The 55,953-nt window shown below is 58.5% G+C and carries 52 protein-coding genes, 1 other RNA gene and 1 riboswitch (1 of these 54 only partly in view); of the genes, 19 read left to right on the top strand and 34 right to left on the bottom strand.

Going from position 1 to position 55,953, the window contains the following annotated elements:
* The 4 genes from rpoC to rplJ all read right to left on the bottom strand — a co-directional run.
* Positions 1 to 4,116, bottom strand: partial view of a DNA-directed RNA polymerase subunit beta' gene (rpoC, locus tag ACR0CE_RS17945; RefSeq protein WP_480488900.1) — the 5' portion only. It extends 126 nt beyond the left edge of the window; 4,116 of the gene's 4,242 nt are visible here — the first part of the coding sequence; the start codon lies at positions 4,114 to 4,116; the stop codon falls past the left edge of the window.
* 106 nt (positions 4,117 to 4,222) lie between these two features.
* Complete coding sequence (gene rpoB, locus ACR0CE_RS17940) at positions 4,223 to 8,359, bottom strand: DNA-directed RNA polymerase subunit beta (protein WP_267365333.1); 4,137 nt, start codon at positions 8,357 to 8,359, stop codon at positions 4,223 to 4,225.
* 250 nt (positions 8,360 to 8,609) lie between these two features.
* Positions 8,610 to 8,987, bottom strand: coding sequence for a 50S ribosomal protein L7/L12 (gene rplL, locus ACR0CE_RS17935; protein WP_209507787.1), 378 nt, complete (start codon positions 8,985 to 8,987; stop codon positions 8,610 to 8,612).
* Positions 8,988 to 9,066: 79 nt separating this feature from the next.
* A complete protein-coding gene (rplJ, locus tag ACR0CE_RS17930; RefSeq protein WP_209507785.1) occupies positions 9,067 to 9,585 on the bottom strand; it encodes a 50S ribosomal protein L10 in 519 nt (172 codons plus the stop codon).
* Positions 9,586 to 10,032: 447 nt separating this feature from the next.
* On the opposite strand from rplJ, the gene ACR0CE_RS17925 reads away from it, so the two are divergent.
* A complete protein-coding gene (locus ACR0CE_RS17925) occupies positions 10,033 to 10,803 on the top strand; it encodes a class II glutamine amidotransferase (RefSeq protein ID WP_480833370.1) in 771 nt (256 codons plus the stop codon).
* Positions 10,804 to 10,860: 57 nt separating this feature from the next.
* On the opposite strand, the gene rplA is transcribed toward ACR0CE_RS17925, so the two are convergent.
* Both rplA and rplK read right to left on the bottom strand, forming a co-directional pair.
* Positions 10,861 to 11,559: a 50S ribosomal protein L1 gene (gene rplA / locus ACR0CE_RS17920; protein WP_209507781.1), complete on the bottom strand. Its 699-nt coding sequence runs from the start codon at positions 11,557 to 11,559 to the stop codon at positions 10,861 to 10,863.
* 1 nt (position 11,560) lies between these two features.
* Positions 11,561 to 12,010, bottom strand: a complete 450-nt coding sequence (gene rplK, locus ACR0CE_RS17915) for a 50S ribosomal protein L11 (protein WP_010440985.1) — start codon at positions 12,008 to 12,010, stop codon at positions 11,561 to 11,563.
* Positions 12,011 to 12,207: 197 nt separating this feature from the next.
* Between rplK and ACR0CE_RS17910 the strand changes: the two genes are divergently transcribed.
* Positions 12,208 to 12,360 (top strand): hypothetical protein, encoded by a 153-nt coding sequence (locus ACR0CE_RS17910; RefSeq protein ID WP_480492731.1) that lies wholly within the window; start codon positions 12,208 to 12,210, stop codon positions 12,358 to 12,360.
* A gap of 97 nt (positions 12,361 to 12,457) precedes the next feature.
* The gene (locus tag ACR0CE_RS17905; RefSeq protein ID WP_480484695.1) at positions 12,458 to 13,669 is read left to right on the top strand and encodes a peptidoglycan-binding domain-containing protein; all 1,212 of its coding nucleotides are present in this window, start codon (positions 12,458 to 12,460) and stop codon (positions 13,667 to 13,669) included.
* Positions 13,670 to 13,950: 281 nt separating this feature from the next.
* Here the strand turns inward: ACR0CE_RS17905 and ACR0CE_RS17900 are convergent, their stop codons facing one another.
* The 8 genes from ACR0CE_RS17900 to ACR0CE_RS17865 form a co-directional block, all read right to left on the bottom strand.
* On the bottom strand, positions 13,951 to 15,060 hold the full coding sequence (locus ACR0CE_RS17900; RefSeq protein ID WP_480560548.1) for a sugar-transfer associated ATP-grasp domain-containing protein: 1,110 nt from the start codon (positions 15,058 to 15,060) through the stop codon (positions 13,951 to 13,953).
* 156 nt (positions 15,061 to 15,216) lie between these two features.
* On the bottom strand, positions 15,217 to 15,750 hold the full coding sequence (gene nusG, locus ACR0CE_RS17895) for a transcription termination/antitermination protein NusG (RefSeq protein WP_209507773.1): 534 nt from the start codon (positions 15,748 to 15,750) through the stop codon (positions 15,217 to 15,219).
* A 195-nt stretch (positions 15,751 to 15,945) separates the two neighbouring features.
* A complete protein-coding gene (gene secE / locus ACR0CE_RS17890; RefSeq protein ID WP_480474071.1) occupies positions 15,946 to 16,143 on the bottom strand; it encodes a preprotein translocase subunit SecE in 198 nt (65 codons plus the stop codon).
* Positions 16,144 to 16,242: 99 nt separating this feature from the next.
* Positions 16,243 to 16,401: a cbb3-type cytochrome oxidase assembly protein CcoS gene (ccoS, locus tag ACR0CE_RS17885; protein ID WP_209507770.1), complete on the bottom strand. Its 159-nt coding sequence runs from the start codon at positions 16,399 to 16,401 to the stop codon at positions 16,243 to 16,245.
* Positions 16,402 to 16,406: 5 nt separating this feature from the next.
* Positions 16,407 to 18,584, bottom strand: a complete 2,178-nt coding sequence (locus ACR0CE_RS17880; RefSeq protein WP_480833369.1) for a heavy metal translocating P-type ATPase — start codon at positions 18,582 to 18,584, stop codon at positions 16,407 to 16,409.
* 3 nt (positions 18,585 to 18,587) lie between these two features.
* Positions 18,588 to 19,046, bottom strand: coding sequence for a FixH family protein (locus ACR0CE_RS17875; protein ID WP_209507766.1), 459 nt, complete (start codon positions 19,044 to 19,046; stop codon positions 18,588 to 18,590).
* Positions 19,047 to 19,048: 2 nt separating this feature from the next.
* Positions 19,049 to 20,476, bottom strand: coding sequence for a cytochrome c oxidase accessory protein CcoG (gene ccoG, locus ACR0CE_RS17870; protein WP_480484692.1), 1,428 nt, complete (start codon positions 20,474 to 20,476; stop codon positions 19,049 to 19,051).
* 102 nt (positions 20,477 to 20,578) lie between these two features.
* Entirely contained in the window at positions 20,579 to 21,454 is an 876-nt protein-coding gene (locus ACR0CE_RS17865; RefSeq protein WP_480833368.1) for a LysR family transcriptional regulator, read from the bottom strand.
* Positions 21,455 to 21,554: 100 nt separating this feature from the next.
* Between ACR0CE_RS17865 and ACR0CE_RS17860 the strand changes: the two genes are divergently transcribed.
* Positions 21,555 to 21,713, top strand: a complete 159-nt coding sequence (locus ACR0CE_RS17860; RefSeq protein ID WP_480833367.1) for a hypothetical protein — start codon at positions 21,555 to 21,557, stop codon at positions 21,711 to 21,713.
* A 152-nt stretch (positions 21,714 to 21,865) separates the two neighbouring features.
* Here ACR0CE_RS17860 and ccoP read toward each other — a convergent pair whose 3' ends face one another.
* Genes ccoP through ccoN form a run of 4 tightly spaced genes read right to left on the bottom strand, consistent with a single transcriptional unit; the run spans position 21,866 to position 25,276 of the window.
* Entirely contained in the window at positions 21,866 to 22,729 is an 864-nt protein-coding gene (gene ccoP / locus ACR0CE_RS17855) for a cytochrome-c oxidase, cbb3-type subunit III (protein WP_480484689.1), read from the bottom strand.
* Positions 22,726 to 22,911: a cbb3-type cytochrome c oxidase subunit 3 gene (locus tag ACR0CE_RS17850; RefSeq protein WP_209507756.1), complete on the bottom strand. Its 186-nt coding sequence runs from the start codon at positions 22,909 to 22,911 to the stop codon at positions 22,726 to 22,728. Before ACR0CE_RS17850 ends, ccoP begins: the two co-directional genes overlap by 4 nt.
* 12 nt (positions 22,912 to 22,923) lie before the next feature.
* A complete protein-coding gene (gene ccoO / locus ACR0CE_RS17845; RefSeq protein WP_209507754.1) occupies positions 22,924 to 23,652 on the bottom strand; it encodes a cytochrome-c oxidase, cbb3-type subunit II in 729 nt (242 codons plus the stop codon).
* Between the two features lie 16 nt (positions 23,653 to 23,668).
* The gene (ccoN, locus tag ACR0CE_RS17840) at positions 23,669 to 25,276 is read right to left on the bottom strand and encodes a cytochrome-c oxidase, cbb3-type subunit I (RefSeq protein ID WP_209507752.1); all 1,608 of its coding nucleotides are present in this window, start codon (positions 25,274 to 25,276) and stop codon (positions 23,669 to 23,671) included.
* A 201-nt stretch (positions 25,277 to 25,477) separates the two neighbouring features.
* Here ccoN and ACR0CE_RS17835 point away from each other — a divergent pair, with 201 nt between their 5' ends.
* The gene (locus ACR0CE_RS17835; protein WP_209598277.1) at positions 25,478 to 26,317 is read left to right on the top strand and encodes a universal stress protein; all 840 of its coding nucleotides are present in this window, start codon (positions 25,478 to 25,480) and stop codon (positions 26,315 to 26,317) included.
* Positions 26,318 to 26,356: 39 nt separating this feature from the next.
* Here ACR0CE_RS17835 and ACR0CE_RS17830 read toward each other — a convergent pair whose 3' ends face one another.
* The gene (locus ACR0CE_RS17830) at positions 26,357 to 26,611 is read right to left on the bottom strand and encodes a GlsB/YeaQ/YmgE family stress response membrane protein (RefSeq protein WP_209598278.1); all 255 of its coding nucleotides are present in this window, start codon (positions 26,609 to 26,611) and stop codon (positions 26,357 to 26,359) included.
* Positions 26,612 to 26,684: 73 nt separating this feature from the next.
* The gene (gene fnrL / locus ACR0CE_RS17825; RefSeq protein WP_480520926.1) at positions 26,685 to 27,428 is read right to left on the bottom strand and encodes a transcriptional regulator FnrL; all 744 of its coding nucleotides are present in this window, start codon (positions 27,426 to 27,428) and stop codon (positions 26,685 to 26,687) included.
* Positions 27,429 to 27,489: 61 nt separating this feature from the next.
* Here fnrL and hemN point away from each other — a divergent pair, with 61 nt between their 5' ends.
* Complete coding sequence (gene hemN / locus ACR0CE_RS17820; protein WP_480833366.1) at positions 27,490 to 28,845, top strand: oxygen-independent coproporphyrinogen III oxidase; 1,356 nt, start codon at positions 27,490 to 27,492, stop codon at positions 28,843 to 28,845.
* 213 nt (positions 28,846 to 29,058) lie between these two features.
* Positions 29,059 to 30,987: an elongation factor G gene (locus ACR0CE_RS17815; RefSeq protein WP_480484685.1), complete on the top strand. Its 1,929-nt coding sequence runs from the start codon at positions 29,059 to 29,061 to the stop codon at positions 30,985 to 30,987.
* Between the two features lie 253 nt (positions 30,988 to 31,240).
* Here ACR0CE_RS17815 and ACR0CE_RS17810 read toward each other — a convergent pair whose 3' ends face one another.
* From ACR0CE_RS17810 to ACR0CE_RS17790, 5 genes are all read right to left on the bottom strand, one after another.
* Positions 31,241 to 32,818, bottom strand: a complete 1,578-nt coding sequence (locus ACR0CE_RS17810) for an ABC transporter ATP-binding protein (protein ID WP_480833365.1) — start codon at positions 32,816 to 32,818, stop codon at positions 31,241 to 31,243.
* Positions 32,815 to 33,921, bottom strand: a complete 1,107-nt coding sequence (locus ACR0CE_RS17805) for an ABC transporter permease (RefSeq protein WP_267363535.1) — start codon at positions 33,919 to 33,921, stop codon at positions 32,815 to 32,817. The genes ACR0CE_RS17810 and ACR0CE_RS17805 overlap by 4 nt, the downstream gene beginning before the upstream one ends.
* A complete protein-coding gene (locus tag ACR0CE_RS17800) occupies positions 33,922 to 35,016 on the bottom strand; it encodes a microcin C ABC transporter permease YejB (protein ID WP_480833364.1) in 1,095 nt (364 codons plus the stop codon).
* A 1-nt stretch (position 35,017) separates the two neighbouring features.
* Positions 35,018 to 36,922: an extracellular solute-binding protein gene (locus ACR0CE_RS17795; RefSeq protein WP_480833363.1), complete on the bottom strand. Its 1,905-nt coding sequence runs from the start codon at positions 36,920 to 36,922 to the stop codon at positions 35,018 to 35,020.
* Between the two features lie 170 nt (positions 36,923 to 37,092).
* Positions 37,093 to 37,605, bottom strand: a complete 513-nt coding sequence (locus ACR0CE_RS17790; protein WP_209507801.1) for a c-type cytochrome — start codon at positions 37,603 to 37,605, stop codon at positions 37,093 to 37,095.
* Positions 37,606 to 37,725: 120 nt separating this feature from the next.
* Here ACR0CE_RS17790 and ACR0CE_RS17785 point away from each other — a divergent pair, with 120 nt between their 5' ends.
* Positions 37,726 to 38,559, top strand: coding sequence for a prephenate dehydratase (locus ACR0CE_RS17785; protein ID WP_480833362.1), 834 nt, complete (start codon positions 37,726 to 37,728; stop codon positions 38,557 to 38,559).
* A gap of 119 nt (positions 38,560 to 38,678) precedes the next feature.
* On the opposite strand, the gene ACR0CE_RS17780 is transcribed toward ACR0CE_RS17785, so the two are convergent.
* Genes ACR0CE_RS17780 through nudC form a run of 3 tightly spaced genes read right to left on the bottom strand, consistent with a single transcriptional unit; the run spans position 38,679 to position 40,674 of the window.
* Positions 38,679 to 39,194, bottom strand: a complete 516-nt coding sequence (locus ACR0CE_RS17780) for an N-acetyltransferase family protein (RefSeq protein WP_480624219.1) — start codon at positions 39,192 to 39,194, stop codon at positions 38,679 to 38,681.
* Positions 39,184 to 39,651 (bottom strand): SRPBCC family protein, encoded by a 468-nt coding sequence (locus ACR0CE_RS17775; RefSeq protein ID WP_480474091.1) that lies wholly within the window; start codon positions 39,649 to 39,651, stop codon positions 39,184 to 39,186. Before ACR0CE_RS17775 ends, ACR0CE_RS17780 begins: the two co-directional genes overlap by 11 nt.
* A 39-nt stretch (positions 39,652 to 39,690) precedes the next feature.
* Positions 39,691 to 40,674, bottom strand: coding sequence for an NAD(+) diphosphatase (gene nudC, locus ACR0CE_RS17770; protein ID WP_480495972.1), 984 nt, complete (start codon positions 40,672 to 40,674; stop codon positions 39,691 to 39,693).
* Between the two features lie 183 nt (positions 40,675 to 40,857).
* On the opposite strand from nudC, the gene ACR0CE_RS17765 reads away from it, so the two are divergent.
* The 3 genes from ACR0CE_RS17765 to rsgA all read left to right on the top strand — a co-directional run bounded on the left by ACR0CE_RS17765 (position 40,858) and on the right by rsgA (position 44,051).
* On the top strand, positions 40,858 to 42,726 hold the full coding sequence (locus ACR0CE_RS17765; RefSeq protein WP_480833361.1) for a bifunctional 2',3'-cyclic-nucleotide 2'-phosphodiesterase/3'-nucleotidase: 1,869 nt from the start codon (positions 40,858 to 40,860) through the stop codon (positions 42,724 to 42,726).
* Between the two features lie 39 nt (positions 42,727 to 42,765).
* An RNA gene (gene ffs / locus ACR0CE_RS17760) (signal recognition particle sRNA small type) lies at positions 42,766 to 42,864 on the top strand.
* A gap of 158 nt (positions 42,865 to 43,022) precedes the next feature.
* Positions 43,023 to 44,051, top strand: a complete 1,029-nt coding sequence (rsgA, locus tag ACR0CE_RS17755) for a ribosome small subunit-dependent GTPase A (RefSeq protein ID WP_480774312.1) — start codon at positions 43,023 to 43,025, stop codon at positions 44,049 to 44,051.
* Positions 44,052 to 44,086: 35 nt separating this feature from the next.
* Here the strand turns inward: rsgA and ACR0CE_RS17750 are convergent, their stop codons facing one another.
* Entirely contained in the window at positions 44,087 to 44,944 is an 858-nt protein-coding gene (locus ACR0CE_RS17750; protein WP_480833360.1) for an alpha/beta hydrolase family protein, read from the bottom strand.
* A 132-nt stretch (positions 44,945 to 45,076) separates the two neighbouring features.
* A riboswitch (cobalamin riboswitch) is annotated at positions 45,077 to 45,295 on the top strand.
* Positions 45,296 to 45,385: 90 nt separating this feature from the next.
* On the opposite strand from ACR0CE_RS17750, the gene ACR0CE_RS17745 reads away from it, so the two are divergent.
* Positions 45,386 to 45,793, top strand: a complete 408-nt coding sequence (locus ACR0CE_RS17745; RefSeq protein WP_480833359.1) for a hypothetical protein — start codon at positions 45,386 to 45,388, stop codon at positions 45,791 to 45,793.
* Here the strand turns inward: ACR0CE_RS17745 and ACR0CE_RS17740 are convergent.
* The gene (locus ACR0CE_RS17740; RefSeq protein ID WP_480488864.1) at positions 45,785 to 46,297 is read right to left on the bottom strand and encodes a protein-tyrosine phosphatase family protein; all 513 of its coding nucleotides are present in this window, start codon (positions 46,295 to 46,297) and stop codon (positions 45,785 to 45,787) included. The two genes, ACR0CE_RS17745 and ACR0CE_RS17740, sit on opposite strands and share 9 nt — an antisense overlap.
* 172 nt (positions 46,298 to 46,469) lie before the next feature.
* Between ACR0CE_RS17740 and ACR0CE_RS17735 the strand changes: the two genes are divergently transcribed.
* The 3 genes from ACR0CE_RS17735 (at position 46,470) to recR (ending at position 49,432) form a co-directional block, all read left to right on the top strand.
* Positions 46,470 to 48,233 (top strand): DNA polymerase III subunit gamma/tau, encoded by a 1,764-nt coding sequence (locus ACR0CE_RS17735; protein WP_480833358.1) that lies wholly within the window; start codon positions 46,470 to 46,472, stop codon positions 48,231 to 48,233.
* A 190-nt stretch (positions 48,234 to 48,423) separates the two neighbouring features.
* On the top strand, positions 48,424 to 48,777 hold the full coding sequence (locus ACR0CE_RS17730; RefSeq protein WP_209507712.1) for a YbaB/EbfC family nucleoid-associated protein: 354 nt from the start codon (positions 48,424 to 48,426) through the stop codon (positions 48,775 to 48,777).
* Between the two features lie 61 nt (positions 48,778 to 48,838).
* The gene (gene recR / locus ACR0CE_RS17725; protein ID WP_480538862.1) at positions 48,839 to 49,432 is read left to right on the top strand and encodes a recombination mediator RecR; all 594 of its coding nucleotides are present in this window, start codon (positions 48,839 to 48,841) and stop codon (positions 49,430 to 49,432) included.
* 21 nt (positions 49,433 to 49,453) lie between these two features.
* Here the strand turns inward: recR and ACR0CE_RS17720 are convergent, their stop codons facing one another.
* Positions 49,454 to 50,122 carry a hypothetical protein gene (locus tag ACR0CE_RS17720; RefSeq protein ID WP_480833357.1) on the bottom strand — a complete coding sequence of 223 codons (669 nt, stop codon included), beginning with the start codon at positions 50,120 to 50,122 and terminating at the stop codon, positions 49,454 to 49,456.
* Positions 50,123 to 50,317: 195 nt separating this feature from the next.
* On the opposite strand from ACR0CE_RS17720, the gene ACR0CE_RS17715 reads away from it, so the two are divergent.
* On the top strand, positions 50,318 to 50,806 hold the full coding sequence (locus ACR0CE_RS17715) for a hypothetical protein (protein WP_480538867.1): 489 nt from the start codon (positions 50,318 to 50,320) through the stop codon (positions 50,804 to 50,806).
* On the opposite strand, the gene ACR0CE_RS17710 is transcribed toward ACR0CE_RS17715, so the two are convergent.
* Entirely contained in the window at positions 50,803 to 51,432 is a 630-nt protein-coding gene (locus tag ACR0CE_RS17710; RefSeq protein ID WP_480488860.1) for a ribonuclease T2 family protein, read from the bottom strand. The two genes, ACR0CE_RS17715 and ACR0CE_RS17710, sit on opposite strands and share 4 nt — an antisense overlap.
* 130 nt (positions 51,433 to 51,562) lie before the next feature.
* Here ACR0CE_RS17710 and ACR0CE_RS17705 point away from each other — a divergent pair, with 130 nt between their 5' ends.
* Both ACR0CE_RS17705 and ACR0CE_RS17700 read left to right on the top strand, forming a co-directional pair.
* A complete protein-coding gene (locus ACR0CE_RS17705) occupies positions 51,563 to 52,324 on the top strand; it encodes a DUF1013 domain-containing protein (RefSeq protein WP_480484669.1) in 762 nt (253 codons plus the stop codon).
* 51 nt (positions 52,325 to 52,375) lie between these two features.
* A complete protein-coding gene (locus ACR0CE_RS17700) occupies positions 52,376 to 52,765 on the top strand; it encodes a hypothetical protein (RefSeq protein WP_267363610.1) in 390 nt (129 codons plus the stop codon).
* Positions 52,766 to 52,819: 54 nt separating this feature from the next.
* On the opposite strand, the gene ACR0CE_RS17695 is transcribed toward ACR0CE_RS17700, so the two are convergent.
* Positions 52,820 to 53,851, bottom strand: coding sequence for a permease (locus tag ACR0CE_RS17695; protein ID WP_480833356.1), 1,032 nt, complete (start codon positions 53,849 to 53,851; stop codon positions 52,820 to 52,822).
* Entirely contained in the window at positions 53,844 to 54,152 is a 309-nt protein-coding gene (locus tag ACR0CE_RS17690) for an ArsR/SmtB family transcription factor (RefSeq protein ID WP_480833355.1), read from the bottom strand. The genes ACR0CE_RS17695 and ACR0CE_RS17690 overlap by 8 nt, the downstream gene beginning before the upstream one ends.
* A 133-nt stretch (positions 54,153 to 54,285) precedes the next feature.
* Here ACR0CE_RS17690 and pdxR point away from each other — a divergent pair, with 133 nt between their 5' ends.
* On the top strand, positions 54,286 to 55,746 hold the full coding sequence (gene pdxR / locus ACR0CE_RS17685) for a MocR-like pyridoxine biosynthesis transcription factor PdxR (protein WP_267363605.1): 1,461 nt from the start codon (positions 54,286 to 54,288) through the stop codon (positions 55,744 to 55,746).
* Positions 55,747 to 55,953: the final 207 nt, after the last annotated feature.

Raw genomic sequence — 55,953 nt, 5'->3', positions numbered from 1 at the left:
ATTGTCGCGCGACTGCGCGATGTGGCGGACGGCCTGTGTGGCCCCACCGGTACCGGCGGGGATCAGGCGACCAACGATGACGTTCTCTTTCAGGCCGACCAGCTTGTCCTTTTTGCCCTGCACGGACGCTTCGGTCAGTACGCGGGTGGTTTCCTGGAACGACGCCGCCGAGATGAACGAACGCGTCTGCAACGAAGCCTTGGTGATCCCCAGAAGGATCGGCTCGCCCTGTGCCGGACGACCACCGCGGGCGATGGTCTTTTCGTTGGCTGCGTCGAACTCCTGCTTGTCGACATGTTCGCCTTTCAGCAGGGTGGTGTCGCCTGAATCCAGGATCTCCCACTTCTGCAGCATCTGGCGCACGATGACTTCGATGTGCTTGTCGTTGATCTTCACGCCTTGCAGACGATACACATCCTGCACTTCGTCGATCATGTAGTTCGCCAGCGCCTCGACACCCATGATGGACAGGATGTCATGCGGGGCCGGGTTACCGTCCATGATGTAGTCGCCCTTCTGAACGAAGTCGCCTTCGACAACAGGGATGTGCTTGCCCTTGGGTACCATGTACTCGATGGGTTCCAGCGACTCGTCAGCCGGTTCGATGCTGATGCGGCGCTTGTTCTTGTAGTCGCGGCCAAAGCGCACGTAACCATCAGCTTCTGCGATGATCGCGTGATCTTTCGGACGGCGGGCTTCGAACAGTTCGGCCACACGCGGCAGACCACCGGTGATGTCTTTGGTCTTGGCACCTTCACGCGGAATACGCGCAACAACGTCACCGGCTTCGATCTTCTGGCCATCTTCGACCGACAGGATCGCATCCACCGACATCGGATAGTGAACCGGGTTGCCCGCATCGTTGCGGACCGGTTCGCCATCGTCACCGACCAGAATGATCTCGGGCTTGAGGTCGCTGCCACGGGGGGCGGCGCGCCAGTCGATCACGATCTTCTGGGTCATGCCGGTTGCTTCGTCGGTCTCGTCACGGACGGCAAGGCCCGAAACCAGATCGACGTATTTGGTGGTACCGGCTTTCTCGGCGATGATCGGCAAGGTGTAGGGATCCCATTCGAACAACTTGTCGCCGCGGGCCACCTTGGTGCCTTCCTTGACGAACAGCTTGGAGCCATAGCCCAGCTTGTGGCTGGCGCGCTCTTCGCCGTGATCGTCCTTGATCACCAGCTTCATGTTCCGGCCCATGACAAGGCTTTCGCCTGCGGCATTGACCAGAATCTGCGGGTTCTCGAAGGATACGACACCAGCCTGGCTGGCTTCCTGGAACGACTGCTGACCACCTTGAGCAACACCACCGATGTGGAAGGTCCGCATCGTCAGCTGTGTACCGGGTTCACCGATGGACTGGGCGGCGATGATGCCGACAGCCTCACCCGTGTTCACCATGGTACCGCGAGCAAGGTCACGACCGTAGCAGGTGGCACAGACGCCTTCCTCAGACTCGCAGGTCAGAGGTGAGCGGATGCGGGTCGACTGAACGCCCGCTTCGTCGATGGTGTCTGCCATACGTTCGTCGATCAGCTGACCAGCCGCAACAAGCACCTCATCCGTACCCGGACGCAGGATATCGTCAGCCGCCACACGGCCCAGGATACGCTCGGCCAGCGAGGCGACAACCTCACCATCGTTGACCGCAGCTTCGGCAGTGATTGCGCGCTCGGTGCCACAATCGATCTCACGAACGATGCAGTCCTGCGCCACGTCCACCAGACGACGGGTCAGGTAACCCGAGTTCGCCGTCTTCAGAGCGGTATCCGACAGACCCTTACGGGCACCGTGGGTCGAGTTGAAGTATTCAAGAACGGTCAGACCTTCCTTGAAGTTCGAGATGATCGGCGTCTCGATGATGTCACCGTTCGGCTTGGCCATCAGGCCGCGCATACCGCCCAGCTGTTTCATCTGAGTGACCGAGCCCCGCGCACCGGAGTGGGCCATCATGTAGACCGAGTTCGGTTCCATGTCAGACCCGTCTTCGGCCTTGGCGACGTTCGAGATGGTGCTCATCATCGCCTCGGTCACACGGTCGTTACACTTCGACCAGGCATCGACAACCTTGTTGTACTTTTCACCCTGAGTGATCAGGCCGTCCATGTACTGCTGTTCGAAGTCTTTCACCTGATCGCGGGTGTCATCAACGATGCCCCACTTGTCGTCTGGAATGACCATGTCGTCCTTGCCGAACGAGATGCCCGCCCTGAACGCTTCTTTGAAGCCCATCGACATGATCTGGTCACAGAAGATAACCGACTCTTTCTGACCGCAGTAGCGGTAGACGGTGTCGATCACCTGCTGCACTTCTTTCTTCCGCAGCAGGCGGTTGACCAGATCGAACGGCGCCTTGTTGTTCATCGGCAGCAGGGCACCCAAACGCAGACGGCCCGGAGTGGTTTCATAGCGCTTCTGAACTTCGTTGCCTTCTTCGTCGATCTGCGTGATCCGCGCGGTGATTTTGGTGTGCAAATGCACCTCACCCGCATCCAGCGCGTGCTGAACTTCGTCGATCGAACCAAAGACCTTGCCTTCGCCCGGCATACCTGCACGTTCCAGCGACACATAGTACAGACCCAGGATCATGTCCTGCGACGGAACGATGATCGGCGCGCCGTTTGCAGGCGACAGAACGTTGTTCGTCGACATCATCAGAACACGGGCTTCCAGCTGTGCCTCAAGGCTCAGCGGGACGTGAACGGCCATCTGGTCGCCGTCGAAGTCGGCGTTGAAGGCCGAACAGACCAGCGGGTGCAGCTGGATCGCTTTGCCTTCGATCAGGACCGGTTCGAACGCCTGAATGCCAAGACGGTGCAGCGTCGGCGCACGGTTCAGCATGACAGGGTGTTCGCGGATCACCTCGTCGAGGATATCCCACACTTCGGGACGCTCTTTCTCGACCAGTTTCTTCGCCTGTTTCACGGTCGAAGACAGACCCTTGGCTTCAAGGCGCGAGTAGATGAACGGCTTGAACAGCTCCAGCGCCATCTTCTTGGGCAGACCACACTGGTGCAGCTTAAGCTCCGGACCGGTCACGATGACCGAACGGCCCGAGAAGTCGACGCGTTTCCCCAGAAGGTTCTGACGGAAGCGACCCTGCTTGCCTTTCAGCATGTCCGACAGCGATTTCAGCGGGCGCTTGTTGGCGCCGGTGATCACCCGGCCACGACGGCCGTTGTCAAACAGTGCGTCAACGGATTCCTGCAACATCCGCTTTTCGTTGCGGACGATGATGTCAGGCGCGCGCAGTTCGATCAGACGTTTCAGACGGTTGTTCCGGTTGATCACGCGGCGATAGAGATCGTTCAGATCCGACGTCGCGAAACGGCCACCATCCAGCGGAACCAGCGGACGCAGTTCCGGCGGGATGACCGGGATCACGGTCATCACCATCCATTCAGGCCGGTTGCCCGACTCGAGGAAGGATTCAACAACCTTCAGACGCTTGATGATCTTCTTGGGCTTCAACTCGCCTGTGGCTTCGGCCAGATCAGCGCGCAGCTGTTCGGCTTCGGCTTCCAGATCGATCTGGGCCAGCATCTCACGGATGGCTTCGGCACCGATATTGGCGGTGAACGCGTCCATGCCAAAGGCATCCTGCGCATCCATGTACTCTTCTTCGGTCAGCATCTGGCCGTAGGTCAGGTCAGTCAGACCGGGCTCGATGACGACATAGTTTTCAAAGTACAGAACGCGTTCCAGATCGCGCAGCGTCATGTCCAGCATCAGACCGATGCGGGACGGCAGCGATTTCAGGAACCAGATATGTGCAACGGGCGCGGCCAGTTCGATGTGGCCCATGCGCTCGCGGCGGACTTTCTGCAGGGTGACTTCCACACCGCATTTCTCGCAGACAACGCCGCGATACTTCATCCGCTTATATTTGCCGCACAGACATTCGTAATCTTTGATCGGGCCAAAGATACGCGCGCAGAACAGACCGTCACGTTCAGGCTTGAACGTTCGGTAGTTGATGGTTTCGGGTTTCTTGATCTCGCCATAGGACCAAGACAGAATCCGTTCGGGCGACGCCAGCGAGACTTTGATTTCGTCAAAGACCTTCGGGGGCGTCAGCGGGTTGAACGGGTTGTTGGTGATTTCCTGGTTCATCTCTTTACCTCAGAGTTAGAGGGTGCGGGGGTCACGCAGTGCCGGGCTGAAGCCCGGCCTACGCCGGATCAGATGGTAGGCCGGGCTTCAGCCCGGCATCCCTTCGTCACTCATCGACCTCCGCATCCAGGAGTTCCATATTCAGGCCGAGGCCGCGGACTTCTTTCACCAGAACGTTGAACGATTCCGGTACGCCCGCTTCAAAGTTATCCTCGCCCTTGACGATCGACTCATAGACCTTGGTCCGGCCGGCGACGTCATCCGATTTCACGGTGAGCATCTCCTGCAGGGTGTAGGCGGCGCCGTAAGCTTCCAGAGCCCAGACTTCCATCTCACCAAAGCGCTGACCACCGAACTGCGCCTTACCACCCAGCGGCTGCTGGGTGACCAGGCTGTACGGCCCGGTCGAACGCGCGTGGATCTTGTCGTCCACCAGGTGGTGCAGTTTCAGCAGGTACTTGATGCCCACGGTCACCGGACGTGCAAATTGCTCACCCGTACGACCGTCGAACAGAACCGACTGACCGCTTTCCGAGAAGCCCGCACGCACCAACGCGTCGTTGACGTCAGCCTCTTTGGCACCGTCAAAGACCGGGGTTGCGATCGGAACACCGCGGGTCACGTTGCCCGCTGCCTCAATCAGCGTTTCCTCGTCCATGCCAGTGATGCCTTCTTCGTAGACATCTTCGCCATAGGCCAGCTTCATCGCCTCGCGCACCGGGGTCAGGTCGCCGGACCGGCGGTACTCACCCAGAGCCTCATCGATGTTCAGACCCAGACCGCGCGCGGCCCAACCCATGTGGGTTTCAAGGATCTGACCAACGTTCATACGCGAAGGCACACCCAGCGGGTTCAGACAGAAGTCGACCGGCGTACCATCGGCCAGGAACGGCATGTCTTCCATCGGAACAACCTTGGAAATCACACCCTTGTTCCCGTGACGACCGGCCATCTTGTCGCCCGGCTGCAACTTGCGCTTTACGGCAATGAAGACTTTGACCATCTTCATCACACCCGGCGGCAGGTCGTCGCCACGGCGGACCTTCTCGACCTTGTCTTCGAAACGGGCATCCAGAGCGCGCTTTTGCACTTCGTACTGCTCGTTCAGGGCCTCAACGATCTGTGCGTCCTGCTCGTCTTCCAGCGCCAGCTGCCACCACTGACCACGGGTCAGGGTGTCCAGCAGATCCTCGGTGATCACCGACCCTGCCTTGACACCTTTCGGGCCTTTGACAGCGGTTTTACCCAGGATCAGACCTTGCAGACGCGCATAGATGTTGCGGTCAAGGATCGCCAGCTCGTCGTCCCGGTCACGGGCCAGACGTTCGACTTCCTCACGCTCGATCTGCAGCGCACGCTCGTCTTTCTCGACGCCGTGACGGTTGAAGACGCGGACCTCGACGACCGTACCGTAATCACCCGGCTTCACGCGCAGCGAGGTGTCGCGCACGTCAGATGCTTTTTCACCAAAGATGGCGCGCAGCAGCTTTTCTTCCGGGGTCATCGGGCTTTCGCCCTTCGGAGTGATCTTGCCGACCAGAATATCGCCCGGCTCCACATCCGCGCCGATGTAAACGATGCCCGCCTCGTCGAGGTTGCGCAGCGCTTCTTCACCGACGTTGGGGATGTCGCGGGTGATCTCTTCCGGGCCCAGCTTGGTGTCACGGGCGGCGACTTCGAATTCCTCGATATGGACCGAGGTAAAGACGTCATCACGCGCGATACGTTCCGAGATCAGGATCGAGTCTTCGTAGTTGTAACCGTTCCACGGCATGAACGCGACGACCACGTTCTTACCCAAGGCCAGTTCACCCATATCGGTCGACGGACCGTCGGCAATGACCTCGCCCTTCTGGACGGTGTCACCCACCTTGATCAGCGGACGCTGGTTGATGCAGGTGTTCTGGTTCGAGCGCTGGAACTTACGCAGACGATAGATGTCAACGCCAGCGTCACCCAGTTCCAGATCCTCGGTGGCACGGATAACGATACGCTGGGCATCGACCTGGTCGATGATGCCGGCGCGTTTCGCCTGAATCGCAGCGCCTGAGTCGATTGCGACCTTCTCCTCGATCCCGGTACCGACCAGCGGTGCCTCGGCCCGCAGCAGCGGAACCGCCTGACGTTGCATGTTCGAGCCCATCAGAGCGCGGTTGGCGTCGTCATTTTCAAGGAACGGAATCAGCGAAGCCGCGACCGAAACCAGCTGTTTCGGCGACACGTCGATCAGGTCCACATTCTCGCGCGGGGCAAGGGTGTAGTCGCCTGCCTGACGGGTCGAAACCAGATCGTTGATGAACTTGCCGTTCTTGTCCAGCGTCGCGTTCGCCTGCGCCACGGTGTGACGCATTTCCTCGGTCGCGGACATGTAGTGAACCTCATCGGTCACCTCGGCGTCCTTGACGACGCGGTAAGGTGTTTCGATGAAGCCATACTTGTTCACGCGGGCGAAGGTGGCCAGCGAGTTGATCAGACCGATGTTCGGGCCTTCCGGCGTTTCAATCGGGCACATCCGGCCATAGTGGGTCGGGTGCACGTCGCGCACTTCAAAGCCCGCACGCTCACGCGTCAGACCACCGGGGCCAAGCGCCGAAAGACGGCGTTTGTGGGTGACTTCCGACAGCGGGTTGGTCTGGTCCATGAACTGCGACAGCTGCGACGAGCCGAAGAATTCACGCACAGCAGCAGCAGCCGGTTTCGCGTTGATCAGGTCCTGCGGCATGACGGTGTCGATCTCGACCGACGACATACGCTCTTTGATCGCGCGCTCCATACGCAGCAGACCGACGCGGTACTGGTTTTCCATCAGTTCGCCGACCGAACGCACACGACGGTTGCCGAGGTGGTCGATATCGTCCACGTCGCCTTTGCCGTCGCGCAGTTCGACCAGAGCCTTGACGCAGGCCACGATGTCTTCGCGGCGCAGGGTACGCAGGGTATCCGGCGCGTCCAGAGCCAGGCGCATGTTCATCTTCACGCGGCCAACGGCCGACAGGTCATACCGCTCGCTGTCGAAGAACAGGGTGTCGAACAGGGCCGACGCCGCCTCGACGGTGGGCGGTTCACCCGGACGCATGACGCGGTAGATATCCATGAGCGCGCTTTCGCGGTTCATGTTCTTGTCCTGCGCCATGGTGTTGCGCATGTAGGGTCCGACATTGACGTTATCGATGTCGAGAACCGGAATATCGGTGATGCCCGCGTCGATCAGTTCCTTCGCGGTACCGCCGATCAGGTCGCCATCCTTGTCATATTCCAGCGTCAGTTCGTCACCGGCTTCGACATAGATCGCGCCGTTTTCTTCGTTGATGATGTCCTTGGCGACAAACTTGCCAACGATGTGATCGAACGGAACCAGCAGTTCTGTGACGGTGCCCTCGTCGATCAGCTTTTTGACCGCGCGCGGGGTGACTTTCTTGCCTGCCTCGGCAATTACCTCACCTGATTTCGCGTCGATCAGGTCATAGGTCGGACGGGTGCCGCGAACACGCTCGGGGAAGAACGGCGTGACCCAGCCCTTCTTCTTGTCCAGCTTGTAGGACACGGTTTTGTAATACGCGTCCATGATCGCTTCCTGATCCAGACCCAGCGCATATAGCAGGGTTGTCACAGGCAGTTTACGGCGGCGGTCGATACGGGCGAACACGATATCCTTGGCGTCGAACTCGAAGTCCAGCCAGCTGCCGCGATACGGGATGATGCGGCAGGCAAACAGCAGCTTGCCCGAGGAATGGGTTTTACCCTTGTCGTGGTCAAAGAACACACCGGGCGAGCGGTGCATCTGGGAAACGATCACGCGCTCGGTGCCGTTGACGACAAAGGTGCCGTTCGGGGTCATCAGGGGCATGTCGCCCATGAAGACATCCTGTTCCTTGATGTCTTTTACCGATTTCGCGCCGGTGTCCTCATCAACATCGAACACGATCAGGCGCAGGGTAACCTTCAGCGGTGCGCTGTAGGTCATGTCGCGCTGCATGCACTCTTCGACGTCGTATTTGGGTTTCTCCAGATCGTATTTCACGAACTCCAGAACAGAGGTTTCGTTGAAATCCTTGATCGGGAAAACCGATTGGAACACGCCCTTGATGCCTTCGCCGTCTGTGGGCTGTTCTGCATCGCCGGAGCGCAGGAAAAGATCATAAGAAGATTTCTGTACCTCAATGAGGTTCGGCATCTCCAGTACTTCGCGGATTTTGCCGTAATATTTACGAAGACGTTTCTGGCCAAGGAACGTTTGAGCCATGTCAGATGTCACCTTTCGATGTTCTCAGCGGGCAAAGACACCGTCGGGCCCCGGCATCTTGCACAATCGAGACAACACGTCCGGATCAATTCGTGGCCACCGTCCCGAAGGCGGCCTCCCGATCCGAAAACCGTGTCTTAGAAAACGCCCCAGTCCGTGAGGCCCTTTCTAAGACAGGTTCGGCTGGACCCGGATTTCTCCGGATCCAGCCAAAATTTTCGGCGCATCAGCGATGCGCCTGAGACCAGGCTTAGGCCAGCTCGACTTCGGCGCCAGCTGCTTCCAGCTTGGCTTTGACGTCTTCGGCTTCGTCTTTCGACACGCCTTCTTTGATCTTGCCGCCAGCTTCGACCAGTTCCTTGGCTTCTTTCAGGCCCAGACCGGTGATGCCGCGAACTTCTTTGATCACGTTGATTTTCGAAGCGCCGGCGTTCTTCAGAACGACGTCGAATTCGGTTTTTTCTTCCTCAGCTGCGCCACCGGCGTCGCCACCAGCTGCTGCGACCATTACGGCGCCGCCAGCTGCGGGCTCGATGCCGTATTCGTCTTTGAGGATGGTTTTCAGTTCTTGTGCTTCCAGCAGGGTCAGACCCACGATGCTTTCTGCGAGTGCTTTCAGATCAGCCATTTTATCAGCTCTTTCCGTTTACAATGTGTGTTCCAACGTCAGGGTAGGTACCCTACGCAGATCATTCAGTGCCAACCGCTTACGCAGCTTCCGCCTTCTCTTCGATGGTGGAAAGGATGCTTGCGATATTGCTTGCAGGTGCGCCAATCGCGCCGGCGATGTTCGAAGCAGGTGCGCCAATGCAGCCCACGATCGAAGCAATAAGCTCCTCGCGAGACGGCATTTTCGAAACGGCTTCAACGCCTTTGCGGTCCAGAGCGTTCTCGCCCATTGCACCGCCGAGGATTTCAAATTTCTTGTTATCCTTGGCGAAGTCCTCGGCCACCTTGGCTGCTGCCACGGGGTCCTCGGAATAGGTCAGAACGGTCATCCCTGTCAGCAGGTCGGCCATGCTTGCACACGGCTTACCCTCGAGGGCGATTTTGGCGAGCCTGTTCTTGGCAACACGCACGGAGCCACCCGCGTCACGGGCACGTGCGCGAAGGTCCTGCATCTCGGCAACTGTCAGACCGGCGTAGTGGGCAACCACTACGACGCCAGAGCTTTCGAAGATTTGGCCGAGTTCCTCGACCACTTTCTCTTTCTGGGCTCTATCCACAGTTCTCTCCAAGTTAGGGGTGAGATCTCACCCCGGCTCATATTTGCCGCGGCTTGCGCCCCGGCGTTCAGGTCCGTTGTTACGGGATTGGCCAAAACTCGCCCGAGGGTGGGACCCTCAGAATTCTTTGGTCTTACCCGTCTCAGGCAGGGAATTAAGGGGCCATATGGCACCACCCACCGTCTTGGACGAAACAAAATAAAGCGCACGACGAATCGCACGCTTTATTCCGCAGGTCTACTTAGGACAGATGGCCGGGGTTTCCAAGAGGTAAATTGGGACTAATCAGACGCAACAAGGGATGACCAGAACCACAAGATTAAGTGCGGTGACGAGCAATTGATTTGGTCGAATTTCAGGGCTGAGCGCAAAATAGTTCGTGACATTGTTCCAAGTTCAAGACTATAACCCGACAATTTTTCTCAGAAACAAGAAGAATCAGAACAAATGTGCAGAATTGCCGCCTATTGCGGACCAAGTATCCCGCTTGAAAACATCGTCATCCGGCCCCAGCATTCCTTGCTGGAGCAAAGCCAGCACGCGGCCGAAGCTAAACTTGCCGTCAATGGCGATGGCTTTGGTATGGCCTGGTACGCAGACCAGGATCGCCCCGGCCTGTACAGGGATGTCTTGCCCGCGTGGTCGGATGGTAACCTTGTCGATCTTTGCAGGATGATAAAATCCTCGCTGTTTCTGGCCCATGTCCGCGCGTCGACGTTCGGGGAAGTGTCGCGCGCAAACTGCCACCCTTTCACATTTGGCAAATGGTCCTTCATGCATAATGGCCAGATTGGCGAGTTCGGGCGTTTGCGAAGACGGCTTGAATCCTCACTGCCGGACGAGCTTTATGCGGCGCGGCGCGGGTCGACGGATTCAGAGCTTCTGTTTCTGCTCCTGCTGGCAAACGGGCTGGATGATGCGCCGCAGGACGCTGTTGTCGCAACTCTGCGTCAGATCGATGCGCTTGACGGTCATCGGACGCAACCGGATCGCATGGCCGTCGCCTTTTCAGATGGGCAGAGCCTGTATGCGTTTCGGTATTCCAGCGACCAGCGCAGCCCGTCCCTGTATTTCGGGGAAGGGCTGGACCACGGCGGCAGGGTCATCGCGTCCGAACCCCTGGACAAGGGCACAGGAAAATGGGTGCCCATTGAAGACCGGAGCTTCTTCACCCTGACCGGCGATACAGCCAATCACACAGCGTTGCCGTTCAGCTAATAAAAAACGGGCGGCCCGAAGGGGCCGCCCGCAACATTGCTTTGGCGTAGATCAGGCTTATTCGCCCGAAGCTTCTGCCACGTCAACGGTCACACCAGGGCCCATGGTCGAGCTCAGCGCGATTTTCTTCATGTAGGTGCCCTTGGCGCCCGACGGCTTGGCCCGGGCAACAGCCGAGACGAAGGCGCGAATGTTTTCGACCAGCTTGGCTTCGTCAAACGACGCTTTGCCAACGCCTGCGTGCACAACGCCGCCTTTTTCCGCCTTGAACTGAACTTCACCGCCTTTGGCTGCTTCCACGGCTGCTTTCACGTCCATGGTCACGGTGCCAACCTTGGGGTTCGGCATCAGGTTGCGGGGGCCCAGAACCTTACCCAGACGACCGACGATCGGCATCATGTCCGGGGTTGCAATGCAGCGATCGAATTCGATGGTACCGCCCTGAATGGTTTCCATCAGGTCTTCTGCGCCAACGATATCCGCGCCTGCTTCTTTCGCTTCGTCAGCCTTCGCGCCACGTGCGAACACAGCAACGCGCATGTCTTTGCCTGTTCCGTTCGGCAGGCCGACAACGCCGCGCACCATCTGGTCTGCGTGACGGGTGTCAACGCCCAGGTTCATCGCGATTTCGATAGTCTCGTCGAATTTCGAAGTTGCATTGGCTTTGACCAGGGCAACAGCTTCGTCCACCGACAGGTTTTCCTTGCCAGCGACGGCTTCGCGCGCAGCGCGGGTACGTTTACCGAGTTTTGCCATCTTACTTCACCTCGATGCCCATGGAGCGGGCCGAGCCCAGGATGATCTGCATTGCGCCTTCGACGTCGTTGGCGTTCAGATCTTTCATTTTGGCTTCGGCGATTTCACGAACCTGCTTGGAGGTCACGGTTGCCACGGTCTCGCGACCTGGGTTTTCCGCGCCGCGGGGGCGGTTACGCTTACCGACCGGCTTAAGACCAGCAGCTTTTTTCAGGTAATAAGACGCGGGCGGCGTCTTGATGTCCATGGTGAAGGACTTGTCCTGATAGTAGGTGATCACGGTCGGGCACGGCGCGCCGGGCTCCATATCTGCGGTCTTGGCGTTGAACGCCTTGCAGAATTCCATGATGTTGATGCCGCGCTGACCCAGCGCCGGACCAACTGGCGGCGACGGGTTCGCCTGACCTGCAGGAACCTGCAGTTTCATTGTACCAGCAAGCTTCTTGGCCATTTGGTTTTCCTTTCAACTAGGGTGAAACGCGTCTCACCCGGATTTTGTTGCGTGGTCCGGCCCGGGATCGCGACCCCGGTAACCTCCCACGAGAGAATCTCGCCCGAAGACGATAGAGGCGGCGTTTACAGGGGATCATGGGGGTTGGCAAGTGGCCTGCCTTTCAATTCGGGATCACCGAATCGAGTTTAAAGTCGATGACCAACATCATTGAAACCCGTGGGCAAGAAACTGCCACCCTTTCCGGCCAACCCAAGGAGTTACAAGTCGGCATGAACCCCAAGGTATCACTGGATGTTAAAGGCTTAAATCGCTTGAGCAATATCGGCGAATCCGTCGCTTGGCGGTAATCCCCTCAGGGCGTCGATCTTTGAAGTAGTATAAATGACCGAGCCATGCCGTAGCTGTGCTATACTTGGGCAGAACAAATTTGTTCGGAGGTTCGTCATGATATTTCGTTTATTAACTACTCTAATCGCTGCGCTGTCTTTTGCAGCGGCCGTTCCCCAGACCGCGCGGGCCGATGCGGGCGACTTCATCGGCGGTGCTGTCGTTGGCGGGGTCGTCGGATACGCGATCGGCAAAGACCAGCAAAAGAAAAAGTCCCGGTCTTCGAGCCAGACCTACCGGTCGGGCATTCCATCGACCTCGCAAGGGGCGCAGACACAGACCGCGCTCAACTATTTCGGCTATAACGCCGGGCGTGTCGATGGGCAGGTCGGGCATGGAACCCGGTCGGCGATCGAACGCTACCAGGTGTCCATGGGCTATCCTGTGAATGGCTATGACTTCCAGCCCTATCAGTATGACTTTCTGATGCAGGCCTATTACTGGGCGACAAGCGGTGGGCAGGCGGCAACCCAGCTTTCGGGTCAACCGCTCTTGATGGCCTATCGCCAACAGGTGCAAACCGGCTCTGCCTTGGCGGCGGCACCTCAGACCCAGGCACCGGCCATCCCGGTTATCACGCCTCAACAGGCCGAACCCGCAACAAGCGCCACTGAAACCACGACAGCCAGCCTGCCGAGCCTGTTTTCCGGCGGAACCGGAGGCCCGTCGCTGGCCAATCGGTGCAGCGGGGTCATGCTGCAAACGTCGACCAATGGCGGCTATACGACCCTGTCTAACATGTCCGATCCTGACTTTGCGCTCAGCGAGCAGTTCTGCCTTGCCCGCAGTTATGCGATGGCACAGGGCGAAGAGCTGATGCAGGGCATTCAGGGTCTTACACCCGATCAGGTCGCAGACCAGTGCGCCGCCTTTGGCGACATGTTGGCACCGCAAGTTGATGCGCTGTCTATCAACTCGAAATCAGAGGCTGAAACCCAGGTGCGCAAGCTTGCCTTGGATTCGGGTCTTAGCCCTGCTGATCTTGCCGCAACCAGCAAGGTCTGCCTTGCGATGGGATATCGTCAGGACAACATGGATACCGCAGTTGGGTCTGCGCTGATGCTGGTTGCCATGGGTGAACCCGCATACGGAGAACTGGTCGGTCACCATCTGCGCGAAGGCTTTGGTGTTCAGGCGCGCCGCGATCTTGCGATGCAATGGTATGATGCAAGCCTTTCGGCGCTGGATGCCGGGTCGCAGGCGGTCTTCCTGCCGTCCCAGACCGACCGCCCGCAGCTTTTGCGCGCAGCCATGGTTCAGTCGCAGTAAGCCCAAACGCGAAACGGCGTCGGGACTCCGCGTCTTAAACTAAACCGCCGCGGTGCCAAATGCACCGCGGTGTTACGCTTCCAAAATCAAAAAAGAACCCGGCCTACAAAAGGCACTGCGTTCTGGTCAGCAAAAGCTTGCTGGGCGTTCTTTGGGGCGAACTATTACTGGCTGTACGCCCCTCTGGCTTATCACAATGACCTGACACAAGAATACGAGCCCTGAAATCACGTGCGAGTGGAACTTATCCGACAACGTTGAAGGCCGCATTCGCCAATATTCTAGAATTTCACATTGTGTTTGCTAAAGAACTCTTTCATTTTTTCGTCGAGAAACCCTTTACCAGTCGCAATTTGCACAAGTTCAAAAGCGCAGCCATTGTTCACTTCAACCACAACCGGGCCATTCTCTGTAAGAGCGATATCCGTTGATCCAAAGTGATTTTCTGCGTGCAACAAAGCGATTTCTTGGTTCAGCTTTTTCAGTTCAGCCCAGAATGGCAGTTTTTCACCAATAAGAGTGCGGTCGCATTCCGGCAGAGAGCTAAGTTCAACTCGGCGACCGTCTTCAACTGAGGCTATGGCCTTAACCTCGCCGGTTTCCGGGTTCAGGTTGCAAAGAAGGTTGCCGGGCCGCCAGAAGTTGTCCGCAACATTCCCCGCAAGGGGCAGCTTTAGCATTGTAAACGGAACGGAAAGTTGATTGTCGTCGATAATGTTCAAACTGCGCACGGTCGCAATAGCGTCGGTAATACCGTCAAAAAAACCATGTGGTTTCAGACAGTCCTGAAAGATGTAGGGGATTTCACCAAGTGTCGAATTTGCGAAGTCCTCGTAGGTTTGAGGTTCCTGCCCGTCCAGAATGACATGCGTATCAGTGTGCCCCGAAATGCGCATGGCACCTGCGCTCCACATCCCGACGATAGGTTTCGCGAAAACCGAGCATGACCCGTGGGTCGAAAAGAAGGACTTCAAGTCTTCGGCGTTTGTCAGTTTTGGCGTTCCACCGAACTGGCGCGCGCTGCGATCAAAGACAGCCAAAGTTTTCGGCACGGGCAGCCTGTTGTGTTCGAGGAAACACGCAGACAACCATTTGTCTTCGGTGAGGGCCTGCCATTGACTGTTGTTGCAAGCATTTACAAGCGGCCAGTGGACATGAGATGAAACGAACTCCTCACGCTCAATATCAGACCAACGCTCCCGATCATAAAGCTCGTAAAGAAAGTACTCGTAAAACCTCAGCTTTCCGCGTTTCTTGCGAAGCTTGAAAAAGTCAAAGGCCAGCGAAAATGGACTTCTCCCGGTCCGTCGAGCAACTTCGACAAGAAGACTGGAAACATTGGGTGCTTCTTTGCTTTTGACGGCCAACACATCTTGCGCAAAAGCTGTCATTTTCTAGTAATCCCTCAATTGTCGCCGTTCTGGAAATAATCAACAAATTGTGTCGATACTTTGGCGCAGGTAGATCGTTGTGCTTTCTGCGGCACAGATACGAAAACGCCGCTATGCTTTCACATCGCGGCGTTTCGAATTTCTCTGGAAGCGCGCTTAGCTCTGCTTCGTGACCTGAGTAAAGTCCAGCTCAACTGGGGTTTCGCGGCCAAAGATCGAGACCGATACTTTCAGCTTCTGCGCTTCGTCGTCCACGCCTTCGACCATGCCGTCGAAATCCTCGAACGGGCCGTCGTTGACCTTGACCTTCTCGCCGATCTCGAAGGTGATCATCAACTTGGGCGCTTCTTCGCCTTCCTGAACGCGGTTGAGGATCTGGTTCACCTCGGCGTCGCGCATCGGCATCGGGCGACCCTGCGGACCCAGAAAACCGGTGACGCGGTTTATCGAGTTGATCAGATGATAGCCCTGATCCGACATTTCCATATGCACCAACACGTAACCCGGCATAAAGCGGCGTTCGGTGGTGACCTTCTTGCCCCGGCGCACTTCGATCACCTCTTCGGTGGGCACCAGAACTTCGTCGATATCGTTCTCAAGGCCCTGTTCAGCCACCGACGTGCGGATCTGCTCTGCGATCTTCTTTTCGAAATTCGAAAGAACGCTGACCGAGTACCACCGTTTCGCCATGAACCTGTCGTCCTTGTTTGTCTTCGGGGTATCACATCTAGCAGACACACCCGTCATTTAAATCCTGTCACGTTATCCGGAATAAAAAGCGGCGCGCGGCCCGAATCGCCACACGCCCATTCCGAATATGCGTCACCTACTCTGACATCGCGCGAGGTGCAAGGGGCAGTCGTATTTGCCCCCGCCTGAACCGGCTTAGCCGAAAGCGCCCAGAACCAGCTGAAGGCCGCCCCGGATACCCAGATCGACCAAAGCAAAAAACACAGCTGTCAGCGCCGCCATGATGAAGACCATGACCGTGGTCAACAGCACTTCGCGCCGGGTCGGCCAGACGACCTTGGAAACTTCGGCACGGACTTGCTGAATGAACTGGATCGGGTTGGTGGTGGCCATTTGGCGTGTTCTCTCTGCTTGCGGATGGGCCGGACATAGCCGGGCATTGCGGCAATTTCAAGGGCGCTTGGATGAACTCTGCGCATATCGGGCGATTGGTCAGGGTTTGGGTTTGTCGTCCCACTCGTCACTCAGGATGCGGCGCGCGTCGCCATCGGGGTCTTCGTACTGATTGGAACGAACGGTATAGATAAAGGCGACCAGACCAACGCCCCCCAGAAACAGGGAAATCGGGATCAGATAGGCAAGCACTTCCATCAGGGTTACCTCAGCCGCAATGCGTTCAGCGATACGGTAATCGACGAGGTCGACATCGCCAAGGCCGCGATCAGCGGTGTTGCCAGTCCGATCACGGCCAGCGGAACGGCTATCACGTTGTAAACGGTTGCGATCTGGAAGTTCTCGCGGATGCGACGGGTGGCCTTGATGGCCGTATCGCAGGCATCCGCAATGGGCAGAAGGTCATTGCCCAGAAGAACGATGTCCGAGGCAACCCGCGCCGCATCCAGCGCCGAGGCCGGAGAGATCGACACATGTGCCGCCGCCAAAGCAGCCGTATCGTTCAGGCCGTCCCCCACCATCAGAACTTTGCGGCCCTGATCCCTGAGGTCCTGAATGCGCTGTGCCTTGTCCTGCGGTAAAGCCTCGGCGACCCAATCCGTTATTCCCAGCTTCTCGGCCAATGCGCGCACGGCACCTTTCGAATCTCCTGAGATCAACAGCACATGCTTGCCCGACGCGCGCAACGCTTCCACCGCCTCGTCCGCGCCCGGACGCAGCGCGTCCGAGAAACGGAATGCTAGGGGCGCATCGTCGCCAATTGCAAGCCAGGCGGACGTTTCCGCGCCCTGCTGTGCGCCAACCCATGCGGCCCGGCCCAAACGAACAGGTTGACCGCGGTATTCCCCTTGGGTGCCGTATCCCGGCACTTCGGTTATGTCCCGGACGTTAGCAGGTTTGATCCCGGCCTGCCGCGCGGCCTTTGCCAATGACACGGACAAGGGATGCGCGGAGGCCTCGGCCAAGGCCAGCGCGACCTCGACCTGTGCGCGGGCGTGGTCGCCAAGATTGACCAGTTCCGGCGCACCCGAGGTCAGCGTGCCCGTCTTGTCGAACACCACGGTGTCGGTCTCGGACAACCGTTCGAGCGCGGTTGCGTGCTTGATCAGCATACCCTTGCGGAACAACCGGCCCGAGGCAGCGGTGGTCACTGCCGGAACAGCCAGACCCAAGGCGCAGGGACAGGTGATGATCAGAACCGCCGCGGCAATGTTCAGAGCGGTGCGCAAATCGCCCGAATAGATGTACCACCCCACAAAGCTGAGCGCCGAAAGGATGTGGACACCGGGCGCATAAAGCTTGGCGGCCTTGTCGGCCAGCGAGGTATAGCGGGACCGCCCCGATTCTGCGATGGCCACCAGATCCGCCATCCGGTGCAGCGACGTATCCTGACCCACTGCTGTGGCGCGCAGGGTCAGCGGACCTGTCAGGTTGACCTCGCCCGCGCTGACCAGCTGGCCGGCTTCGGCAAACACCGGCAGGGTTTCCCCCGTCAACAGCGAACGGTCCAGTTCGGACTGACCAGACACGATCTGACCGTCCACCGGCATTCGGCCACCGGGGCGCACAAGGATCAGATCACCGACCTTCAGATCGGCCACCGCAACTTCGGCCGCCACCCCATCCAAGATGCGGATCGCGCGCGGCACTTCCAGGGCGGTAAGCTCTTCTGCGGCGGATCGGGCTGCGGCGCGGGTGCGGTAATCCAGATACCGGCCCGCCAGCAGGAAGAAAGTCAGGGTCAGCGCGGCATCGAAATAGGCGTGCTCTCCGCTCAGTGCGGTCTCCCACAGAGAGGTGACCAGCGCCAGCAGGATCGCCAGCGTGATCGGCACATCCATGTTCAACCGCCGCACCCGCAGGGCGCTCCAGGCGTTGGCAAAGAACGGTTGCGCCGAGAAGGCAATGGCAGGCAGCGCGATTGCAGCGGAAATCCAGTGGAACATGTCGCGCGTCGCGTCTGTTGCGCCGGACCAGACCGACACCGACAACAGCATCACGTTCATGGATGCAAACCCGGCGACGGCCAGTCGCATCAGCAGGTCACGTCCCGCCTTGTCCGCCTGTGTTGCCGACAAAGCGCCGGGGTCAAGCTCGTGCGCTTCGAAACCTGCCCGTTCAAGCACCGGGATCAGATCGGCCGCTCGGGTTTCCGGCGCGGCTTTGATCATCGCCCGTTTCAGAGTCAGGTTGACCCGCGCGTCTTCGACACCGGGATGGGCGTTCAGTTCACGTTCGACCGTCGCGATACAGGCCGAGCAGTGGATGCCCGGCAGCGACAAGGCGATCTGCACATCGTCCGGAATCGGGCGCGCGGGCTCTGCCGGGGTTGCCAGACACCCCGGACAGGCCGCCGTACCGGATGAAAGCTGCGCCGTCATCGGCTACCCTTTCACATACAGCGGAACGCGCTGCGAAAACTCGGCGCCACTGCCATCACGCGCGACCAACCGGATATTCCAGTTGCCCTTGCCCAGCGTGGCAGGTGTGGCATAGGCCGCGCCGTCAAAGGTGAAATCCGGTGCAAAATCGTCCCGCACATGGGTTGCGCGGCCAACCACCGCCTGCAACTCGCTGACCTGAACCGGTGCACCGGTCGCGTCCGTAATATGCAGGATCAGAAGGCCACCTTTGGTTTCTGCCCGAACCGTCCAGCCCAATGCCTGCTGCTCTTTCAGGCGATCGTTGAACTCCTGGCTGGCAACGTAGGAATTCTTGACCTCCAGCCCGGGAAACGTTTTCACCGCATTATAAGCCAGCACAAGGTTCACCGCGATGATCACGCCAAAGGCACCGACAAACACCGCCAGAGCGTGCTTTCCGGTGAATTTACGTTCGGCCATGATCAGTTCCCCCGTCCGTTGAACGTGGTGTCTTTGTAAGCACGTTCGCCGCTGCTGAGGTCTTCGACCCAGATCCGCACTGGTGTCGCTTCTGCTGCCGCCGGACCGCTGTCACGGGACGCCACGATATATACACGGGTCAATTGTGCCGTATCCGCCGTGACATTCACAGTATCGATCTTGGTTCCCTCAATTTCCAGTCGCATCGACGGATCGCCCGCCAGAGACAATTTGAACAGGCGGTCCTCGCCGTGCTTGTTGCGCAGTCTGACATCATAGGTGTTCCGAATGGTGCCGTCTGACAGGGTGACAAAGGTCGGGTTGCGCACAGGCGCTACGGTAAGATCGATGTCAGAGCGAATGAACAGGGCGAACAGCAGCGCAAACCCCACCAGTGACCACAACGAGGTGTACAGGATCGTGCGGGGCCGGAAGATGTGTTTCCAGACATTCTTGGGCGGTTGGCCTGAGCGTTCACGTGGCTCGTCGCTGAGCGCCATATAGTCGATCAGCCCGCGCGGTTTGCCGATCTTGGCCATCATGTCATCACACGCGTCGATACACAGGGCACAGGTGATACATTCAAGCTGCTGACCATCCCGGATATCGATCCCAACAGGGCAGACATTCACGCAGGCCATGCAGTCAATGCAATCCCCCAACTCGGAATCGGCTGTTCGCTTGCCTTTGCCGCGCGGCTCGCCGCGCCATTCGCGGTATCCCACGACCAGCGTGTCTTCATCCATCATCGCGGCCTGAATGCGCGGCCAAGGACACGCGTAGATACAAATCTGTTCGCGGGCGAACCCGCCAAAAAAGAAGGTCGTGCCAGTCAGAACCAGCATCGTCGTGTAAGCGACGGGATGCGCGTTACCAGTCACAAGATCGCGGAGCAGCGTCGGCGCATCCGCAAAATAGAACACCCAGGCACCGCCGGTGGCCAGACCGATCAGGAACCAGGTTACCCATTTCGTCACCCGGAGCCGTGCCTTGCGGAAATCCAGCTTTTCCTGACGATGCAGGCGCAGACGGGCGTTCCTGTCGCCTTCGATCCAGCGCTCGACCAGAATGAAAAGGTCAGTCCAGACCGTTTGCGGGCAGGCATACCCGCACCAGACCCGCCCCAGCGCAGAAGTAAACAGAAACAGACCCAGCCCCGCCATGATCAGCAGGCCCGCCACGAAATAGAACTCGTGCGGCCAGATTTCGATCCAGAAGAAATAAAAGCGCCGGTTTGCCAGATCCAGCAGCACGGCCTGATCCGGCAGGCTGGGGCCACGATCCCATCTGATCCAGGGCGTAACGTAGTAAATGCCCAGTGTCACGATGAGGATGATCCATTTCAGGTTTCGAAATGGCCCAGAAACGCGTCTTGGAAAGATCGGTTCTCGTGCGGCGTATAGGCTGGGGGTGGGGTTGGAATCGCTCACAGGCTGGCTCCGGTACTGGCTCTTCTGAGTGTGTGTTCTTCCAGATCACGCGCAGAGCAACTTTGACATGGGTCAAAACGCGCATCGTACAGACACCTTTTATCACATTTCCCGTGCCTGACGCCTCAACCACGTCACAAATGTCCTGACTGCGGGTCTAAGTGCCGAATTTGGCGTCACAATATGGTAACCGCGCGTATCCGGCTCTGCATAAAGCTCGACAATACGACCGGCCTTGATGTCCGGCTCGACGAAATGTCGCACTGTGACAGTGACCCCCTGCCCGGCCCGCAGACCGTCCAGTACCAGGTTTCCCGGCAGCTCGGTCCGGCCCGCACCGCGTTCAGGACCGGCACCATGTTCGGCCAGCCAGGTCGTCGCCTCGGTGGTGCCGATTTCCTCGAGCCAGGGCAGTTGGGCCAACTCGGTCGGCGTCCATGACGTCTTTTCACCCAGCAGTTTCGGAGCGGCGACGATGACCACGGGCGACTGCAACAGCATTTCAGATTGCACACCGGTCCAACCGCCGGGGCCGTACCGAATGGCAATATCGATCCCACCCGGTCGCAGTTCGACAATTTCCGCGGTGGGATCAAGGATCAGGTTCACCTCGGGATGGGTTTCGCGAAAGGCCGGTAGGCGCGGCATCAGCCAAGAGGCCGCAAAAGAAGATGTCAGCGACACGTGGACCGGGCGGTCCTGACCAGACCGCGCCAAATCCCCCACTGCCGCCTCGATCGCGCCAAACCCGAGTTGCAGGGCTCGGGCCAGATGTTCACCATCGGCGGTCAGGGTCAGGGCCTTGCCTGTTCGATCCAGCAAGGCAGCACCCAGATGGTTCTCAAGTACGCGCAACTGCTGGCTAATCGCCGCATGGCTTACGTTCAACGCAGCACCAGCTTCGACGACATTGCGTTTTTCAGCAAATGCCGCAAACGCCCTCAGCGCGGCCAATGGGGGAAGCGACAACCAATTCATATGTAACCCTGACTTACACTATGGAATGGTATTTGAGTCGCATTCAGCACTTCAAAGGTCAATCTTTATTGCAGAGATACCCTTGCAGAGGAGACCAACCATGCTGACCGTTTTTGCCAGATCTTTCATGACCGCAACCCGGATCAATGCGCCGCATATTCGCGATGTGCCAAAACCGGGTCGCCACAAACGCCGTTGGCTGCCGGAAGGTCATTGGTGGATTAAAAACCCGCGCGAGGTGGATCCGAGCAACTTTTGACGCAGGGAACAGTAAACCTGAATCTGGACCACAGGTTTAAGTGGCCTTATTGTGGGAAAAAAGCACCGGCTGTTCAGGAAACGCGCGAACAGATGGAACAGCCGGTGCCCCAGCCTTCGGGCGGCGAACCGCCCGAAGGTGTTCTTAATATCTTACTGACCGCCGCCCAACTGGTGGACATAGGCAGATACGGCGCGAATCTGCGCCTCGGTCAGGCGGGTATCCCAGTTCGGCATGACGCCAAAGCGGCTGTAAGTTACGGTTTCCGTCAGCGTTTCTTCGCTGCCACCGTAAAGCCAGATCGCGTCAGTCAGGTTCGGCGCACCCTGGAAGATATCACCTGTGCCATCCTCGCCGTGGCAGGCCGCGCAGTTGTCTTCGAAGACAACTTTGCCTGCCTGCGCTGCCGCATCGTCGGTCTGGGCATTGCTCAGCGACATTACGTACTGGACCACCTGCGTGATTTCGTCGTGTTCGAGGATTTCGCCAAATGCCGGCATCTCGGAATAGCGCGCATCGTCGCTTTCTTCGTTCCGGACACCGTAGCTGACGGTGTAGACGATGTCGTCCAGCGTTCCGCCCCACAGCCAGGCATCATCCAGCAGGTTCGGGAAACCCGGCGCACCCTGCGCACCCGAACCATGGCATTGTGCGCACCAGGTCCGGAACACCGCACCGCCCGAGTTCACGGCATATTGCTGAAGCTCTGCATCCTTAGAGATGTCTTCCAGCGAAGTTTCCACCAGCTTGGCGTTCCAGGGCGCGTTTGCCTCTTCGAAGGCAACCATGTCCTGCTGTACGTTTTCACGGGTTGACCATCCCAGCACACCGGCTGTCGCGCCATGGACCAGGGGCCAGGCCGGAAACATGATCGTATAGATCACGCCCCAGAAGATGGTGGCGTAGAAGGTCCATAGCCACCAGCGCGGCATGGGGTTGTCGAATTCCTCGATTCCGTCCCAGCTGTGCCCGGTTGTATTAGGATCGCCCGGCTGTTTATCAGGTGTCTTGCTCATTGCCGCGCCTCCTTGGGTGTGGCGGGTTTGTCTTGGTGCCGGAAGGGGATGTTGGCGGTGTCCTTGTATTCCTTGCTGGCACCGGGGCGGAAAACCCAGATCACGATGCCAACGAAGAAGGCAAACAACACAAGCAGCATCCAGCTATCCGCGAACTGTCGAAGCAGTGTGTATTCTTCCATCACACCCTCCTGTTAACGGCTTGCATCCGGGGTAAAGGTCGAGAAATCGACCAGCGTACCCAGCATCTGCAAATAGGCGATCAGCGCATCGGCTTCGGTCAGTTCAGGCTGACCATCGAAGTTGCGCACGTTGACCTTGTCACCGTACCGCTCCAGCAGACCGTCGTAGTCACTGTCAGGATCGGCCTGCGCGCTGAAATCGGCAACCGCGTTTTCCAGCATCTCCTCGGTATATGGGGTGCCGACAACCGCATTGGTCGCCATGATGTCACCGATATACTTGCCGTCGATCTTGCGATGTTCGAGGAAGCCGTATTTCGGCATCACCGATTCAGGCACCACAGACTGAGGGTCGCGCAGGTGGTCCATCTGCCACTGATCCGAATAGCGACCACCGACACGCGCCAGATCAGGTCCGGTACGCTTTGATCCCCACTGGAACGGGTGGTCATACATCGACTCAGCCGCCAGAGAGTAGTGACCGTAACGTTCGACCTCGTCCCGCATCGGGCGGATCATCTGGCTGTGGCAGACATAGCAGCCTTCGCGGATGTAGATCTCACGCCCTGCCATTTCGAGAGGGGTGTAAGGGCGCATGCCCTCCACCTTCTCGATGGTGTTCTCAAGATAGAACAGCGGGGTGATCTGCACCAGGCCACCGATGGTCACGACCAGAAAGCTGAAGATCAGCAGGAGGGTCGCGTTGGTCTCGAGGATCTTATGTTTGTCGAGAATTGCCATTGCTCCGGCCCTCCCTCTATTCAGCCGGGACCGCGACGGTCAGGCTGGCCTCTTTGGCCGGCGCTTTCCGCACAGTCATCCACAGGTTGTAGCACATGATCAGCGCACCAGCGACGAACATCACGCCACCCAGCGCACGCACCACGTACATCGGGAACTTGGCGGCCACGGTGTCAGCGAACGAGTTCACCAGGAAGCCGTTTGCATCCACTTCACGCCACATCAGGCCTTCCATGATACCGGTGACCCACATCGACGCGGCATAAAGCACGATGCCGATCGTGGCGAGCCAGAAGTGCCAGCTGACCATTTGCAGCGAGTACAGACGCTCGCGCTTCCACAGGACAGGCACCAGGAAGTACAGCGCACCAAAAGTGATCATGCCGTTCCAGCCCAGCGCGCCCGAATGCACGTGACCAATGGTCCAGTCGGTGTAGTGGCTGAGACTGTTCACAGCACGGATCGACATCATCGGACCTTCAAAGGTGGACATGCCGTAGAAGCCGACCGAGATGACCATCATGCGGATGATCGGATCTGTGCGCAGCTTGTCCCAGGCCCCCGACAGGGTCATCAGACCGTTGATCATACCACCCCAGGACGGCATCCACAGGATCACCGAGAACACCATGCCCAGCGTCGACGCCCAGTCAGGCAGCGCGGTATAATGCAGGTGGTGTGGACCAGCCCAGATATACAGGAAGATCAGCGCCCAGAAGTGGATGATCGACAGCTTGTACGAAAACACCGGACGTTCGGCCTGTTTCGGGATGAAATAGTACATCATGCCCAGGAAACCCGCGGTCAGGAAGAAGCCCACAGCGTTGTGGCCATACCACCACTGGATCATGGCATCCTGCACGCCTGACCAGACGATGACCGATTTCGAACCCCAGATGCTGACCGGGATGGTCATGTTGTTGACCAGATGCAGCATGGCGACGGTGACGATAAAGGCCAGGTAGAACCAGTTGGCCACATAGATGTGGGGTTCTTTCCGCTTGATGATCGTACCCAGGTAGACAGCCAGATAGGCGACCCAGACAATGGTCAGCCACAGATCGACATACCATTCAGGTTCGGCATATTCCTTGGACTGCGTTCCGCCCAGCACATAGCCGGTCGCGGCCAGCACGATGAACAGCTGATAGCCCCAGAACACGAACCACGCGAGGTTGCCGCCCCAAAGCCGCGCCGCGCTGGTACGCTGAACCACGTAGAACGAGGTTGCGATCAGTGCGTTGCCGCCAAAGGCAAAAATGACTGCCGAGGTGTGCAACGGACGCAGACGACCAAAGTTCAGATAACCCTGCGCCCATTCGAAGTTCAGCACCGGAAACGCCAGCTGAAACGCGATAAAGGTCCCTGCAAGGAACCCGATCACGCCCCAAAAGGCGGTTGCGATCACGCCATAGCGGATCACGCCATCCATGTATTCGCCCGAGCGGTCGATCTGAATATCTGGCTCGTCAGTGTTTCGAAGCGTCCAGATGAACAGGCCACCGGCGATGAGCATCACCAGCAGCGCATGTACCTGATACGCCAAATCGCGTGCATAATTGGTTCCGATCGCTGCAAACAGCGCGATCAGACCAAGCACGATCAGCTTGATGTAATTCGACATATTGCGTCCCTTTGCCATGCTCCGCGCGTTTTTGATTCTTGTGACGCGCGAAGCCCATTTGACTGGCTGCCGTTCTGAAGCACGGCCACCCTCATTGCTTTGATCTGTATCAAGACAGCCCAGCGTTTTCTATGACACGCATGGTAGTAGAAAAGGGCTAACAGGTCACATGAGACCAATTGCCCGAAACATGAGGTCAAAATGGCGTACAAATCTCTTCTCACAGTCATGACCGAAACGCAGACTGCACAGGCTGCTCTGGCGCAGATTGTGGCCCTGGCCGAGTCCCAGGATGCCCATGCCGAGGTCCTGTGTCTGGGCGTCGATCGCAGTCAGACAGGTTATTATTACGCGGGTGCCAATGCGTTGATCGTTCAGGAAACGCTGAACCGGGCCAATGCTGAAGCACAGGATCTGCTGGCCTTTGCCAATGATTATCTCGGCAAATCCGGCGTGCGTTGGTCTGCCGAACACGGCGTTGCACAGATTGCCGATATCGGGCGCCACGTCGCACACCGGGCCCGGTTTTCCGACCTTGTGATCCTGCCTCACCCGTATGGTGAAGGTCGCGGGGCCGAGGCCGAGCCCATTATCGAAGCGGCCATGTTCGAAGGACATTGCCCGGTGCTTGTGGTTCCTGACAGCGGCGTGCCGTTGAAAGCGCCCGGCAACATCATGATCGCCTGGAACGAAAGCGTCGAGGCCATGTGCGCCATCCGGCGGGCCCTGCCCTTCCTCAAACAGGCCGAGATTGTCCGTATTGTGGTCATCGACCCGCCACAGCATGGCCCGGACCGGTCAGACCCGGGTGGAATGCTGTCCCAGATGCTGGCCCGTCATGGTGTCAAATGCGAGATCGATGTGCTCAGCAAGACCATGACCCGCGTCTCGGATATTCTTAATCGCCACGCGACGGATACCGAATCGGACATGATCGTGATGGGCGCTTATGGTCATTCCCGCTTTCGCGAAGCCATTCTGGGAGGGGCGACCCGGAACATGCTGGAACAATCTTCGGTTCCGGTGTTCCTGGCGCACTGACCCAAACAAGCTCAAAGCCGCCTCGACAGGCGGCTTTTTTCACCCCCGGCGGATGAGGCCGATCAGGAACAACAGGATCACCGCCCCAATTGTCGCGAAAAGGATCGACGAGAACAGGCCCCCTCCAACGGAAAAACCAAGCGCCGGAAAGATCATGCCCGACAGGAACGCGCCTACGATGCCGACGATGATGTTGCCGATCAGGCCGAACCCACGGCCTTCCATGATCTTTCCCGAAAGCCATCCGGCGATTGCGCCAATGAACAGCATTGCCAACAGACTGCTGAACCCCATGCCACACTCCTATGTTAGTTTGTGAACCGACCGGATGATCGCGGTAAGCGAATTCTGCCGAACGAAAGACCGGTCAGACCAGAAACCCGCCATCGGAATCGTCGCCTGCTTCTTCCATGAGCCGGCCAAGATCGGGGATGGTCACGTGACGTTTGCCTTCCAGCAAGATCAAACCGTCCTTTTTCAGAGCTGAGATCTGGCGGCTGACCGTCTCAAGCGTAAGTCCCAGATAATCCGCCATGGCTTCTCGGGTCAGGGGCAGATCGAACACGATCGGTCCTGACAGGCCCTTTTGACCAATCGACGCATCCCGCCGGGCAATGATCGAAATCAGGCTGGCAATCTTTTCGCGCGCTGTCTTGCGACCCAGAACCAGCATCCATTCACGGGCAGCATCAAGCTCGTCCAACGTCATCTGTAGCAGGCGATGCGCGATGTGTGGCGTTTCGTCCATCAGCTCTTCGAATGGTTTCTTGCGGAAACAGCACATCACGACATCCGTTGTCGCCTGCACATCGTAAGGCGCAATGTCGCGCCCTGGGCGACCGACGAAATCGCTGGGCAAGAGAAGACCAACCATCTGGGTGCGCCCGTCTTCCATGGTTTGCGTCAGCGATGCGATTCCCGCGACGACTGAACCGACAAAATTCATCTGGTCGCCCGACCAGATGATGGTCTGACCCGCTTCGAAACTGCGGTAATACTTAATGGCATCAAGCGCTTCCAGTTCGTCCGCGTCACAGCGGGCGCAGACCGCGCGATGTCGTATCGGGCAGTCTGCGCAATTTGAATGATCGAACTGTGCTTTTATTGTCATCTGCGTTTCCACTTGATCTCCGTCAAAGCACCTAAGTCGCCTGCCCCTTAAGGGTATCGTCATGATAGTGAAACCACAATTGGCAAAGCTTGGACTTTTTGACGCGAAAGTACCGCGTTACACAAGCTATCCCACAGCTCCCCATTTCAACAATGACGTGGGGGCGGACATGTTTGGCGACTGGATTTCGGGAATCGAGCCCGGCAGCGCCATATCCCTTTATATCCACGTCCCGTTCTGCCGCAGGCTGTGCTGGTTCTGCGCCTGCAGGACGCAAGGCACACAAACCGACAATCCGGTGATTGCATATGTGGATGTTCTGAAAGCCGAACTGGACCTGCTGGCGGCGCGCCTGCCCGCGGGTGTGGTGCTGTCGCGCCTGCACTGGGGCGGCGGTACGCCAACGTTGCTGAATGCCCAGCTGATGCGCGATCTGGCACAGCACATTCTGGGGATCGTCCCCATGGGGCCGGATGCCGAATTCTCGGTTGAAATCGATCCAAACGAGATCGACGAGGCACGTCTGGATGCGCTGGCAGAGGCAGGCATGAACCGTGCCTCGATCGGGGTGCAGGATTTCGACGATGAAATCCAGAAAACCATTGGCCGCATTCAAAGCTACGATACCACGCGCGACGCTATCGACATGATCCGCGCACGTGGCATTGCCAGCCTGAACGCGGACATCCTTTACGGGCTGCCACACCAGACCAAAGCCCGGATGACGGAAAGCGTGCAGAAGCTTTTGTCGCTCAGCCCGGATCGCGTGGCGCTTTATGGGTATGCCCATGTGCCGTGGATGGCCAAACGGCAGCAACTGATCCCGTCGGACGCACTGCCAACGCCCGAACAACGGCTGGAACTGTTCGACACCGCCCGCCGCCTGTTCCTGTGGGACAACTACGCCGAGATCGGCATTGACCATTTTGCCACGCAGGATGACGGGCTGACCCATGCCCTGCGCGCGGGCCGTCTGAAGCGGAACTTCCAGGGTTATACCGACGATCAGGCCGATGTGCTGATCGGTGTCGGGGCCAGCTCGATCTCGCGCTTTCCACAAGGCTATGCGCAGAATGCCCCGGCTACGTCTGCTCATACCAAGGCCATTCGCAACGGGCAGTTTTCGACGTCCCGCGGGCACCTGTTCAAAGGTCAGGATATTCTGCGCGCCCGTCTGATCGAAGCGCTGATGTGCGATTTCCGGATCGATTCGGCTGAAATCCTGCGCGATCACGATATCTCGGTCGCAGCGCTGAACGACATGTATCGCGCTGCCAACGCCTCATTCGACGGGCTGCTGCAAATCAGCGACGAGGGGCTGTTTATCCCCCCCGAGGCGCGCGCGCTGACCCGGATGGTTGCCCGCAGCTTTGACGCATACGACCTCAGCAAAGCCGGGCACAGCTCGGCGATCTGACCTCTCTTTTTGCGGGCAACATTCAGCCCGGAAAGCACAAAACACATCGGGGGCTTGACGCACGCCTGCGGTTTTTCCCACACTCAAGCTGTGGGGTGATGTTTCGCCCTGCGGCCTGAGGCGGGCAAATTACAGACAGTCCTAGCTGACGCGACTGCGTCGGATGGCCCTTTTCGTGCAGCCATTCTGCAACCTGAAAGAGGGACAACACTCATGCGCGTATTCACCGTCCTCGGGCCCAGCCAGTCGGGCAAATCTACCCTGGTCGAGGCCATCAGCCGCCTCGACGGGCGCCCGACCACATTCGATGTTTCCGGAACCGTGCACTTGCACGGTTTTTCTTACCTGGACGAGCCCTGGTGCGCAGTCGACGTGGATGGGGGTGGCGATTCCCTCGCTTATGTCGGGCCTGCCATGGCAATCTCGGATGCAGCCGTTATCGTGGTACCGCCCGATCCAAATGCCGCCGTGCTGTGCGCGCCTTATCTTCGGCTGGTGGAAGAGGCGGGCATTCCCTGTTTTCTTTTCATCAACCGCATGGATAACCCCAATGGCCGCATCCGCGACATCATCGCGGCGCTGCAAACCTATTGCACGCACCACATCGCCCTGCGTCAGGTTCCGATCCGCGAGGGCGACACGATCATCGGCGCGGTCGATCTGATCTCGGAACGGGCGTGGAAGTATCAGGAGGGCCAGCCGTCGGCCCTGATTGAGCTGCCCAAATCTGTCGAGGATCGCGAGCAGGAAGCCCGGACCGAGTTGCTTGAGACGCTTTCCGATTTCGATGATCACCTGCTGGAACAGTTGATCGAAGACAAACAGCCCCCAAGCGATGAGGTTTATGAGCTGGCCGCGCAAGTTCTACAGAATCATCAGTTGATCCCCGCTTGTCTGGGCGCCGCAAGCCACGGCAACGGGCTGACGCGCCTGATGAAAGCGCTGCGTCATGAGGCCCCCGAGTTTGATATTGCTGCCGGACGGGACGAGGCCGCCGAAAGCGCCCGTGCCATTGCTGGCTTTGCGGATGTCAAAAAGCATATCGGAAAGATCATCGTTCTGCGCGGCCTTGGGGACGGGGTAAAAGCGCATGAGGCGTTGGGCGGTGAAACGGTCGGCAACCTGACAACACTGGACGCCAAGACCCAGATCGCCACGCTAGAGGCCGGGCAGATCGGACTGGCGGTCAAATCCGATCACCTCAACCCCGGATACATTTATGACAGTTCTTCTGCGACGGAACTGCCGGAATGGGCGTCGTCTCATCCGGTTGCGCATCGTCAGGTCGTCTCGCCCGCGCATGAGCGGGACGATGTGCGCCTGTCAAACGCCCTGAGCCGTCTGGCCGAAATCGATCCGGGCCTGCACCTGCAACAGGATGAGATGAGCGGTCATTCGATTCTGGGCTCGCAGGGACCGCAACATATGCGCCGCGTGACCGCCAAGCTGGCCGAGGATTTCGGGATCGAGATCGAGGCGGAACAGGTGGAAACCGCCTATCGCGAAACCATTCGCACAACGGTTGAGCATCGCCATCGCCATCGCAAACAGTCCGGCGGCGCGGGGCAATTCGCAGATGTGGTGATTTCGGTTGCGCCATTGCCGCGCGGATCGGGGTTCCAGTTCGATGAGGTGGTCAAGGGCGGTGCCGTTCCCAAGAACTACATCCCGTCGGTGGAACACGGGGCCAAGGACGCATTGGAACAAGGCCCCGAAGGCTTTCCCGTGGTTGATGTCAAAGTGACCCTGAGCGATGGCAAACACCACAATGTGGACAGTTCGGATTATGCCTTCCGGACCGCAGGCAAAAACGCCGTGCGCGAGGCGTTGCCGCAGGCCAAGCCGGTTGTCCTGCAACCAATCCTGAGCGCCGAGATACACTTACCCTCGGCCTTTGTGGGCGATCTTGTGCCAACGATCAGCACCCTTCAGGGGCAGGTTCTGGGATTTGAGGGCAACCCGAATGCGACGGGCTGGGAGATATTCAACGCCCAGTTGCCCGCCGTTGCCGAGGACGAACTGCACCGCACCCTTGCCAGTGCCACGCGCGGGACCGGGTGGGTCAAGCTTAGCTTTGATCACTACGAGGAACTGCGCGGGCCTGTGCCGAAAGCGGCGACCAAAGAAAAGGCAAGCGCTTAACTTGCCCACGTTTACTCAGTCGGTGTTGAGACTGTCGAAGGCACAAGTGCCTTCGACCCTATCTCTGTACAGTCACCACTTGGACTTGAGCCATTCCCAAAGCGACGCGCCAAACAAAACCGCGAAAACTGCGAGACCTAGACCAACTTGAGCTTTGAAAGAGGTTCGGAACTCTTGGCTGCTGAATGCAACTAAGCAAGAAATCCCGACGAAGAATGCCTTACCGACGTAGTCATTTCTTTGTTTTTTCATGCTATCCCGCCGCTGCAATCAGCTCGCGGGTATAGTCGGTCTGGGCGTTTTCGAACAAATCCTCTGCCGCGCCCATTTCGACCACATCGCCGTTTCGCATGACGATCACGTTGTGCGACATGGCACGGACCACTTTCAGGTCATGGCTGATGAACAGATAGGCCAGCCCGTATTTCTGTTGCAGATTGCGCAGCAGATCGACGATCTGAACCTGAACGGTCATATCCAGCGCGCTGGTTGGCTCGTCCAAGACCAGCAGTTTGGGCCGCAGAACCATCGCGCGGGCAATGGCGATGCGCTGACGCTGACCGCCGGAAAACTCGTGCGGGTATCGATCCATCGTTGCCGGATCAAGCCCCACTTCGGTCATCACCTCGGCCACAAGTTCGCGTGGCGCGCGGTCCGGGTCGACTTTGTGAATGGCCAGACCTTCCGCAATGATCTGCTGGCAGGTCATCCGCGGGCTGAGGCTGCCAAACGGGTCCTGAAACACGATCTGCATGTCCTTGCGCAACCGGCGCAGTTCCCGCGTGGACCATTTGCGCACGTCCTGATCGCGAAAGGTGATGCCACCCTCGGACGCGATCAGCCGCATCATGGCCAACGCCAGTGTGGTCTTGCCTGATCCGCTTTCGCCAACAATCCCCAACGTCTCACCCGCGCGCACGCTGAGGGTCGCGTCGTTCACCGCTTTCACATATCCAACAGTGCGCTTCAGAAACCCGCGCTGGATCGGGAACCAGACCTTAAGGTGGTCGGTGCGTGCGACCTCTTCCGCATCTGTGGCAACGGGTTCAGGCTGACCCGACGGTTCTGCAGCCAGTAGTTTGCGGGTATAGGGGTGCTGCGGGTTTTCGAATATCTCGGCCGTCACGCCGGTCTCGACAATCTCGCCGTCTTTCATCACACAGACCCGGTCGGCGATGCGGCGCACAATGCCCAGATCATGGGTGATAAACAGCATCCCCATGTTTTCCGATTTCTGCAATTCAGCCAGCAGTTCGAGAATCTGCGCCTGAATGGTCACATCCAGTGCCGTTGTCGGCTCATCCGCGATCAGGATGTCCGGTTTGTTGGCAAGGGCCATGGCGATCATCACCCGCTGCCGCTGACCGCCCGACAACTGATGCGGATAGCTGTCCAGCCGGTCTTGAGGATCGCGGATACCGACCTTGGTCAGCAATTCGACAATCCTGTCCCGTGCCACATCGCCAGCGACACCCTGATGCAGGGCCAGCGATTCAGCCATCTGTTTCTGGATCGTGTGCAAAGGGTTCAGCGATGTCATCGGCTCTTGAAAGATAAAGCTGATGTCGTTGCCCCGCACATCCATCAGACGCTGTTCCGAGGCGCCAATCATCTCTTGCCCGTCATAGGTGACCGAGCCTTCGACCAACGCGCTGTCGCCCAGCAAAGATACGGTGCTGAGCGCGGTGACCGATTTGCCCGATCCGGATTCGCCCACCAGCGCGACGGTTTCCCCGCGGTCCACAGTGAAGGACACGCCTTTGACGGCCGCGTTGACCTGCCCATCCTGACGGAACGAGACCTTGAGGTTTTTCACATCCAGCAAGCTCATGAGAAGGTCTTTCTGGGATCGAACGCATCCCGCACGCCTTCAAAGATGAAGACCAGCAGCGACAGCATGATGGCAAAGGTGAAGAAGGCGGTGAAGGCCAGCCATGGGGCCTGCAGGTTCTGTTTGGCCTGCAAGGTCAGCTCTCCCAGCGAGGGGGCCGAGGATGGCAGGCCAAAGCCCAGATAATCCAGCGAAGCCAGCCCGCCGATGGTTCCGGTGACGATGAACGGCATGAAGGTCAGCGTGGCCACCATCGCATTGGGCAGCATATGGCGGAACATGATCGTCATGTTGCCCACGCCCAGCGCCCGCGCGGCGCGCACATATTCAAGGTTCCGCGCCCGCAGGAACTCGGCGCGCACCACGCCAACCAGCCCGGTCCAGCTGAACAGGATCATCAGCGCGACCAGCAACCAGAAACTTCGCCCCAGCACCGCAAACATGATGATGATGACATAAAGCGACGGGGTTGCGGACCAGATCTCGATGATCCGCTGAAAGATCAGGTCCAGCCACCCACCAAAGAACCCTTGGATGGCGCCCGCGAAAATCCCGATAAGGCTTGCCGCGCCCGTCACAAGCAGCGTGAACAGGATCGAAAGGCGAAAGCCGTAAATCACGCGGGCCAGCACATCGCGCTTGGTATCATCGGTACCCAGCAGGTTCTGGCCGTTGGGCGGCAGGGGCGCCGCGCCGGGCCGGTCCACCGAGGTATTGAAGGAATAAGGGATCAACGGCCAGAGCGACCAGCCGCGTTCAAAACCCTCGGCCTGGAATGTACCGGCGTCGATCTGTTCGATGATGCCTTCGGGATCATCGAAACAGTCTTCCAATCCACCGCTGTCGATCAGGCACTGAACCTCGGGGTCGCGATAGATCGCTTCGGTCTGGAAATCACCGCCAAATTCGGTTTCGGCATAGAAGTTGAAAACCGGCGTAAAGTACTCTCCCCGATACTTTACAAGGATGGGTTTGTCGTTGGCGATGAACTCGGCAAACAACGACAGGCCGAACAATACCGCGAAGATGATCAGCGACCAGAAGGCCCGTCTGTTGCGGCGGAAGTTGCTCCAGCGGCGCTGGTTTAGCGGGGACAAAGCCATTTACCCCTCCCGCTTTTCGAAATCGATGCGCGGGTCGACCAGCACATACATCAGGTCGCTGATGATGCCAACGACCAGCCCCATCAGACCGAAGATGAACAGCGTGCCGAAGATCACCGGGTAATCGCGGGCCACGGCGGCCTCGAACCCCAATCGGCCCAAACCATCCAGCGAGAAGATCGTCTCGATGATGATCGACCCGCCAAAAAACACCCCGATGAACACGGCCGGGAACCCTGCAATCACGATCAGCATCGCGTTGCGGAAGACATGACCATAGAGAACCTTGCGCTCGCTCAGCCCTTTGGCACGGGCGGTCATGACATACTGTTTCTTGATCTCATCCAGAAACGAGTTCTTGGTCAGCAGGGTCAGCGTCGCAAAGGCAGATATCGTCAGCGCAATCGTCGGCAGTGCTATGTGCCAGAAATAATCCGTGATCTTGCCAAAGAAACTCAGGCTATCCCAATTGTCCGACGTCAGGCCGCGCAGCGGGAAGATTTGCCAGTATGACCCGCCAGCAAAAAGCACCAGCAGCAGGATCGCAAACAGAAAGCCCGGAATAGCATAGGCCACAATAATCGCCCCGCTTGTCCAGGTATCGAATTGCGATCCATCCTTGACCGCCTTTCGAATACCCAGCGGGATCGAGACCAGATAGGCAATCAGGGTCGACCACAGCCCCAGCGAGATCGAGACCGGCATCTTTTCAAGCACCAGATCGATCACGCTGATCGAGCGGAAATAACTCTCGCCAAAATCAAACGTCAGATAGTTGCCCATCATATTCAGGAACCGTTCCAGCGGGGGCTTGTCGAAGCCGAATTCTTTTTCCAGCTCGGCAATAAACTCGGGCGGAAGGCCGCGTGCGCCGACATATTTGTCGTCGAAGACACCGCCCGCCGGTTCGGAACCCGCTCCGGCGTCGCCCCCCCCGGCAAACCCGGCGAATACGTCACCTTGACCTTCGATTTGCGCGATGATCTGTTCGACCGGCCCACCAGGTACGAACTGGACCAGCGTGAAGTTGACGATCATGATACCCAGAAGAGTCGGAATGATCAGCAATAAGCGTCTTAGAATATAGGCGCCCATGTTATCGCAGCGCGCCTTTCGCTTTCAACGCAGCCTGTTTTTCCGGATTGATCCACCACAAATCCAGATAACCCAGCGAATAGGGCGGCAGGTTTTCCGGGTATTCGTACATATCGTAATATGCTGTCCAGTATTCTGCGATGTACCCCACGGGGATTACGAAAAACTCGTACCGCAAGGCGCGATCCAAAGCCATTAACGCCGTGTCCTGATCGGCCTGATTGTCAGTTTCAAAGGACGCCTCGATGATCGCGTCGACCAAGGGGCTGGCCAGACCTGCCGGATTGAACAGGCTAAAGGCCGCTTCTTCCGATCCGTACATCTGGCTCAGACCGCCCCCGGTAGACAAGAACGATCCGTAGCGCGTGGAATAGACCATGTCATAATCCCGCTCGCGGCTGCGCAACGTGTATTGCGCCGGATCCACTTTCTCGGTCGAGGCATCCACCCCGATGGATTGCAGGTTCTGGACATAGGTTTCGATCATCGTTGCGGTCGAGGTCGGCAGGTTTGAAGGATATGGAATATTCACCTTCAAAGTCTGCCCTTCGGTATTGCGGCGAATATTGCCTTCGCCGACGGACCAGCCTGCCTCATCCAATAACCTGGCAGCTTTGCGCAGGTTCTGTCGGTCATTCAGGCGTGCAGGGTTTGATTCGTGCGCCACTACAGCGGGTTCCGTCAGGACATCTTCGGGAACAACGTCGCCCAACGCCTGCAGGAACGTCAGCTCCGCCCCTTCGGGCAGGCCTTGCGCCTCGATCGGGGTTCCTTGCGTGAAAGAATTCCGCGGCGTGTTCAGGCCGAACAACAATGACTCGTTCGTCCATTCGAAATTGAAGGCCAGGGCCAGGGCCTTGCGGACATTCTTGTCGGCAAATTGCGGCTTTCCAAGGTTGAAGACAAAGCCCGAAGGTGTCGGCGGGCTGCCATCCGCGATCTCATCCCGAATAACTGTGCCTTCATCCAGCTTTGGGAAATCATACCCGGTCGCCCAAAGCTTGGGATCACTTTCGATCCGGAATGTGTATTCACCCGCCTTGAAACCCTCGAACGCTGCCGTCTGATCGGCGAAATACTCAACCCGGATTGTATCAAAGTTGTTGCGCCCGACATTGAAAGGCAGGTCCTTGCCCCAATAATCGTCCCGGCGTTTGTAAACGATGCGGCGATTGATGTCATAGCTGTCGAGCTTGTAGGGGCCAGAGCCTACCGCCACTTCCAGCCGCGGTTCATCCAATCGCCGTGTCTCATCCGCCTCGAACCATGCTTTTGAGAAAACAGGAGTTGAGCCGACAGTTTCGATCAGGCTGCGGCGGGTGACTTCGGGATTGAAGGTAAATTTTACGGTATGGTCATCCAACGCCTCGGCTCCTGTCACCATACGGCCAACGGCCTGCGCATAAGACGGCAGGCCCTGTTCGATGAACAAACGGTGGCTGTAGACAACATCTTCCGCTGTGACAGGCGAGCCATCCCAAAAGGTTGCTTCGGGGCGCAAATGGAAAATGACATAGTTGCGCCCTTCGTCATATTCCAGACTTTCCGCAACTACGCCGTAATACTGCCCCACACTGTCTTCGGCACTTTCAAACAGGCGATCATATTGCAATGTGGTCAGCGCACCGGCGCGCCCTTTGCGTGAATAGGGGTTGAGAGAATCGAACGTTCCAGAGGCTGCCAGCGAAAGCTCGCCACCCTTGGGGGCGTTGGGATTCACATAATTCAGATGCGAATAATCCGCCGGGTAATCCAGATTTCCGAAATACGAATACCCGTGACTGCGGGTGACGCCTTCATCCAGCGCCTGTGCTGCATGCGGAGCAATCAGAGCGGCGCAGAGCCCCAAAATGCCAACCCATGGCCTTACCTCAAGATCACGTGCAGCAGGCATCAGGGATATCATATTGCTCATCCTCTCGGTCATTGTCACCGTCAATGTCGTAACCGCTAGCTAAAGTGCCAGCACGTGCAGATTCAAGTTTAGAATGCGTGAGCACTTTGTGAAGGTTTCTTCAGACAAAAAAGCCGCTGCGTTGCGGCAGCGGCTTTGAATGGTTCTGATCGGTCAGGCAATCAGTTGCCGATTGTCTGCAGATAGGCAATCACGTCGGCGCGATCCTGCGGCTTTTTCAGGCCGGCAAAGCTCATCGATGTGCCCGAGATATAGCTGCCGGGCTTGGTCAGGAAGGCATCCAGCGCTTCGGGTGTCCAGTTGCCGCCATGCGCCTGCATACCGGCCGAGTAACCGGTGAAGCCGTTGGCCGAGGCGACGGGGCGATTAACCACACCGTACAGGTAAGGGCCGGTGCCGTTTGCGCCGTCTTCCAGCTTGTGGCACGCGGTGCATTTGCGGAACACTTTTGCGCCGCTCTCGACGTCTGCGGCGGCCAGCAGGTCCTCAAAGACCACTTCTTCACCGTCGGCGCTTTCGCCCGAGCTTTCGGTTTCGATAATGTAGGCGGCCTCAGCCGAGCCATGGCCACCGGAAGAATAGAGGACATCCGCCCCCCACTTGGCCAGAAGCAGCACCAGGAATGTGCCGAACAGGCCTGCGGCGGCCTTGGTTACTGTCATCGTGTCGAACATTGATCGCGAGTCCATTTCAGCTGTCTGGGCAGCTGTCTAAGGCTTCCCCTTGCGAGAGGCAAGGTATAGACACCGCGACGAAACGACCAAATCGCGAACTTGTTGCATGGAATCGACCAAATGACCAATCGCATTGCTTTTCAGGGGGAACCCGGCGCCTACAGTCACGAGGCTTGCCGCAACGCTCGGCCAGATATGGAAGCCCTGCCTTGCCGCACTTTCGAGGATGTGATCGAATCGGTCCGCTCGGGTGCTGCGGATCTGGCAATGCTTCCGGTCGAGAACACGACCTATGGGCGGGTGGCCGATATTCACCGGCTGTTACCCCACAGCGGGCTGCATATCATCGATGAGGCCTTTGTCCGTGTTCATATCAACCTTCTTGCCGTGCCGAGTGCAAAACTCGAAGACATCACCGAGGCGCATTCGCATCTGGTGCTGCTGCCGCAATGTGCGGGTTTCCTTAAGGAACACGGCATCCGCGGCCGCGTCAGCCCCGATAACGCCCGCGCCGCTCGCGAAGTGGCCGAGGAAGGCAATCCGCATTCAGCCGCGCTGGCCAGCGAGCTGGCCGGTGAGATCTATAACCTGAACGTTCTGGCCCGCCATATCGAGGATAATGACGACAATACGACCCGCTTTCTTGTCATGTCGCGCGAAACGGATTTGTCCCGCCGGGGCGATCACGGGATGATCACCAGCTTTGTGTTTCAGGTGCGCAACATCCCTGCCGCGCTTTACAAAGCGATGGGCGGGTTTGCCACCAATGGGATCAACATGACCAAGCTCGAAAGCTATATGGTCGACGGCTCCTTCACCGCGACGCAGTTTTACGCGGATATTGTCGGGCATCCCGAAGACCGCAACGTGCAGCTGGCCATGGACGAGCTTGAGCATTTCACGACAAATGTCGAGGTTCTGGGCGTCTATCCGGCAGCACATCCGCGTGGATAATCACGGTTCGCGACGGCATTCCTTTGGGTTTGTTTCGTTGTTGCCCGTTTTTTCGAAGCTGTTTGGCAATACCGGTGGCCCCCCATGTCTCGTGCCGCTGCGCCTGGAATCGTCGCTCTCTAGCGGTTAATCCGGTAGACCTTTGACACAGACCCATCTTGTGTGCGGTACGTCCGGAAACCCATGGCTTCGTAATAGGCCAGACCTTCAGTATTGCCTGCGCCAATTGTTGCATCGATAGCAGGGAGACCGCGCGCAAGGGCCGCGTCCAGAGTGTGCGCGAAAAGTGCGCGCCCGATCCCGAGCAGGGCGGCTGATGGTCGGATATGGGTTCCAATCACGCCCCACCCCACTGACACGCCGTAGGGGTTGTTTTCGACCGCATCTTTCAGGGATTGGAACCCGAGCACGTGACCATTCGGGTCCGTGGCGATTGTACATCGTAATTGATCCGGATGGCGAATATAGTGCCTTAGGGCAAAATCGACATCGTGGGCTTTGCGCCGTTTGCCAGCCAGGACCAGATCGTGAAGGACGCCAGCGACCCCTTCGGCATCGGTTTCGGATGCGGGTTTGAAACTCAGGTGGTCCGATCCCTTCACACCTGCTGCGCGATCTTGTGTCTTACCCCCCATGCAGGTGCCTCTGCTCCAACTCGCGTGCGAATTCACTGAGACGCACCTGGAACTGTTTGCGAAACCTCGACTGTCCCAGCTTCATGGATTGCAACAGCAACCGTGCCGGCAGGGACTTGGCGGCCAGGGACATCTCGATGCTCAGGCGTGTCCGGCGCGGGGACAGGGCCAGAAAATCCACGGTCGTGAACCCGGTAATGCCCTTGCTGGCAGCGTCAAATCGCATTTGCGAAGGCCTGTCGAAATCTGTCATAACCACTGACATCTGACGCGGCTTTCCGCGCAGTTTGAACTCCGTATTCCACTCGGTTCCGGCAGTCACCGCTGCGCCACCGCCCAAACGGCGCACATCGATGCCGCGGCGCATTGCCATACGCTCGAACCGTTCGAAATCCGACACCATGTCGAATACCGATTGGATGGGGGCTTCGATATCTTCGCGCGCTGAAAACTGCATACTGACCTTTGCTGTCGTAATTACTGAGCCAATGTTTCCTCAGTCCAGAGTATCTGCAAGCCAGTTCTGAAGCAGAAAATGAGCGACTGCCCCCTTGCGCGCTGGCAATAGCCTAGGATGATCGCCTGCAAAGGCCTGCATCATTTCGGATTTGCTGACCCACATCGCCTCTTCTATTTCGACCGGATCGATCACGATGTCGCGTGACAACGCCTCACCTGCACACCCAAACATCAATGAGGCCGGAAACGGCCAGGGCTGGCTGGACAGGTACGAAACCGCACCCACCGGCACGCCCGCCTCTTCCATCACTTCGCGGCGCACTGCTGCCTCAAGCGTTTCGCCGGGCTCAACAAATCCCGCCAGCAAGGAGAACATCCCGTCAGGCCAGCCCGGAGACCGGCCCATCAGCACGCTGTCACCATGCGTGATCAACATGATCACAACCGGATCGGTGCGCGGAAAGTGCTGCCCGCCACAGGATGGGCAACTGCGCTGCCATCCCCCTTGCGACACCTCGCTGGCGGCACCGCATCGTGCGCAATAGCGATGTGTTTCATGCCAGCCGATTATTGCCTTAGACGTGGCCGCCAGTTCCGCGTCGCGTGCCGACAGCCGTGTCATGATCCGGCGCAGTTCGGCAAACACGTGGCCTTGCGGTAAATCCGGGTGTTGTTGTTCGGACTTGTCCACGAAGGCGCCCAGACTGGTCAGATCCAGCCCCTCGGCTGCCCATGCGGAAATATCAACGGCAAACACGGGGGCGCTGTCAGCGCTCAGACCCAAAAACACCGGGGATTCAATGACGCCACCGGGACCACTGCTGATCAGCGGATGCGTCATCGGGATCATGGCAAGCTGGTCCAGCCCCTCACCCTGTACCAGCAGCTTTCCACGCCACAGCAAGACACAGCGGGCGGCCGGGTTGTGCATCGCCTCGGCCAGCTTGTCCGCATCTCCGCGATACTGCGCCGCCCGATCAAGGCCCGAACCCCCGAAGGTTACCTGCTCTGCGTTTTTCATTGGATTTCCTTTTGGTCTTGCGCACAGGGCTGCCACGTCTCGGCCCGTGTTGCAATGGCTATTCAGGGATAGAAAATCCACCTCCCTGCCGCTGAAAAGCCGCATGGTGGCCTCGGAAAAATCATTTAGAGTGAATTTTGATGGATTTAATCAATACCCACATTCAATAGCAGAATACTCAAAGTGAAGATCCCCTCCTCGACGCAGGTACAGCCCATTGGTGACATTGGGAAAATTCGCATTCTGGCCACAACCGACCTGCATATGAACCTGACCGGTTTTGACTACTACACCGACACGCCAGACCAGACGGTTGGATTGACGCGCACCGCCAGCCTGATCCGCGCTGCCCGGCAAGAGGCCGAACGCGCGCTGGTGCTGATGTTTGACAACGGGGATTCGTTGCAGGGAACCCCAATGGGCGATTGGGCCGCCAAAAGTGGCACTGCCCATCCGATGATGACGGCGTTCGAAGCCCTGGGTTATGACGCGATCGGGCTGGGCAACCATGATTTCGGGTTCGGGCTGGCGACATTGGGCAACATCCTGACGCAAGCCCCCTGCCCAGTTATTTGTAGCAACCTGTATCGCACGCGCGGACCTCAGCCCTGGCAGCGGCACATCGTTTTGGACCGCACCGTGTCTTTGAACGGTGAAGACATTCCCGTTCGCATCGGCATCTTCTCGGTTCTTCCTCCGCAAACGGCCTGTTGGGAGGCGCATAATCTGGATGGCGGTATCGTCGTCGAGGATATCCTGGTTGCGGCAAAGTCCCTGACGCAGACATTGCGCGACAAGGGGTGTGATATCATCGTCGCGCTTGCTCATTCCGGCCTTGGGGGCAGCGAACCGGTGGCGGGGATGGAAAACGCCGTGATACCCTTGGCCGCGATCAAAGGCATCGATGCCATTGTGGCCGGGCATACTCACCTGACACTTCCAGGAGAGGGCCATGCCAATACCCCGATGGTCGATCACCTGACGGGGCTGGTACATGGAACACCCGTTGTCATGCCGGGATCAGCGGGCTCTTACCTGGGGGTTATCGATTTGGCCGTGACCGCCGGGCCGGACGGCAAAGTGCAAATCCGGGATTGCTGCGTCGAACTGCGCCCGGTTATCAGCAACGGCACAGCCGTCGGGGAAGACAGTGAAATTGCGGGCTTGTGTGAGGTGGCACATCGTATGACCCGTCAATCCGTTGCCGCACCGGTGGCACATATCCCGGATACATTGCACAGCTATTTCAGTTGCTGTGCGCCGGATCGCGGGCTGACCCTTGTAGCTGCGGCGCAAGCCGCCGCACTGCGCCCGTTTTTGCAGGGACCAGACCTGGCGGATCTGCCGATTTTGTCGGTTGTTTCGCCTGCCAAATCCGGCGGACGCTCAGGCCCGCGCCATTATACCGAGGTACCCGCCGGAGAAATATGTTTGCGCCATGTCGCGGATCTGCATGTGTTTCCCAACGAGTTGCGTGCAATCCGGATCAGCGGCGCGCATTTGCTGGACTGGTTGGAGATGTCGGCCAGCGTATTCAACCAGTTAAAGCCCGGTTCCGAACCCGAGCTGATCAACCCTGAACGGGCCGGATACAATTTCGACATCGTGTTTGGACTGTCTTATCAGATCGATCCCACGCGGCCGCCTCGTTACGATGCGCAGGGGAAAATAATCCGCCCCGACAAAAAGCGGATCAGCGATCTGACATATGCAGGCCGTCCCGTACGACCGGAGCAGATGTTCGTTATGGCGCTGAACAATTACCGCGCCAGCGGAGGCGGGCATTTTCCGCATGCGACAACGTCTGAGCTGATCAGCCTGCCACCGCTGAGCATCAAGGACCTTGTGCAGGATTACCTGGCGCAGCACCTTCCGCCCGATCCGATCGCCACGCAGCCCTACCCGTTCTCGTTGATGCCGCAACGGGGCGTGACAACAATTCTTCGCACAGGTCCAGGCGCCCTGAAATATCTGGATGAGTTGCACAGGTTCGATCCCGTGTCGCTGGGCTCGGATGGCTTGGGATTTGAACGCATTCGCCTGACGCTCTGATGGGTTGTCTTTTCCCAATGCCTTCCCTATATCCGGACTCGAGAGGTTGGCGCGGGCGAGCGCCTCGCCAACCTGGTCAGGTCCGGAAGGAAGCAGCCACAACGAGCCCCGCTTGGGTCGATGTCCAACCTCTCACTTCGTGAACCACAGCCGCAGGAGGGCTTTATGATTGTAGTGAAAACCCTTCGGGCAGACTGGTTCTGATTCACCGGAATCACCGGACTGCCTGAACACACGACCTGCGGATGCGCGATTGCCATCCGTTGGCATTGCTGTTTCTGAAAACAGGCAGATAAATGTCTTATACGCTTTCGGACCTGGGATGGTCCTCTCACTTTGCCGCGCAACACGCGGCTTTTCCTTCCGACACGCCCTTTCGCGTCGCCTCCGTTCATCGGGACCGTCTGATCGGGCTGAGCCCGGATGGTGAAATCCCTTTGCGGACACCGGATAATCCGACCGGTTCATATGCCGTCGGGGATTGGGTTCTTGCGGACGCCGAAAACCGCGTGCGCCACCTTTTGGACCGGCGCAGCCTGCTGCAACGCAGAGCTGCCGGTACAGGTGCCGCAACCCAACTGATTGCCGCCAATGTCGATGTTTTGTTCATCGTCAGCTCGTGCAATGCGGACTTCAACCTTCCCCGGCTGGAACGTTATCTGGCGCTGGCGCATCAGGCCGGATGTTATCCGGTCGTTGTCCTGACGAAAGCTGACCAGTCGGATGACCCCGGCAGTTTCTCGGGACAAGTGCAATCTCTGGACCCTTTTCTGTCGGTGCTGGCGGTCAATGCGCTGGACCCGGCAGATGTCGAAAAGGTTCTGGCATGGTGCCCCAAAGGCCAGACCGGCGCGCTGGTCGGGTCGTCGGGCGTAGGTAAAACGACGCTCAGCAACGCCATGACGGATCAAAACCTCGCCACGTCTGAAATTCGCGAAGACGACGCACGGGGCAGACACACGACAACGGTGCGCGCGTTGCACCGGATGGGTAACGGTGGCTGGCTGATCGATACGCCGGGAATGCGCGCACTGCGTTTGCTGGACGCTCAGGACGGGATCGACAACGTGTTCTCGGACATCACGGAGCTTGGCCAAAGCTGTCGCTTTTCGGATTGTCAGCACGAGACCGAGCCCGGCTGTGCCGTGCAGAACGCAATCGGCGAAGGCGCACTTGACCCGACCCGGCTGGACCGTTGGCGCAAGCTGCGGCGTGAAGATCAGCGAAACTCGGAAACCGTTGCCCAATCGCGGGCGCGGGACAAGGCGTTCGGCAAGATGGTGCGCGGTGTCATGCAGGACAAGAAGCTTCGCAAACGGCCATAACTGCAAGGTGTTAGGAAAACCTGCGTCGCGTCTGATCAGGCGATCAGGCGCGGCCAGACCGCTGCATTGCGACGGGCAAATGCTCCGATATGGCCTATTTCCGGCAGTCCGAATTCAGCAGGCTTCAGAAGGTGGCGTCTGGCCTCGGGGCCATACAAATCAGCAAGGCGCCAAACCGCCTCGGGCGGAGCCATCTGGTCATCTTCGAACGTGAACAGATCCACTGGTGTTCCAGAACTGCCCCAATGCGCATCAGGCAAATTCTGCCCGATCTCGGGAACGTAGCTAAGAGGGGCTGTACACCATTTGCGCCATTGCCAGTAGACCGAGGCGGGCAGGTCCGAACCAAACCCGATTGCTTTGCCGGGTAGATAGCCAAGTGCCCGCACCATCAGCGGTGCATGGCCATACCAGAACAGCCCTGCCAACCCCCGATAGGGCCATGGGTGATCTTTCAAAGTCACCAGTCCCGAACACACACCGATCATTCGGTCGATCTGGTCGATATCCGGCTGCACCGGCCCCAGCATCGCACCGACGGAATGGCCGATGGTCCACTGCTGCGCCTTTGGAAACCGCCTGCGCATTTCGGCCCGTGCCGCTGGCATGTCGATCAACGCCCAATCCGCCATTGTTGCAGTTGCGTCTTTCAGGCGGCCAACCAAAGAAAGCCCGTAGTCCCGATAGTCATAGGTCAGGCAAGCTATCCCCCGGTCGGCAGCCAGCCATCGCGCGAAGTGTTGATAATAGTCACGCGGCACACCCGTGGCACTGTTCAGCACGACAACGGTTTCCGGCTCACCCACTGGCCGATGCAACCGCGCCGACAAGGTCACAGACCCGGACGGAAAGCGGAAATCTTCGATCAACACCGTCTGTTCCGTATCCAACATGATCCCCGGCTTTCGCTGAAACAATCGGTTTGCCTGCCTTCGATGCCGATGACACTAGGCCGGAACATAATCCGCATCCAGCATGACCAAACGTCCGGCTAAAGATCGGCTTGACTCGGAACGCGATCAGGCGCTAGCGGTTGTGTGATGGTTTCTGGCCCCCACAAGAGGTCGGGATGAAAAGGGAACACGGTGCGGTTTGTCTGGTCATACAGACATCAACCTAGTCCGCGACTGCCCCCGCAACTGTAAGCGGTAAGCAATGCCGAAATACCACTGGCCCATGGGCTGGGAAGGTCGGCAGAGCAATGACCCGCAAGTCAGGAGACCTGCCATCGGAACTGAAACCGAAACTCGGGCGGGGTGTCCGGGCAGGTCCTGACAGCGAGATGCTGTCCCACCTGCCCCAATATCCAGCCCACCACGCGCGGAGGGCGCAGGATGATCTGGAAGACAAAGTCACACGAATACAGCGCTACTGTGTGCCAGCGGACTGGGAAAACCTGCCCGGCTTTGGCGCGACTGGCCCGCTCGATTTCCGAAGCCATGGCGCAGGCGGTTTCGGCCACCAGCGAGGATTTCGAATTTGAAGGCAACAGCGCGCTGTCACATTGCGCGGAAGGGTGCATGGCAACGATCCGAGCGCGATCCGACAGCGTTCGCGTTTTCTGCGGGGCGCACCCTGATACGGCAATTCGGGACCTTGATGCCTATGCCGATTTGATCTTCGGACCTATATTCAGCACGCTGCCCGCGGGCATTGTCGCGAACCCGCCTTGCGCCATGATCGAGGTTTCAACGATCCGGCCCCGGAAAACCGGCTACGCACCCCAGCAGCTGTCAGCTTGATCCCACTTCCACCTGTGCCGGGGTGATCCGGGACGCCCAGGCCAGCTGCGCATCGGTTTCGACAGCGCAGGGGCGCACGGCCCGCAGGCGGTCCAGTGCGTCGCTGGCGCGTTCACCGCATTCAACCATCAGTCGCAGAACAATCATCCCGGATCTGCCGCACCCCCCACGGCAATGCACAAGAACCCGGCCACCGCCCGACAGCGCATGTCGGGCCGTGGCGCTGACCTCTGGCCAGGCCTTCTGAACCGCCTGCGTCGGTGCTCCAAAATCTTCGATCGGCAGGTGAACCCACCGGCTGGCACGGCTTTGGATGTCGCTGCCAAAGTGCTGCGCGCCATCCTGAAGCATTTCAACATCCGTCGTCATTGAAATCACAAGGCCCGGTTTCCACGCCGCAATCATATCCAGATCGCCGACGTAATCCCCGCCACGCCCGGGCATTGAAGTAAGGGCAAGCGTCCCGCCTCCGACCTGCAGAGCAAAGATGACCAACTGCGACATGAAGTGCGTCCTCCCCCAAGGTACTCTTTAAGAAATGAGTCATTAAATCCGCTGGTCCAGTTTAGTTGGAAACCAGCCCGTTCCTGAAACAAAAAATCATCGCGCCCCACAGTGGACGCGGACTGCCGCCGCCACTACGCTGTGCCGAAGCACCGAATCCGAGCGAGAAGACATGACAGACACGCCCAGCCCCGCCTATCAGGTTCTCGCCCGCAAATACCGTCCGGAAACCTTTGCCGATCTGGTGGGTCAGGATGCCATGGTGCGCACCCTGAAGAACGCTTTCGAGGCCGACCGGATCGCGCAGGCCTTTATCATGACCGGCATTCGCGGGACGGGTAAAACGACCACGGCGCGGATCATCGCCAAGGGCATGAACTGCATCGGACCCGACGGAACCGGTGGCCCCACAACCGAACCCTGCGGTCAGTGCGAACATTGTGTCGCCATCATGGAAGGCCGCCATGTCGATGTGATGGAAATGGATGCCGCCAGCCGTACCGGCGTCAACGATATCCGCGAGATCATCGACAGTGTACGCTATCGCGCCGCCAGTGCGCGCTACAAGATCTACATCATCGACGAGGTTCACATGCTCTCGACCAGCGCATTCAACGCGCTGCTCAAGACGTTGGAAGAACCGCCCGCGCATGTGAAGTTCATCTTCGCGACCACCGAGATTCGCAAAGTGCCGGTCACGGTTCTGTCGCGGTGTCAGCGGTTTGACCTGCGCCGGATCGAGCCCGAAGACATGATCGGTCTGCTGCGCAAGATCGCCGGGGCCGAGGGCGCGCAGATCGCCGACGACGCACTGGCGCTGATCACCCGCGCTGCAGAAGGGTCGGCCCGCGACGCGACCTCACTGCTGGATCAGGCAATTTCACACGGGGCTGGCGAGACGACCGCCGATCAGGTCCGTGCGATGCTGGGTCTGGCGGATCGTGGTCGCGTTCTGGACCTGATGGACATGATCCTGCGCGGTGACGCGGCAGGGGCGCTTACTGAACTGAGCGGGCAATATGCGGAAGGCGCGGACCCTCTGGCCGTGCTGCGCGATCTGGCCGAAATCACGCATTGGGTGTCCGTCGTAAAGATCACACCTGACGCGGCCGAAGACCCGACGGTTTCCCCCGACGAACGCACACGGGGCCAGCACATGGCCGAGGCTTTGCCGATGCGGGTTCTGACCCGGATGTGGCAGATGCTGCTGAAGGCGCTGGAAGAAGTCTCTGCGGCGCCCAACGCGATGATGGCCGCCGAGATGGCCGTTATCCGGCTGACGCATGTCGCTGATTTGCCCAGCCCCGAAGAGCTGATCAAACGGCTGCAAGACACCCCGCCTCCGCCTCCCGGCGGGCCGGGCGGAGGCATGTCAATGTCGCGACAGGCCCCGGTGGCAACGCAATCCAACGCGACCCCGCCGCCTGCTTATACATCGCCCCCGCGCGGAGCGGGTGGCGCACCGGTTGCCGCACTGTCGCAGGATGCACAGACGGCCCTGGCCCGCTATCCAACCTTCGGGCATGTGGTGGAACTGATCCGCACAAACCGCGATGTGAAACTGCTTGTCGAGGTGGAAAGCGGCGTGCGCCTTGTGTCGTATCAGCCCGGCCGGATCGAATTCACCCCGACGCCTCAGGCACCGTCGGATTTGGCGTCGCGATTGGGCTCTGCCCTGCAACGCTGGACCGGCAATCGGTGGGCCGTCTCCATTGTCTCGGACGGGGATGCCGCGACCATCGCGGAAGTGCGGGACCGGGCCGAACTGGCCCTGAAAGCCGAGGCCGAAGAACACCCGCTGGTTCAGGCCGTGCTGACGCAATTCCCCAAGGCAAAGATCATTCGGATCGAAACACCTGAACAGCGCGCCGCCAAGGTTGAGACCGAGGCCCTTCCCGAAGTCGAAGAGGAATGGGACCCGTTCGAAGAGGACTAGCCCCTGAGCCCGCGGGTCCAAGTTTCAAGAAACCGGCATACTCACCCCCTTTCACGATGCACCTGAAGGAGGGAATGCGGGCACATAAATGATCGGTCGGCGCCGCTCTGATCTGGACAGGCGGGAGACCTCTTGTGCCACCTGCCTGCGGTCCGTATTTAGAACCAAACAGAAACACAGGAGACGACTGATGCTGAAAGGACTCGGCGGGCTTGGCGGACTGGGCGACATGGCCAAGATGATGAAATCCGCACAAGACCTGCAAACCAAGATGACCGAAATGCAGGAAGAGCTGAACAACATGATGGTTGTCGGCGAATCCGGTGCAGGGCTGGTCAAGGCAACGGCCACAGCCAAGGGTGAACTCAAGGGGCTGGACATCGACCCGTCGATCTTCAACGGCGACGACAAGGAAGTGGTCGAAGACCTGATCCTGGCCGCCATCAAGGACGCTCAGGCCAAAGCCGCCGAACGTTCACAGGAAGAGATGGGCAAGCTGACCGAAAGCATGGGCTTGCCCAAAGACATCAAGCTACCGTTCTGAGCTTCATCTTTTCCCAAATACTCCCGCCGGAGGCTCCCTCCGGCGCAAAGCAGGACAGGCCATGGGCACGAACAGCGAAATCGACAATCTGATCGACCTGATGGCCAAACTGCCGGGGTTGGGCCCGCGCTCGGCCCGCCGCGCGGTGCTGCACCTGATCCGCAAACGCGCTCTGCTGCTGACGCCCCTGTCAGACGCCATGCAGCAAGTGGCCGTCACCGCCCGCGAATGCCTGAATTGCGGCAATGTGGGCACCACGGATATCTGTGACATATGCAATAGCGAGGCCCGAGCGACCGGCGAACTCTGCGTGGTCGAGGACGTCGCCGACCTTTGGGCGATGGAACGGTCAGGGGTCTTCAAAGGCCGCTATCACGTGCTGGGTGGCACACTGTCTGCACTGGACGGTATCGGCCCGGACGAGCTGCGCATTCCTCGCCTCAGGGATCGGGTCCTGGCCGAAGGGATCACCGAAGTGATCCTTGCCCTGAACGCCACCGTCGACGGCCAGACCACCGCCCATTACATAGCGGATCAGCTGGAAGGCCAGGTGCGCCTGACCTCACTGGCGCAAGGCGTGCCCATCGGCGGAGAGTTGGATTATCTGGATGACGGAACGATCACGGCGGCGCTCAGGGCGCGAAAGGAATTGTAGCCGGTTGTAGACACTAGCACATCAATAAAGCCCGTCAGTTTCGTCAATCAGCACCGGCGGCCCCCAATAGTCCGCTTCAAACCGGACGCGCGCTCCACTGTAGTTTTCGAAATGAATCGTTAGACCGAGAGCATCACTCCTAAATAGTCCTTTCAGGTACCCGGTGAAGCTTTCGATGCTTCCGACCCATCCTTCCTCCTTTGTCAGCCTGAACTCGACCCACTTTTTCAGTTCTGTGCTGCGCTCGGCGTCCAGCTTGTATTCAGGCTGGCTCGTAGTTTCGCACTGAAAAACCCCATATTCGGAATATGGGCTGGCGGCATCTATGGGAGGCCAGTCGAAGATGTGAATCCGCGCCAAGAAATCGCCTAGGACTACATAGATCCCATGTTTGTCGCCAACTTTGTCTTCTGTCATGCCGCCATTCCACGCGCTCTCATCTTTGGTCAGAAAATACCCGAGACAAACGTCCGCGCCCCAAACCAACAGGTCTGAGCTTTCAAAAGGTTGCCACTCATGATCCAAGATTGGTGGATCAAAAAGTGATGGGCCTTTCTTACACCCATGCGTTTCGCAGTAGGATTCGGCGTCAAATTGGAACTTGCCGCTGACTTCAGCGAACCCCGCCCTGTCCAGAATGACCGAAGAGGTTAAGAAACAAGCTACAAATAGACTTTTGAATGCTGACATCCAGTATTGTCTCGTCAAAGTATCGAGAGGCATTGATCGGAACAAATGGCTTTGGATTTCATTTTAGCAAATGTAAATCTGAGCGGGTAGGATCAAAAGAAAATTAGTAATTTCTAAGGCAGATGACCCCTTTGTTTGGTCCAGCACGTCAAATAGGGTTGCGGCAAACAAGTTACTCAATACTGGAGACCAATTGTGACCCGACTTCTCGCCTTCACCCTCGCCGCCTTCACCGCAACCGCTGGCCTGTCGCAGGACCTTGTGGACAAGGGCTTTGTTGAAGGCTGGAACATCATGATGGACCCCGCGCTTGGGAACGGGTGTCTGATCCAGACGGTGTATCAGGATCTCTCGGTAGTGCGGCTGGGCTATGACGCATTGGATAATCGCGGGTATTTCGCCGTTTACAACAAGGCCTGGGGCGACATTAAGCAAGGTGAGAGCTATCCCATCCGGTTCGAACTGGACGGCAAGAGCTTTGATGCCACCGCTATCGGGTTCAATGAACGCAAAGTGCCCGGTGCGACGGTGTTTTTTACCGACCGGAATTTCGTCACCGCGATTGCCCAGAACAAGACGATGACGGTTTACAATCCCGCAGGCGAGGTGGTGATGGCGATTGATCTGAAAGGCACCGCCAAGGCGCTGGACTATGCGCGGGACTGCCAGAACAAGAAGCTCTAGCGAATCGGATCGAACAGCGCGTCCTTGGCGGTGCAGTCGCGAATTACATCGCGGCCGCATGGCACCGGATCAAGGTCGCGCGACAGGCATAGGCGGACCTCTTCGATATAGCCCTGTTTGCAGGTGACCGTGATCATATCGCGCTCCAGTTCCGGATTGGCTTTCAAAAACGCATCCTCGACCACCGAAGCCGGCAGTTTAACGGATGCGTCCAGCTTGCGGAAGACCTGCGGGCGTTCGACAGCGTCATAGGCACGCCGGGACAGGGCGAAATAGTCGGGCGCAGATAGCCCCGAACAGGTGCCGTGTTTCTTCCACTGATGCCATGCAAGGCCCGCACTACCCTGAATATCTTCCATTTCCCGCGTCATGCGGCGTGTTGGCGGCGCCTCGGGCGAGCGGCAGAAGGATGGCCAGCCCTGATGAAATTGCGGCCAGAGCCCGTGCAGGATCCATCCGTGGTCGTGCCGGTCGTCACATTGGTCTGACCCGCGCGCGTCCCCTTCACGGGCGCACCAGTTGGGCGACCAGCTGAGAGACAGGACGTAATAGTCGAACTCACCTGCTTTTTCACCTTCAGCCAGCGCTGTCATCGCGCTGAAGACCCACAATACGACCCAGCGCATTCGCCTCTTCCCTTCTTGCTGCGTGGCGACTATATACGGGCCAAGTTCCCCGACAACGGAAACCTGCCCCAAGACCAAGGGGCCGCCGAATTCCGGCGACGGGAAAGATGTATGTATAGGAGACGGGCTGATGGCAAAACCGCTTATGGCCAAGGCAACCGCCGTATGGCTGGTGGACAACACCACGATCAGCTTCAAGCAGATCGCGGATTTCGTAGGGATGCACGAACTGGAAGTGCAGGGCATCGCCGATGGCGATGTGGCCGCAGGCGTAAAGGGCTTTGACCCGATCGCAAACAACCAGCTGACTCAGGATGAGATCGACGCCGCGCAGAACAACCCGCTGCACAAGCTGAAGCTCAAGTTCAACCCGGCGGCATCCGGCGAAGAAAAGCGCCGTGGCCCGCGGTATACCCCGCTGTCCAAGCGTCAGGACCGTCCGAACTCGATCCTGTGGCTGGTCAAGTTCCACCCCGAACTCAGCGACGGCCAGATCGCCAAGCTGGTTGGCACCACCAAGCCGACCATCCAGTCGATCCGCGAGCGCACGCACTGGAACATCTCAAACATGCAGCCGATCGACCCGGTTGCGTTGGGCCTGTGCAAACAGTCCGAACTGGATGCGATCGTGCAGAAGGCCGCTGCCAAGAAAGCGGCCGAAGGCGGCGTGATGAGCGATGACGAGCGTCGCAAGCTGGTTTCGACCGAGCAGTCGCTGGAAATGGACGCTGCGCCGAAAATCCCGACCGCGATCGAAGGTCTGGAAACCTTCTCGCTGTCCGATGATCGGTCGGATGAAAAAGACGACGAGCCTATCATCGACGCCGACAGTTTCTTCAACCTGCCCAAAGGCGGGGCGGATGATGAAGACGAGGATGATCCTCGTCTGTAACAGACAATCAGCCCCGGTCGGAACGGCTGGGGCTTTTTTGACGGACTTGTCATGCTGAGCATTCTTTCTGCGATTTTCGGCCCGCACCGCGCCGTAACGATCTACGCCTTTCTCAGGACATGGGGGCTGGGTCTGGCGGGTGGTGTTGTCATGATCGCCATCGTCACCACCTTGTTTCTGCTGGGGGACGAAGGCGAACACGAACACGAGGCTTTCCTGATCGTACCGGTTCTGTCCGCAACCCCGGTGAACGGGGACCTGAAGAACGGCGTCGTAGCCTCGGTTCGCTTGCCCGATGGATCGGCCACGTCGATTACGTCGACCGAGTCGCAGATTTCACAAACCGTTGGAACGACGGCCTGCGTGGAAAAACGCATTTACGTCAAAAGCGGCGAAGCCCGGTATCGGTTCAAACTGCCCCGTCTCTGCGAATCCGGTTGATCGAGATATCCAACGAAAAAGCCGCCCGATGCTGACACCGGGCGGCTTTTTCGTTCATACCACCTGAAAGATGATGCCTGCGATTATTGCGCCCCCCACACCAAGGCTCAGGTAAGTCGCAAACACGCGCGGTTTGACCAATGACCAGACTGCGGCCATCGCCGGTATGGAACTGACGGCACCGGCAACCATGAACGACATCGCAGCCCCCGCGGTCATGCCCTGATCGATCAGACCCGCCAGCAGCGGCGGCGCGACGTAAGAGTTCAGATAGGCCGGCATCCCCACCAGAGAAGCAACGATGATCGGCAGCACGCCTTCTCCGCCAACGACGCCAGCGATCAGGTCCGCAGGCACATAGTTGACCAACAAAGCTTCGAGCACATAGGCCAGTGCCAGCCACTTCAGCAGGAACAGCCCGTTGTGTACGAATTCCGAACGAAACCGAACGCGACGCTCGGGCTCTTGCCAGAACTTCCAGACCGGCTTGTCATCCGCTTTCGGACCACATCCGCAACACCCGGCAGGTTTGTATTCGCGCAAGGGCTGGGCAAATGCCCCCTGCCGCATCAGTAACCGAACCGCGAACCCGCCGAACAGGCCAAGCGCAACGGCGGCAACCGCCTTACCGATGGCAAAGGGCCATCCCAGCGCGGCAGCCGTAATCAAAAGCGTCGGCGGGTCGATCAACGGCGAGCTGAGCCAGAACGCCATCACGGCCGACAGCGGCGCTCCGAGTACAAGCAAGCCCGCAATAAAGGGAATGACTTCGCAAGAACAAAATGGTGCAAGTCCGCCGAACAGGGCGGCCAGAAAGATCATCCGGGTTTCGCGCCCTTCAAAAGCGCGCGCCACCATCACCTCGGCCCCGGTTGCCTTGAGATATGACAACAGAAGCACAGCAAACAGGATGTATTGTCCTGTATGCGCCAAGGCCCTGACTGCAAAACTCGCAACCTCACGCAGGTTGCCGGGGTCGAGAACGGCCACCGCCACAAAAATGACCATGATCAATGCCCAGGGTGTCTTGATCATCTCAAGCGCACCTTTGGCGGTCAGTCGGGGCGATTGCGTCAATTCAGCCATCGTTGGCCGCCTTTCCAACCGCGTCAACGCAGCATTCGCTAAGAATGAACTGCGCCAGCGTCTTCAATTCGTCATAACAGGCCCGGTTGATCGTGGTGCGACCGATCTTTTCCTGCTCAACCACACCTCCGGCTGCAAGAAACCGCAGGTGGTGCGCCAAAGTCGACGGGGCAATCCCCGTCCGGTTCTGGATTTCGCCAACGGTCAGACCGGCCTCACCAGCCCGCACTAGCGTCTTGAGGACTTTCAGCCGGGCTTCCGAACCCATGGCGGAAAATCCGGCAGCAGCAGTTTCCCACATGAGTTGCCTCCATTAAACTAGATCTCTAGTTTTGTAGTTTCACAAAGGACCCTGGTCAACCCACCTTGGGAAAATTTTTCATGACACTGTAAGTCCAGATTGCCCCTGCCTTAAGTCCAACCTATAAGCAGGCATGGGGATATCGGTCGAAACATTCTTTCTTGAGCTCAACGGTCAGGGCACGTTGCAGGCCCAGATCCAGCAGATGATTGCCGAGGGCATTCTGTCCGGTCGCTTTCACGTGGGGGAAAAACTGCCATCCTCGCGAAAGCTGGCCGCACATCTGGGCGTCAGCCGCATCACGGTGACGCTTGCCTATACCGAGTTGCTGGCCAATGATTATCTGACGGCAAAGGGCCGGTCAGGATATTACGTCTCGCAAAACGCACCGGTTCCGCCCAAATACTCGCCCGTGCAGCGCGGCACGGAATCTGTCGACTGGGACAGGGCATTGGCGCGCCGCTTTCTGGACAGCGACGTCCTGCCGAAACCCAGCAATTGGCGCGAATACCGCTATCCGTTCATCTACGGTCAGGCCGACCGAACCCTGTTTGATCACGCCAACTGGAGATTATGCGCGGTTCGCGCATTGGGGCACAAAGACTTCGATTCGCTGACAGGGGATTACGTGGATCAGGATGATCCGTTGCTAATCGAATTCATCGCGCGCCACACCCTGCCGCGCCGTGGTATCGTCGCCCGCCCCGAAGAGATCTTGATCACCCTGGGCGCGCAGAACGCGCTTTGGCTGGCCTCACGCATCTTGCTGACACACAAACGCACAGCTGTAATCGAAGATCCCTGCTACTACGCGCTGCGAAGCCTTTTGAACCACTGGGACTGCGCTGTGACCCCCCTGAGCGTCGATCGCGACGGCTTGCCACCCGAAGCGATCCCCGACGAAGCGGATGTCATCTTTACCACCCCCAGCCATCAAAGCCCGACAACCGCGACGATGCCGATCGACCGCCGCAACAAACTACTGGATCGGGCACGCGATCTGGATGCAATGGTTGTCGAGGACGACTATGAATTCGAAATGGCCTTTCGCAGCGCACCTTCGCCTGCACTCAAGTCCATGGATCGGGATGGGCGCGTGATTTACGTCGGCAGTTTTTCCAAGTCGCTGTTTCCGGGATTGCGGCTTGGATACATGGTCGGATCCGAGCCTTTCATCCGCGAAGCTCGTGCTCTTCGCTCGTTGGTCCTGCGCCACCCTCCGGGTCATATTCAGCGCACGGCAGCGTATTTTCTGTCATTGGGCCATTACGACGCGCAGATCCGACGTATGTCGAAAGCCCTGCAAGAGCGGCGCGATGCGATGGACAAAGCCATCGAAGAAAGCGGGCTGACAGTGGCCGGGCGGGGCGTAATGGGTGGCTCATCAATGTGGATGTCGGCCCCCGAGCACGTCAACACAACGCAGCTTGCGCTAAAGCTGCAGAACCAGGGTGTTCATATCGAACCGGGTGCTCCGTTTTTCTCGGGGCCCGACAGGCCGCAGAATTTCTACCGCCTCGGGTACTCTTCTATTTCGACCAACCGCATAGGCCCCGGCGTCGAACTGATCGCGGATGCCATCCGGTCTGCCTGAGATCGCACTGGACATATTCCGCAGACGCGTCTGGCCCTAACGCAGGTCGCACCCTTACGCCAAAACCATATCAACCCCCGGGTCCCGGTGCCCGGTTTTCTCACTCTTGCTTGGAGAACACCCCTATGAAGATGACGACGGAAGAGGCCTTTGTTAAGGTTTTGCAGATGCATGGTATTGAACATGCGTTTGGGATCATTGGCTCTG

The sequence above is a fragment of the Ruegeria sp. L11 genome, assembly GCF_056531755.1.
Note: the sequence above shows the minus strand (reverse complement) of the source record. Positions and strands in the feature narration are given on the sequence as shown.

What these genes read in the sequence shown, in the direction of transcription:
- rpoB (WP_267365333.1), bottom strand. Translation starts at nt 8,359, where the DNA reads ATGGCTCAAACGTTCCTTGGCCAGAAACGTCTTCGTAAATATTACGGC.
- rplL (WP_209507787.1), bottom strand. Translation starts at nt 8,987, where the DNA reads ATGGCTGATCTGAAAGCACTCGCAGAAAGCATCGTGGGTCTGACCCTG.
- ACR0CE_RS17925 (WP_480833370.1), top strand. Translation starts at nt 10,033, where the DNA reads ATGTGCAGAATTGCCGCCTATTGCGGACCAAGTATCCCGCTTGAAAAC.
- rplA (WP_209507781.1), bottom strand. Translation starts at nt 11,559, where the DNA reads ATGGCAAAACTCGGTAAACGTACCCGCGCTGCGCGCGAAGCCGTCGCT.
- rplK (WP_010440985.1), bottom strand. Translation starts at nt 12,010, where the DNA reads ATGGCCAAGAAGCTTGCTGGTACAATGAAACTGCAGGTTCCTGCAGGT.
- ACR0CE_RS17910 (WP_480492731.1), top strand. Translation starts at nt 12,208, where the DNA reads ATGACCAACATCATTGAAACCCGTGGGCAAGAAACTGCCACCCTTTCC.
- ACR0CE_RS17905 (WP_480484695.1), top strand. Translation starts at nt 12,458, where the DNA reads ATGATATTTCGTTTATTAACTACTCTAATCGCTGCGCTGTCTTTTGCA.
- ACR0CE_RS17900 (WP_480560548.1), bottom strand. Translation starts at nt 15,060, where the DNA reads ATGACAGCTTTTGCGCAAGATGTGTTGGCCGTCAAAAGCAAAGAAGCA.
- nusG (WP_209507773.1), bottom strand. Translation starts at nt 15,750, where the DNA reads ATGGCGAAACGGTGGTACTCGGTCAGCGTTCTTTCGAATTTCGAAAAG.
- secE (WP_480474071.1), bottom strand. Translation starts at nt 16,143, where the DNA reads ATGGCCACCACCAACCCGATCCAGTTCATTCAGCAAGTCCGTGCCGAA.
- ccoS (WP_209507770.1), bottom strand. Translation starts at nt 16,401, where the DNA reads ATGGAAGTGCTTGCCTATCTGATCCCGATTTCCCTGTTTCTGGGGGGC.
- ACR0CE_RS17880 (WP_480833369.1), bottom strand. Translation starts at nt 18,584, where the DNA reads ATGACGGCGCAGCTTTCATCCGGTACGGCGGCCTGTCCGGGGTGTCTG.
- ACR0CE_RS17875 (WP_209507766.1), bottom strand. Translation starts at nt 19,046, where the DNA reads ATGGCCGAACGTAAATTCACCGGAAAGCACGCTCTGGCGGTGTTTGTC.
- ACR0CE_RS17865 (WP_480833368.1), bottom strand. Translation starts at nt 21,454, where the DNA reads ATGAATTGGTTGTCGCTTCCCCCATTGGCCGCGCTGAGGGCGTTTGCG.
- ACR0CE_RS17860 (WP_480833367.1), top strand. Translation starts at nt 21,555, where the DNA reads ATGCTGACCGTTTTTGCCAGATCTTTCATGACCGCAACCCGGATCAAT.
- ccoP (WP_480484689.1), bottom strand. Translation starts at nt 22,729, where the DNA reads ATGAGCAAGACACCTGATAAACAGCCGGGCGATCCTAATACAACCGGG.
- ACR0CE_RS17850 (WP_209507756.1), bottom strand. Translation starts at nt 22,911, where the DNA reads ATGGAAGAATACACACTGCTTCGACAGTTCGCGGATAGCTGGATGCTG.
- ccoO (WP_209507754.1), bottom strand. Translation starts at nt 23,652, where the DNA reads ATGGCAATTCTCGACAAACATAAGATCCTCGAGACCAACGCGACCCTC.
- ccoN (WP_209507752.1), bottom strand. Translation starts at nt 25,276, where the DNA reads ATGTCGAATTACATCAAGCTGATCGTGCTTGGTCTGATCGCGCTGTTT.
- ACR0CE_RS17835 (WP_209598277.1), top strand. Translation starts at nt 25,478, where the DNA reads ATGGCGTACAAATCTCTTCTCACAGTCATGACCGAAACGCAGACTGCA.
- ACR0CE_RS17830 (WP_209598278.1), bottom strand. Translation starts at nt 26,611, where the DNA reads ATGGGGTTCAGCAGTCTGTTGGCAATGCTGTTCATTGGCGCAATCGCC.
- fnrL (WP_480520926.1), bottom strand. Translation starts at nt 27,428, where the DNA reads ATGACAATAAAAGCACAGTTCGATCATTCAAATTGCGCAGACTGCCCG.
- hemN (WP_480833366.1), top strand. Translation starts at nt 27,490, where the DNA reads ATGATAGTGAAACCACAATTGGCAAAGCTTGGACTTTTTGACGCGAAA.
- ACR0CE_RS17815 (WP_480484685.1), top strand. Translation starts at nt 29,059, where the DNA reads ATGCGCGTATTCACCGTCCTCGGGCCCAGCCAGTCGGGCAAATCTACC.
- ACR0CE_RS17810 (WP_480833365.1), bottom strand. Translation starts at nt 32,818, where the DNA reads ATGAGCTTGCTGGATGTGAAAAACCTCAAGGTCTCGTTCCGTCAGGAT.
- ACR0CE_RS17805 (WP_267363535.1), bottom strand. Translation starts at nt 33,921, where the DNA reads ATGGCTTTGTCCCCGCTAAACCAGCGCCGCTGGAGCAACTTCCGCCGC.
- ACR0CE_RS17800 (WP_480833364.1), bottom strand. Translation starts at nt 35,016, where the DNA reads ATGGGCGCCTATATTCTAAGACGCTTATTGCTGATCATTCCGACTCTT.
- ACR0CE_RS17795 (WP_480833363.1), bottom strand. Translation starts at nt 36,922, where the DNA reads ATGATATCCCTGATGCCTGCTGCACGTGATCTTGAGGTAAGGCCATGG.
- ACR0CE_RS17790 (WP_209507801.1), bottom strand. Translation starts at nt 37,605, where the DNA reads ATGTTCGACACGATGACAGTAACCAAGGCCGCCGCAGGCCTGTTCGGC.
- ACR0CE_RS17785 (WP_480833362.1), top strand. Translation starts at nt 37,726, where the DNA reads ATGACCAATCGCATTGCTTTTCAGGGGGAACCCGGCGCCTACAGTCAC.
- ACR0CE_RS17780 (WP_480624219.1), bottom strand. Translation starts at nt 39,194, where the DNA reads ATGGGGGGTAAGACACAAGATCGCGCAGCAGGTGTGAAGGGATCGGAC.
- ACR0CE_RS17775 (WP_480474091.1), bottom strand. Translation starts at nt 39,651, where the DNA reads ATGCAGTTTTCAGCGCGCGAAGATATCGAAGCCCCCATCCAATCGGTA.
- nudC (WP_480495972.1), bottom strand. Translation starts at nt 40,674, where the DNA reads ATGAAAAACGCAGAGCAGGTAACCTTCGGGGGTTCGGGCCTTGATCGG.
- rsgA (WP_480774312.1), top strand. Translation starts at nt 43,023, where the DNA reads ATGTCTTATACGCTTTCGGACCTGGGATGGTCCTCTCACTTTGCCGCG.
- ACR0CE_RS17750 (WP_480833360.1), bottom strand. Translation starts at nt 44,944, where the DNA reads ATGTTGGATACGGAACAGACGGTGTTGATCGAAGATTTCCGCTTTCCG.
- ACR0CE_RS17745 (WP_480833359.1), top strand. Translation starts at nt 45,386, where the DNA reads ATGATCTGGAAGACAAAGTCACACGAATACAGCGCTACTGTGTGCCAG.
- ACR0CE_RS17740 (WP_480488864.1), bottom strand. Translation starts at nt 46,297, where the DNA reads ATGTCGCAGTTGGTCATCTTTGCTCTGCAGGTCGGAGGCGGGACGCTT.
- ACR0CE_RS17735 (WP_480833358.1), top strand. Translation starts at nt 46,470, where the DNA reads ATGACAGACACGCCCAGCCCCGCCTATCAGGTTCTCGCCCGCAAATAC.
- ACR0CE_RS17730 (WP_209507712.1), top strand. Translation starts at nt 48,424, where the DNA reads ATGCTGAAAGGACTCGGCGGGCTTGGCGGACTGGGCGACATGGCCAAG.
- recR (WP_480538862.1), top strand. Translation starts at nt 48,839, where the DNA reads ATGGGCACGAACAGCGAAATCGACAATCTGATCGACCTGATGGCCAAA.
- ACR0CE_RS17720 (WP_480833357.1), bottom strand. Translation starts at nt 50,122, where the DNA reads ATGTCAGCATTCAAAAGTCTATTTGTAGCTTGTTTCTTAACCTCTTCG.
- ACR0CE_RS17710 (WP_480488860.1), bottom strand. Translation starts at nt 51,432, where the DNA reads ATGCGCTGGGTCGTATTGTGGGTCTTCAGCGCGATGACAGCGCTGGCT.
- ACR0CE_RS17705 (WP_480484669.1), top strand. Translation starts at nt 51,563, where the DNA reads ATGGCAAAACCGCTTATGGCCAAGGCAACCGCCGTATGGCTGGTGGAC.
- ACR0CE_RS17700 (WP_267363610.1), top strand. Translation starts at nt 52,376, where the DNA reads ATGCTGAGCATTCTTTCTGCGATTTTCGGCCCGCACCGCGCCGTAACG.
- ACR0CE_RS17695 (WP_480833356.1), bottom strand. Translation starts at nt 53,851, where the DNA reads ATGGCTGAATTGACGCAATCGCCCCGACTGACCGCCAAAGGTGCGCTT.
- ACR0CE_RS17690 (WP_480833355.1), bottom strand. Translation starts at nt 54,152, where the DNA reads ATGTGGGAAACTGCTGCTGCCGGATTTTCCGCCATGGGTTCGGAAGCC.
- pdxR (WP_267363605.1), top strand. Translation starts at nt 54,286, where the DNA reads ATGGGGATATCGGTCGAAACATTCTTTCTTGAGCTCAACGGTCAGGGC.